Annotated in this window: 37 protein-coding genes, 3 pseudogenes and 1 riboswitch; of the genes and pseudogenes, 26 read left to right on the forward strand and 14 right to left on the reverse strand. The window is 71.9% G+C overall.

What is annotated here, in order from left to right:
• The first annotated feature begins 75 nt into the window (after positions 1 to 75).
• From rlmN to ACFC09_RS38790, 5 genes are all read left to right on the forward strand, one after another.
• Complete coding sequence (rlmN, locus tag ACFC09_RS38770; protein ID WP_376536520.1) at positions 76 to 1,182, forward strand: 23S rRNA (adenine(2503)-C(2))-methyltransferase RlmN; 1,107 nt, start codon at positions 76 to 78, stop codon at positions 1,180 to 1,182.
• A 110-nt stretch (positions 1,183 to 1,292) separates the two neighbouring features.
• Positions 1,293 to 1,400, forward strand: a riboswitch (TPP riboswitch).
• Positions 1,401 to 1,481: 81 nt separating this feature from the next.
• Entirely contained in the window at positions 1,482 to 2,552 is a 1,071-nt protein-coding gene (locus ACFC09_RS38775; protein ID WP_376536522.1) for a thiamine ABC transporter substrate binding subunit, read from the forward strand.
• Positions 2,553 to 2,644: 92 nt separating this feature from the next.
• Positions 2,645 to 4,279, forward strand: a complete 1,635-nt coding sequence (locus ACFC09_RS38780) for an ABC transporter permease (protein ID WP_376536591.1) — start codon at positions 2,645 to 2,647, stop codon at positions 4,277 to 4,279.
• Positions 4,279 to 5,298, forward strand: a complete 1,020-nt coding sequence (locus tag ACFC09_RS38785; RefSeq protein WP_376536524.1) for an ABC transporter ATP-binding protein — start codon at positions 4,279 to 4,281, stop codon at positions 5,296 to 5,298. The genes ACFC09_RS38780 and ACFC09_RS38785 overlap by 1 nt, the downstream gene beginning before the upstream one ends.
• Positions 5,299 to 5,321: 23 nt before the next feature.
• Positions 5,322 to 6,119 (forward strand): maleylpyruvate isomerase family mycothiol-dependent enzyme, encoded by a 798-nt coding sequence (locus ACFC09_RS38790; protein ID WP_376536527.1) that lies wholly within the window; start codon positions 5,322 to 5,324, stop codon positions 6,117 to 6,119.
• A gap of 60 nt (positions 6,120 to 6,179) precedes the next feature.
• Here the strand turns inward: ACFC09_RS38790 and ACFC09_RS38795 are convergent, their stop codons facing one another.
• From ACFC09_RS38795 to ACFC09_RS38820, 6 genes are all read right to left on the reverse strand, one after another.
• The gene (locus ACFC09_RS38795) at positions 6,180 to 6,869 is read right to left on the reverse strand and encodes an LAETG motif-containing sortase-dependent surface protein (RefSeq protein ID WP_376536529.1); all 690 of its coding nucleotides are present in this window, start codon (positions 6,867 to 6,869) and stop codon (positions 6,180 to 6,182) included.
• A gap of 351 nt (positions 6,870 to 7,220) precedes the next feature.
• A complete protein-coding gene (locus ACFC09_RS38800) occupies positions 7,221 to 7,628 on the reverse strand; it encodes a VOC family protein (protein ID WP_376536531.1) in 408 nt (135 codons plus the stop codon).
• A 238-nt stretch (positions 7,629 to 7,866) separates the two neighbouring features.
• Positions 7,867 to 9,285, reverse strand: coding sequence for a hypothetical protein (locus ACFC09_RS38805; RefSeq protein WP_376536533.1), 1,419 nt, complete (start codon positions 9,283 to 9,285; stop codon positions 7,867 to 7,869).
• Complete coding sequence (locus ACFC09_RS38810; protein ID WP_376536535.1) at positions 9,267 to 10,007, reverse strand: ABC transporter ATP-binding protein; 741 nt, start codon at positions 10,005 to 10,007, stop codon at positions 9,267 to 9,269. Before ACFC09_RS38810 ends, ACFC09_RS38805 begins: the two co-directional genes overlap by 19 nt.
• 238 nt (positions 10,008 to 10,245) lie before the next feature.
• Positions 10,246 to 11,628, reverse strand: a complete 1,383-nt coding sequence (locus ACFC09_RS38815) for an aspartate aminotransferase family protein (RefSeq protein WP_376536537.1) — start codon at positions 11,626 to 11,628, stop codon at positions 10,246 to 10,248.
• Entirely contained in the window at positions 11,613 to 12,131 is a 519-nt protein-coding gene (locus ACFC09_RS38820) for an Lrp/AsnC family transcriptional regulator (protein WP_376536539.1), read from the reverse strand. Before ACFC09_RS38820 ends, ACFC09_RS38815 begins: the two co-directional genes overlap by 16 nt.
• A gap of 169 nt (positions 12,132 to 12,300) precedes the next feature.
• Between ACFC09_RS38820 and ACFC09_RS38825 the strand changes: the two genes are divergently transcribed.
• A complete protein-coding gene (locus ACFC09_RS38825; RefSeq protein ID WP_376536541.1) occupies positions 12,301 to 13,749 on the forward strand; it encodes a gamma-aminobutyraldehyde dehydrogenase in 1,449 nt (482 codons plus the stop codon).
• A 629-nt stretch (positions 13,750 to 14,378) separates the two neighbouring features.
• Positions 14,379 to 15,293, forward strand: coding sequence for an endo-beta-N-acetylglucosaminidase H (locus tag ACFC09_RS38830; RefSeq protein ID WP_376536543.1), 915 nt, complete (start codon positions 14,379 to 14,381; stop codon positions 15,291 to 15,293).
• A 239-nt stretch (positions 15,294 to 15,532) separates the two neighbouring features.
• Here ACFC09_RS38830 and ACFC09_RS38835 read toward each other — a convergent pair whose 3' ends face one another.
• Positions 15,533 to 16,462, reverse strand: a complete 930-nt coding sequence (locus tag ACFC09_RS38835) for an NADP-dependent oxidoreductase (RefSeq protein WP_376536545.1) — start codon at positions 16,460 to 16,462, stop codon at positions 15,533 to 15,535.
• 83 nt (positions 16,463 to 16,545) lie between these two features.
• Here ACFC09_RS38835 and ACFC09_RS38840 point away from each other — a divergent pair, with 83 nt between their 5' ends.
• On the forward strand, positions 16,546 to 16,926 hold the full coding sequence (locus ACFC09_RS38840) for a winged helix-turn-helix transcriptional regulator (protein WP_376536547.1): 381 nt from the start codon (positions 16,546 to 16,548) through the stop codon (positions 16,924 to 16,926).
• Positions 16,927 to 17,530: 604 nt separating this feature from the next.
• On the forward strand, positions 17,531 to 19,411 hold the full coding sequence (gene nhaA / locus ACFC09_RS38845) for a Na+/H+ antiporter NhaA (RefSeq protein WP_376536549.1): 1,881 nt from the start codon (positions 17,531 to 17,533) through the stop codon (positions 19,409 to 19,411).
• A 2-nt stretch (positions 19,412 to 19,413) separates the two neighbouring features.
• On the opposite strand, the pseudogene ACFC09_RS38850 reads toward nhaA, so the two are convergent.
• Positions 19,414 to 19,608: pseudogene (locus ACFC09_RS38850) on the reverse strand (winged helix-turn-helix transcriptional regulator); the annotation flags it as partial.
• Here ACFC09_RS38850 and ACFC09_RS38855 point away from each other — a divergent pair.
• A pseudogene (locus ACFC09_RS38855) lies at positions 19,607 to 19,825 on the forward strand (hypothetical protein); the annotation flags it as partial. The pseudogenes ACFC09_RS38850 and ACFC09_RS38855 sit on opposite strands and share 2 nt — an antisense overlap.
• 101 nt (positions 19,826 to 19,926) lie before the next feature.
• Here the strand turns inward: ACFC09_RS38855 and ACFC09_RS38860 are convergent.
• Together ACFC09_RS38860 and ACFC09_RS38865 are read right to left on the reverse strand one after the other, a co-directional pair.
• Positions 19,927 to 20,634: a glycerophosphodiester phosphodiesterase gene (locus tag ACFC09_RS38860; RefSeq protein WP_376536551.1), complete on the reverse strand. Its 708-nt coding sequence runs from the start codon at positions 20,632 to 20,634 to the stop codon at positions 19,927 to 19,929.
• A gap of 36 nt (positions 20,635 to 20,670) precedes the next feature.
• Positions 20,671 to 21,850, reverse strand: a pseudogene (locus ACFC09_RS38865) (adenosine deaminase).
• Positions 21,851 to 21,877: 27 nt separating this feature from the next.
• Between ACFC09_RS38865 and ACFC09_RS38870 the strand changes: the two are divergent.
• Positions 21,878 to 23,026 carry a DUF4190 domain-containing protein gene (locus ACFC09_RS38870; protein ID WP_376536553.1) on the forward strand — a complete coding sequence of 383 codons (1,149 nt, stop codon included), beginning with the start codon at positions 21,878 to 21,880 and terminating at the stop codon, positions 23,024 to 23,026.
• 124 nt (positions 23,027 to 23,150) lie between these two features.
• On the opposite strand, the gene ACFC09_RS38875 is transcribed toward ACFC09_RS38870, so the two are convergent.
• Entirely contained in the window at positions 23,151 to 23,711 is a 561-nt protein-coding gene (locus ACFC09_RS38875) for an NADAR family protein (RefSeq protein WP_376536555.1), read from the reverse strand.
• A gap of 207 nt (positions 23,712 to 23,918) precedes the next feature.
• On the opposite strand from ACFC09_RS38875, the gene ACFC09_RS38880 reads away from it, so the two are divergent.
• The 8 genes from ACFC09_RS38880 to ACFC09_RS38915 all read left to right on the forward strand — a co-directional run bounded on the left by ACFC09_RS38880 (position 23,919) and on the right by ACFC09_RS38915 (position 33,801).
• A complete protein-coding gene (locus ACFC09_RS38880; RefSeq protein WP_376536557.1) occupies positions 23,919 to 25,463 on the forward strand; it encodes a gamma-aminobutyraldehyde dehydrogenase in 1,545 nt (514 codons plus the stop codon).
• A gap of 64 nt (positions 25,464 to 25,527) precedes the next feature.
• Positions 25,528 to 26,775, forward strand: coding sequence for a spermidine/putrescine ABC transporter substrate-binding protein (locus ACFC09_RS38885; protein ID WP_376536559.1), 1,248 nt, complete (start codon positions 25,528 to 25,530; stop codon positions 26,773 to 26,775).
• Positions 26,776 to 26,780: 5 nt separating this feature from the next.
• Positions 26,781 to 27,953 carry an ABC transporter ATP-binding protein gene (locus ACFC09_RS38890; protein WP_376536562.1) on the forward strand — a complete coding sequence of 391 codons (1,173 nt, stop codon included), beginning with the start codon at positions 26,781 to 26,783 and terminating at the stop codon, positions 27,951 to 27,953.
• 2 nt (positions 27,954 to 27,955) lie between these two features.
• Positions 27,956 to 28,891 (forward strand): ABC transporter permease, encoded by a 936-nt coding sequence (locus ACFC09_RS38895; protein ID WP_376536564.1) that lies wholly within the window; start codon positions 27,956 to 27,958, stop codon positions 28,889 to 28,891.
• Positions 28,892 to 29,692 carry an ABC transporter permease gene (locus ACFC09_RS38900; RefSeq protein WP_376536566.1) on the forward strand — a complete coding sequence of 267 codons (801 nt, stop codon included), beginning with the start codon at positions 28,892 to 28,894 and terminating at the stop codon, positions 29,690 to 29,692.
• 68 nt (positions 29,693 to 29,760) lie between these two features.
• Positions 29,761 to 31,188, forward strand: a complete 1,428-nt coding sequence (locus tag ACFC09_RS38905) for an NAD(P)/FAD-dependent oxidoreductase (protein WP_376536568.1) — start codon at positions 29,761 to 29,763, stop codon at positions 31,186 to 31,188.
• Positions 31,189 to 31,418: 230 nt separating this feature from the next.
• Positions 31,419 to 31,871, forward strand: a complete 453-nt coding sequence (locus ACFC09_RS38910) for a hypothetical protein (protein WP_376536570.1) — start codon at positions 31,419 to 31,421, stop codon at positions 31,869 to 31,871.
• Positions 31,872 to 31,977: 106 nt separating this feature from the next.
• Positions 31,978 to 33,801 carry a chitinase gene (locus ACFC09_RS38915; protein WP_376536572.1) on the forward strand — a complete coding sequence of 608 codons (1,824 nt, stop codon included), beginning with the start codon at positions 31,978 to 31,980 and terminating at the stop codon, positions 33,799 to 33,801.
• A gap of 185 nt (positions 33,802 to 33,986) precedes the next feature.
• Here ACFC09_RS38915 and ACFC09_RS38920 read toward each other — a convergent pair whose 3' ends face one another.
• A complete protein-coding gene (locus tag ACFC09_RS38920) occupies positions 33,987 to 34,835 on the reverse strand; it encodes a phosphatase PAP2 family protein (RefSeq protein WP_376536593.1) in 849 nt (282 codons plus the stop codon).
• A gap of 234 nt (positions 34,836 to 35,069) precedes the next feature.
• On the reverse strand, positions 35,070 to 36,404 hold the full coding sequence (gene gabT, locus ACFC09_RS38925; protein ID WP_376536574.1) for a 4-aminobutyrate--2-oxoglutarate transaminase: 1,335 nt from the start codon (positions 36,402 to 36,404) through the stop codon (positions 35,070 to 35,072).
• Between the two features lie 282 nt (positions 36,405 to 36,686).
• On the opposite strand from gabT, the gene ACFC09_RS38930 reads away from it, so the two are divergent.
• The 4 genes from ACFC09_RS38930 to ACFC09_RS38945 all read left to right on the forward strand — a co-directional run bounded on the left by ACFC09_RS38930 (position 36,687) and on the right by ACFC09_RS38945 (position 44,676).
• Entirely contained in the window at positions 36,687 to 38,867 is a 2,181-nt protein-coding gene (locus tag ACFC09_RS38930; RefSeq protein WP_376536576.1) for an ATP-binding protein, read from the forward strand.
• Positions 38,868 to 39,021: 154 nt separating this feature from the next.
• A complete protein-coding gene (locus tag ACFC09_RS38935) occupies positions 39,022 to 40,686 on the forward strand; it encodes a PucR family transcriptional regulator (protein WP_376536578.1) in 1,665 nt (554 codons plus the stop codon).
• Between the two features lie 190 nt (positions 40,687 to 40,876).
• Entirely contained in the window at positions 40,877 to 42,322 is a 1,446-nt protein-coding gene (locus ACFC09_RS38940; protein WP_376536580.1) for an aldehyde dehydrogenase family protein, read from the forward strand.
• A 413-nt stretch (positions 42,323 to 42,735) separates the two neighbouring features.
• Positions 42,736 to 44,676, forward strand: a complete 1,941-nt coding sequence (locus ACFC09_RS38945; RefSeq protein ID WP_376536582.1) for an acyl-CoA dehydrogenase family protein — start codon at positions 42,736 to 42,738, stop codon at positions 44,674 to 44,676.
• 131 nt (positions 44,677 to 44,807) lie between these two features.
• Here the strand turns inward: ACFC09_RS38945 and ACFC09_RS38950 are convergent, their stop codons facing one another.
• Positions 44,808 to 45,260, reverse strand: coding sequence for a lamin tail domain-containing protein (locus ACFC09_RS38950; RefSeq protein ID WP_376536584.1), 453 nt, complete (start codon positions 45,258 to 45,260; stop codon positions 44,808 to 44,810).
• A gap of 165 nt (positions 45,261 to 45,425) precedes the next feature.
• Here ACFC09_RS38950 and dxr point away from each other — a divergent pair, with 165 nt between their 5' ends.
• The 3 genes from dxr to ACFC09_RS38965 form a co-directional block, all read left to right on the forward strand.
• Complete coding sequence (gene dxr / locus ACFC09_RS38955; RefSeq protein ID WP_376536586.1) at positions 45,426 to 46,697, forward strand: 1-deoxy-D-xylulose-5-phosphate reductoisomerase; 1,272 nt, start codon at positions 45,426 to 45,428, stop codon at positions 46,695 to 46,697.
• A gap of 8 nt (positions 46,698 to 46,705) precedes the next feature.
• A complete protein-coding gene (locus ACFC09_RS38960) occupies positions 46,706 to 47,998 on the forward strand; it encodes an RIP metalloprotease (RefSeq protein ID WP_376536595.1) in 1,293 nt (430 codons plus the stop codon).
• Positions 47,999 to 48,171: 173 nt separating this feature from the next.
• Positions 48,172 to 48,362 (forward strand): flavodoxin-dependent (E)-4-hydroxy-3-methylbut-2-enyl-diphosphate synthase (locus tag ACFC09_RS38965; RefSeq protein WP_376536589.1); only part of this gene is annotated, 191 nt, incomplete at its 3' end.

Raw genomic sequence — 48,362 nt, forward strand, 5'->3', positions numbered from 1 at the left:
GAACGACAGACAACGACCACCGTGCGGGCTTTCCGCCGCAGGTCACCCGACTGGATCTGCGACACTGATACGGCCATGCCTAATCCCGGAGAACTCACCTTCACAGCCCCCCGCGGTGCCCAGCGGCCGCCGCGGCATCTCGCTGATCTCTCGCCCGCCGAACGCAAGGAGGCCGTCGCCGCGATCGGCGAGAAGCCGTTCCGGGCGAAGCAGCTCTCGCAGCACTACTTCGCGCGGTACGCGCACGACCCCGAGCAGTGGACCGACATTCCCGCGGCCTCCCGAGGCCGGCTGCGGGAGGCGTTGTTCCCCGAGCTGATGACGGTCGTACGGCACCTGTCGACCGACGAGGGAACCACTCGTAAGACGCTGTGGCGGATGTTCGACGGGACGCTCGTCGAGTCGGTGCTGATGCGGTATCCGGACCGGGTGACGATGTGCATCAGCTCGCAGGCGGGCTGCGGGATGAACTGCCCCTTCTGCGCCACCGGGCAGGCCGGTCTCGACCGGAACCTGTCGACCGCCGAGATCGTGCACCAGATCGTGGACGGGATGCGGGCCCTCAGGGACGGCGAGGTGCCCGGCGGCCCCGCGCGGCTGTCCAACATCGTGTTCATGGGCATGGGCGAGCCGCTCGCCAACTACAAGCGGGTCGTGGGCGCGATCCGGGCGCTCACCGACCCAGAGCCGGACGGGCTCGGGCTGTCCCAGCGCGGCATCACCGTCTCGACCGTCGGACTCGTCCCGGCCATCCACCGGTTCGCCGACGAGGGCTTCAAGTGCCGCCTCGCGATCTCCCTGCACGCGCCCGACGACGAACTGCGCGACACCCTCGTCCCCGTGAACACGCGGTGGAAGGTGCGCGAGGTGCTGGACGCCGGTCTGGAATACGCCGCCAGGTCCGGGCGCCGGCTGTCCATCGAGTACGCGCTGATCCGCGACATCAACGACCAGGCGTGGCGGGGCGACCGGCTCGGCCGGCTGCTCAAGGGCAAGCCCGTGCACGTCAACCTCATCCCGCTCAACCCGACGCCGGGCTCCAAGTGGACCGCCTCCAGGCCCGAGGACGAGCGGGCCTTCGTGGCGGCCATCGAGGCGCACGGGGTGCCGGTGACCGTCCGGGACACCCGCGGGCAGGAGATCGACGGCGCCTGCGGTCAGCTGGCTGCCACCGAACGATAGCCGGACGGTAGTCTGAGCCCGGTCATAACGTCATATCGCGAACCTCGCGTTCCGAACACTCCGATCACTCCGAATACTCCAAACACTCCAAGCATTCCGCACAATTTGAATATTTCCGACAGGGGAGCGCCACAGCGCTGAGAGTGCGGCACACCGGCCGCAGACCCTCCGAACCTCGCCCAGGTCATTCTGGGTAGGGAGATCGGTCCTCACTCAAGCTGTTGCGCCCTGCCCGGACCTGCCTCGTACGGTCCGGGCAGGGCCGCGTCTCTTCCTGGTCAACCCCAGGAGGAATCCAGTTGCACACCAAGACCTTCGTGGCCGTCGCGGTCGGGCTCGGCCTGGTCACGCTGTCCGCGTGCGGATCCACGAACGACGGGGGCGCCGACTCCAAGACGGTCACCCTCGTCAGCCACGATTCGTGGGCGGTCTCGAAGAACGTGCTCAAGGACTTCGAGAAGCAGTCCGGTTACACCGTCAGGGTCCTCAAGGACGGCGACGCCGGGCAGGCCGTCAACAAGGCGATCCTGACCAAGGACAACCCGCAGGGCGACGTCTTCTTCGGCGTCGACAACACCCTGCTGTCGCGCGCCCTCGACAACGGGCTGTTCCAGTCGTACCAGCCGAAGGACTACGACCGGATCGAACCCGAGTACCGGGACGGCACGTCCGGGCACCAGGTCACGCCCATCGACACCGGTGACATCTGCGTCAACTACGACAAGGCGTACTTCGAGCGGCACCGGCTGGCCCCGCCGCAGACCTTCGACGACCTGGTCGAACCCCGGTACAAGAACCTGCTCGTCACCGAGAACGCCGCCACCTCCTCGCCCGGCCTCGGTTTTCTGCTCGGCACCGCCGCGAAGTACGGCGACGCCGGCTGGAGCGCGTACTGGAAGAAGCTCAAGGCCAACGGCGTCAAGGTGGTCGACGGCTGGGAGCAGGCGTACGACGAGGAGTTCTCCGGTTCGGCCGGCGGCAGGAAGGCGGGCGGCGACCGGCCGCTCGTCGTGTCGTACGCCTCCTCGCCGCCCGCCGAGGTCGTCTACGCCGACCCGAAACCGGCCACCGCGCCCACCGGAGTGGCCGCCGGTACCTGCTTCCGGCAGATCGAGTACGCCGGACTGCTCTCGGGTGCCCGCAACAGCGCGGGCGGCAAGGCGTTCCTGGACTTCCTGACCGGCAAGGAGTTCCAGGAGGACATGCCGCTGAACATGTTCGTCTACCCGGTGCGCACGGATGCCGCGGTGCCGCAGGAGTTCGAGAAGTACGGCCCGCGGGCCAAGGACCCCGAGACCATGGCGCCCGACCGGATCGCCGCCGACCGTGACCAGTGGGTCAAGTCGTGGACCTCACTCGTACTGAACTGACCGGGGCGGACGAGGGGACCGGGCCGGCCGAGGCGGCCGGTTCCCTCCCGCGCGGGCGGCGCGGCACCGGGAGCCTGGTACGGCTCGCGCTGCTGGCCGGGCCCGTCGCGTTCTTCGCCGTGTTCTTCGCCTGGCCGGTGGCCGCGATCGTCACCCGCGGTCTGAAACCGGACGGCGCCTGGCGGCTGGGACGGATCGCGGACGTCGTGGCCCGTTCCGACATCCGGCACGTGCTGTGGTTCACCACCTGGCAGGCGCTCGCCTCCACCGCGCTCACCCTGCTGGTCGCGCTGCCCGGCGCGTACGTCTTCGCCCGCCTCGACTTCCCGGGCAAACGGGTCCTGCGGGCCGTGGTCACCGTGCCGTTCGTGCTGCCGACCGTCGTCGTCGGCACCGCCTTCCTCGCCCTCGTCGGACGTGGCGGCCTCCTCGACGACCTGTGGGGCGTGCGGCTGGACACCACCGTCTGGGCGATCCTGCTCGCGCACGTCTTCTTCAACTACGCCGTCGTCGTCCGCACGGTCGGCGGACTGTGGGCCGGGCTCGACCCGCGCCAGGAGGAGGCCGCGCGGATGCTGGGCGCGTCGCCGCCGGCCGCCTGGCGCAGGGTGACCCTGCCGGCGCTGGCCCCGGCGGTGGCCGCCGCCGCGCTGATGGTGTTCCTGTTCACCTTCACCTCCTTCGGCGTGGTGCAGATCCTCGGCGGCCCCACCTTCGCCACGCTCGAAGTGGAGATCTACCGGGAGACGTCCCAGATCTTCGACCTGTCCACGGCCGCGGTCCTCACCCTGGTCCAGTTCGCGGCGGTCGGCGTGATCCTCGCCGTGCACGCCTGGACGGTACGGCGGCGGGAGAGCACGCTGCGCCTGGTCGACGCGTCGCTGACGGCACGCCGGCCGCGCGGGGCGGGCCAGTGGGCGCTGCTCGGCGGTGTCCTGGCCACCGTCGTCCTGCTCGTGCTGCTGCCGCTCGGGGTGCTGGTGCAGCGCTCCCTCGCCGCTCCCGGCCTCGGCTACTACCGGGCGCTGACCCGTGCGGACGGCGGTACGTTCCTGGTGGCGCCGATCGCCGCGGTCGGCAACTCCCTGCGCTACGCCGTCGTCGCCACCGCCATCGCGGTGCTGATCGGCTCCCTCGCCGCCGCGGCCCTCGCCCGCGGCGCGGGCCGGATCGTACGGGGCTTCGACGCGCTGCTGATGCTGCCGCTCGGCGTGTCCGCCGTGACCGTCGGTTTCGGTTTCCTGATCGCGCTGGACAAGCCGCCGCTCGACCTGCGGCAGTCCTGGATCCTCGTGCCGCTCGCCCAGGCGCTGGTCGGCGTGCCCTTCGTCGTACGGACCATGCTGCCGGTGCTGCGGGCCGTCGACGGGCGGCTCAGGGAGGCGGCGGCCGTGCTCGGGGCGTCGCCCTGGCGGGTGTGGCGCGAGGTCGATCTGCCGCTGGTGCGGCGGGCGCTGCTGATCGCGGCCGGATTCGCGTTCGCCGTCTCGCTCGGGGAGTTCGGCGCGACCGTGTTCATCGCGCGGCCCGACAACCCCACGCTGCCGGTCGCCGTGGCCCGGCTGCTCGGCCGGCCGGGCGATCTCAACTACGGCCAGGCGATGGCCCTTTCCACGATTCTCATGGTGGTGTGCGCGGTGTCCCTGCTGGCGCTGGAACGCCTGCACCTCCCGTCTCGAACAGAGGCGACCGGGGGGATCCCGGTCGACCGGACCGGGGAGTTCTGATGCTGCTGAGCCTCACGTCCGCGACCGTGCGCCTCGGCGGGCGGGCCGTGCTCGACGCCGTCGATCTGGCGGTAGCCGAGCACGAGATCGTCTGCGTGCTCGGGCCCAGCGGCAGCGGCAAGTCGACGCTGCTGCGGGCGGTGGCCGGACTTCAGCCCCTGGACGCGGGGCGGGTGGCGCTCGACGGACGGGACCAGACGGGCGTGCCCGCGCACCGGCGCGAGGTCGGGCTGATGTTCCAGGACCACCAGCTGTTCCCGCAGCGGGACGTGGGCGGCAACGTGGCGTTCGGGCTGCGGATGCGCGGCGCGTCGAAGGAGCGGCAGCGGACCGCGGTGGCGGAGCTGCTGGACCTGGTGGGGCTGCCGGGGGCCGCCCGGCGGGCCGTGGCCCGGCTCTCCGGCGGCGAACAGCAGCGGGTCGCGCTCGCCCGAGCCCTCGCGCCCCGGCCGCGGCTGCTGATGCTGGACGAACCGCTCGGCCAGCTCGACCGCTCGCTGCGGGAACGGCTCGTGGTCGAACTGCGGGAGCTGTTCGACCGGTTGGGCACCACCGTGCTCGCCGTCACCCACGACCAGGGCGAGGCTTTCGCGCTGGCCGACCGGGTGGTCGTGATGCGGGACGGCCGGATCGCCCAGTCCGGTACGCCCCTTGAGGTGTGGCAGCGGCCCGCCGACGAGTTCGTGGCCCGCTTCCTCGGCTTCGAGAACGTCGTCGACGCGCAGATCACCGGAGCGGTGGCGGTCACCCCGTGGGGGAAGCTCCCGGTGCCCGAGCCCGCGCCCCAGGGCCGGCGCACCCTGCTGGTACGCCCCGCCGGCATCCGGCTCGGACCGGCCGGCGAGGGCCCGCGCGCCATGGTGACCGCGCGCACCTTCAAGGGCACCCATGTGGCCGTGCGCCTCCAGCCGGGGGACGGCCCGCGTCTTGAGGCGGCGTGCGCGCTGCGGGCGGCGCCGGAGACCGGGGACGAGGTGGGGGTGGAGTTCGACCCGGCGGAAATCGTCGTGCTGGGATGACCGCGAGGCCGTAGCGTCGGGGCATGACGCTCCTCACGCATGACCGCTACTGCGACGAGATCGCCCACCAGATCGGGCAGTTGAGGGCCGTGGTCACCTCCGGCGCCGATCTGTCCGCCACCGTACCCACCTGCCCGGACTGGTCGCTGGAGGACCTGCTGCGGCACCTGGGCGGCGCTCTGCGCTGGGTGGAGTTGCTGGTCAGGACCCGGGCCCAGGAGAACGTCCCCGCGGAGCGGGTCCCCCACGCCGGGCGGCCCGAGGCGCGCGGCGACGCCGCGGCGCTGGACGCCTGGCTCGCGGAGACCGGCCGGCTGCTCGTCGACACCCTGCGCGAGGCCGGGCCGGACACGAAGGTGTGGACCTGGGCCGGAATCCTCGACGCCGGCTTCTGGGCCCGCCGGATGACCCACGAGATCACCATCCACCGGGCTGATGCCGCGCTCGCCGCCGGACTGCCCTACGACGTCGCCCCGGACGTGGCCGCGGACGCGATCGACGAGTGGTTGCAGATCATCGAGTTGGTGCAGCGCTCGGGCCTGCGGAAGGAGACCGTGGAACTGCGCGGGCCGGGCCGCAGCATCCATCTGCACGCCACCGACACCCCGCCCGAGCTGAACGCCGAGTGGTTCGTCGAGCTGACCGACGAGGGCGTCGCCTGGCGCCGCGGCCATGAGAAGGCGACGGTCGCGCTGCGCGGTCCGCTCACCTCGGTCCTGCTCGCCTTCTACACCCGTATCCCGCCGACAGGACCGGAGTTGGAGGTCGTCGGCGAGCGGGAGCTGCTGGACTTCTGGCTGGAGCGGGCCACGTTCGGCTGAACGACCGCGGCCCGCCCCCGCGGTGCGGGGACGGGCCGCGGCGTGTGCCGAAGTGAGGCGTCAGCGGTTGCTGTTGGCCCCGCGGCGGCGCATGCCGAAGAACACCGCGCCACCGCCGACGACGACGAAGGCGGCGGCGATACCGGCGATCAGAGTGGTGTTGGAGTTCGCACCGGTCTCGGCGAGGTTCGAGTCACCGGCCGCCGGGGACGGCGCGTTGCTCGACGTACCCGCCGGGGCGGTGCTGCTCTCCGAGGCCGACGGAGTCGGGGTCTGGGACTCCGCCGGCGTCGACTCGGACTCCGACGGAGCCGGGCTGGTCTCCGGGGGGGTCGGGGTCGGGGTCTCCTCGGTCTTGCAGGCCGTGGACGGGGTGACGAGGTCGGGCTTGATGTCCTCGTCGACCGGCCCGCCCTTGACGTGCACCCGGTAGGTCGCGTTCGGCTTCCAGTCCGCGGTGAACGTGGCGGTGGTGCCCTCGCGGGAGCCCGTGAGCTCCTGGGACTCGCCGACCTGCTCGTCGGAACCGTTGTTCTTCAGGAACACGGAGATGGTGACCGGCGTGCCGGAGGCGTCCTTGTCGGTGACGACGATGACACCGTTGGTGCCGTCACAGTCGGCCTTGGCGGTGAACTCACTGATGTTGCACGCGAAAGCGGAGTTGCTGACGCCCAGCGCGAGCGCGACAGTCGCGGAGGCAACACCCAGAATGCGCACGGAACGACGTGCGCTGCGGCGTGTTATGGACACGTTTGTCCTTTACAGAGTGCATCTGCGGGGGGGCTTGGGGGGCAGATGAAGCGATTGTGAAGACAGCTTCACCATCCCCAGGAGAATCACAGGTCTATAAGTGTTCCATAAGCACTGTCAACGCATATGCCCCCCACCGGTGTTGGCTTTACCGTGTTGTTAACTCCCGGGACGTTTCGATGCCTCGGGAGGCGGCCCGGCCCGCTCGGCCGGGGACGGTCTCAGCCCCTGCGTCGACTCGGCCCTGCACGGCCCCGACCCTCAGCTCCACGGTCGCCTCGACTCTCAACGTCGCCTCGACTCTCAACGCCGCGCCGCTTCAACGCCGCACCGCCGCGGCGCCGTGCGGGTTCAGCCCTGCACCGCCGCCGGGTCCATCCACATGACCTCCCAGGTGTGGCCGTCGAGGTCGTCGAAGGCGCGGCCGTACATGAAGCCCTGGTCCTGGGTCTCGCCGGCCGCCGTGCCGCCCGCCGCGATCGCTTTGTCGACCAGTTCGTCGACGCTCGCGCGGCTTTCGGCGCTCAGGCAGATCAGCGTCTCGCTGGTCTTCGTCGAGTCCGCGATCTCCTTCTTCGTGAAGTCCGCGTAGCGCTGCCTGCTGAGCAGCATCGCGATGATGGTGTCGCTGATCACGACGCAGGCGCAGTCGTCCGTGGAGAACTGCGGGTTGATCGTGTAACCGAGCGCCGTGAAGAACCTCTTCGACGCCTCGACGTCGTCGGTGGCCAGGTTCACGAAGATCATCTGTTGGTACATGGGCCTCTCCCCTCGGGTTCGTACTGTTCGAAGGGCAGACCGGAGGGCGCCGGGGAACTCATCGGCGGCCACGGACTTTTTTCGTACTGCTGTGCGGATGTGCTCCGTGGGCGCTCTGGTGCGGAGGGGCCGACCGTCGGCCCGGTTCAGTCGCCGTCGGCCCGGTTCAGCCGCCCGTCCGGTTCCGCTGCCCGCCCGGTTCGCCGGCCGGGCCGGTGCTGCTGCCGGGCCGGCCGGTTCAGCTGTCCAGCGGGAGCACCACCAGGTAGGCCACCACCACCGTGAGCGGGCCGAACAGGGCGAGCAGCGCGCCCGCACGCAGTGCGGCGGCGACGCGCAGCAGGGTCGCGGGGGCGCCGAGGCGCAGCAGGCCGGCGACGGTGTCGGCGCGGGACTGCCGGGCCTCCACGGCCGCCGTCAGCAGGGTGCCCATGGTGCAGCCGATGACCAGCAGGACGCCGAAGGCGGTGAGTTGGCCGTAGGGCGCGGTGTTCTCGGAGCTGAAGGCGGTCATGGCGAGCGCGCCCGAGACGACCACGCACACCACGCCGAGCGGACGGCCGAGACGGACGGCCTCTGCCATCAGCGCCCGGCCGGCCAGCAGCCGCAGCGCGCCCGGCCGGACCGCCTGGAGCAGTCGGCCGCACAGATGGGTGAGGCCCGGCGCGGCGAGGACCAGGCCGACCGCGGCCAGCGCCCAGCCGGTCAGCACGCCGGGGAGCGCCGGGCCGGGCGCGGCGGAGAACCCGGCGTACGCCTCCACGGCCAGGCCGAAGGCGAGGACCGCGATGCCCCAGGGGAAGCCGGCCGGGGGACGGCGCGGATCGGTGAGGGCCGCGCTCCAGTCGCCGCCCGGGTCCGTCGCCCCGTCGGCCGGGGCGGAGTCCGGTCCGCCGTCCGCGGACGCCGTCGGCTCACCGTTGTGACCGAGGGTCTGCCCGGTGTCGCCCCGCTGCGGGACCGGCACCGGTTTCTGCGGCACGGGCACCGCGGCGATGATCCGGGTCCCGGTGGCCGGGCGGGCGGCGGCGTCCCGCACGTGCGCGGTGAACCCGGTGTGCGTCCCCAGGGACTCGGGCGAGCGCGCCCGGCCGTAGGAGCCGAAGCGGCCGTACGTCCAGGCCGCGCCGCGCTTTGCGGGGCGGGCGTCCCGGGGCCGCAGGACCAGTGCCACCGTGCCCGACGCGATCACCGGTACCAGCGTCAGGAGGGTGAGGGCGGCCGGCACCGGCAGCGGCTCGCCCGCGGCCAGGAACGTCGCCGCCGCTCCGTCGAAGGGCGTGCCCGTGAGGTCGCCGCGCAGATGGAGGAAGGCGAAGAGGGCCACCAGCGAGCCCAGCGTGCAGGACAGGGCCGTCGACAGGACCGAGATCGCCATCAGCCGGGCCGGGCCCAGGCCGAGGGCCGAGAGCCCCGGGCGGGGCTTGGTGCCCGGGTCGGTGCGGGCGACCGCCACCGCGAAGTGGACGGCGGCGGCCAGCGGCACCGCGCACCAGGCCAGCCGGGTCGCCGCCTCCGTCGGCTGCTCGGGGTGTCCCAGCGCGTAGCCGAGGGCGCTCAGCAGGAGGAAGCCCGTGCCCGCCGCGGCGGTCGCCACCAGTAGGCGGCGCAGTTGGACGGTGGGGCGGGCGGCGCGGGTCAGACGGAGAGCGAGCACGCGGCCCGGCCTTCCGACTCGGTGACCGGGGGCAGGTGCACGGTCGTCACGCACCGCCCGTCCAGCAGCGCCACCGTGCGGTCGGCGAGGGCCGCCGTCTCGGCGTCGTGCGTGGCCAGCAGGACCGTGATGCCGTGCGAGCGGGCGGCCGTCGTCAGCGTACGCAGCACATGGGCGCGGTCCGCGCGGTACAGGGGGGCCGTCGGCTCGTCGGCGAACAGCACCGTGGGGGCCGGGGCGAGCGCACGGGCGATCGAGACGCGCTGGCGTTCGGCCTGGCGCAGCTCGTGCGGATGGCTGCGGGACCGCTCACCGACGTCCAGCCGGTCCAGCCACTCCAGGGCGGTGGTCTTGGCCCGGCGACGGCTGGTGCCGCGCAGCATCAGGGGCAGCGCGGTGTTCTCCCAGACGGTCAGCTCGGGGACCAGGGCCGGTACCGGGTCGATCCAGCCGAACCGGTCGCGGCGCAGGCGCTCCCGGGCCATCGGGCCCAGGGTGTGCACGGGCGCGCTGTTGAACCAGATCTCGCCGTGCCGGATCGGCAGCAGCCCGGACAGGCAGCGCAGCAGGGTCGTCTTGCCGCTGCCGCGGGGTCCGCTGACGGCGAGGATCTCGCCCTCCCGCACGCCGAGCGAGACACCGCCCAGGGCGGGCGAGCCGTCGTCGTGGGTGAAGTGCAGGGACCGTGCCCAGAGCACGTCGTTGTCCGGCGGGGCCTCCATGGGCGTACACCTCGGTTCTGGTCCGTGTTTCCCGGCTTTCCCGGCGCTTTATCCCTCTTCCGGGGGGAACGAAGGCTGGGCCGATCGGTCACTTGCACGCTAGGCAGCCGCCGCCGGCCGGCCGGACAGCACACGGCCCCGGACCGCCGTTCTCACTCGAACGGACGGCTCCGGGGCCGGTGTCGATCAGCTGATCAGCGGTGTGGGGCCGGGCGCGGGCACACGGCCGGGCCAGGGATCAGAGCTTGGTCCACGCCTCGGTCAGTGTCGCGCGCAGGATCTGCTCGATCTCGTCGAAGGTCGCCTGGTCGGAGACGAGCGGCGGGGCGAGCTGGACGACCGGGTCGCCGCGGTCGTCGGCCCGGCAGTACAGGCCGTTGTCGAAGAGGGCCTTGGAGAGGAAGCCGTACAGGACACGCTCGGTCTCCTCCTCGTCGAAGGTCTCCTTGGTGGCCTTGTCCTTGACCAGTTCGATGCCGTAGAAGAAGCCGTTGCCGCGGACGTCGCCGACGATCGGCAGGTCGTACAGCTTCTCCAGGGTGGTCCGGAAGGCGCTCTCGTTGTCCAGCACGTGCTGGTTGAGGCCCTCGCGCTCGAACAGGTCGAGGTTGGCGAGGCCCACCGCGGCGGAGACCGGGTGGCCGCCGAAGGTGTAGCCGTGCAGGAACATGTTGTCGCCCTGGTAGAACGGCTCGGCCAGGCGGTCGGAGACGATGCAGGCGCCGATGGGGGAGTAGCCCGAGGTCATGCCCTTGGCGCAGGTGATCATGTCCGGTACGTAGCCGAACTTGTCGCAGGCGAACATGGTGCCGAGGCGGCCGAAGGCGCAGATGACCTCGTCGGAGACGAGCAGCACGTCGTACTGGTCGCAGATCTCGCGCACCCGCTGGAAGTAGCCGGGCGGCGGCGGGAAGCAGCCGCCGGCGTTCTGCACCGGCTCCAGGAAGACCGCGGCGACGGTCTCCGGGCCCTCGAAGAGGATCTGCTGCTCGATCTGGTCGGCGGCCCAGCGGCCGAACGCCTCCGGGTCGTCACCGTGGATCGGCGCCCGGTAGATGTTCGTGTTCGGGACCTTGTGCGCGCCCGGCACCAGCGGCTCGAACGGGGCCTTCAGACCGGGCAGGCCGGTGATGGACAGGGCGCCCTGCGGGGTGCCGTGGTAGGCGACCGCGCGCGAGATGACCTTGTGCTTGGTGGGCTTGCCGGTCAGCTTGAAGTACTGCTTGGCGAGCTTCCAGGCGGTCTCGACGGCCTCGCCGCCGCCGGTGGTGAAGAAGACCTTGTTCAGATCGCCCGGCGCGTGGCCGGCGAGGCGCTCGGCCAGCTCCACGGCCTTCGGGTGGGCGTAGGACCACACCGGGAAGAACGCCAGCTCCTGGGCCTGTTTGAAGGCGGTCTCGGCGAGTTCCGTGCGGCCGTGGCCGGCCTGGACCACGAACAGCCCGGCGAGACCGTCGAGGTAGCGCTTGCCCTTGTCGTCGTAGATGTAGGTGCCCTCGCCCCGGACGATGGTGGGGACGGGCGCGTTCTCGTAGGAGGACATGCGGGTGAAGTGCATCCACAGGTGGTCGTACGCGCTGCGGCTCAGGTCCTTTGTGCTCACGGTTATCGGGTTCCCCACATGTAGGTCTGCTTCTTGAGCTTCAGATAGACGAAACTCTCGGTGGAGCGCACGCCGGGCAGGGCCCGGATGCGTCTGTTGATGACGTCCAGCAGGTGGTCGTCGTCCTCGCAGACGATCTCGGCGAGGATGTCGAACGAGCCCGCGGCCATCACCACGTACTCGACCTCCGACATGGCGGTCAGCGCGTCGGCCGCGGACTCGACATCGCCCTCGACGTTGATGCCGACCATCGCCTGCCGGCGGAAGCCCACGGTGAGCGGGTCCGTGACGGCGACGATCTGCATGACGCCCTGGTCGAGCAGTTTCTGGACGCGCTGGCGCACGGCCGCCTCGGAGAGGCCCACGGCCTTGCCGATGGCGGCGTAGGGCCGGCGGCCGTCCTCCTGGAGCTGCTCGATGATGGCGAGGGAGACGGCATCCAGGTGCGGGGTGCCGTTCCGGGACTCGCGGGGCGAGCCCTTCTGGTCTGCGCTTCGACTGGCCACGGTCTCACTGTGCACGACGTCTCGACAGTTCCGCAAGGCACTATCGATGAAATTCGTTGTTTGCATGGTCGAGACTTGCGGATTTCGCAGCCGTAGCCCGAACGGGGGTGTTGAAAACGTCGGCTCCCGGATTAGGGTGGGTGTCTCAGTGATTGGACAGTTCTGACCCGACAGGAGGCCGGCAGTGAGCACCGAGCAGGCGCGGCTGCGCAAGCTCCGCAATTACGTCGACGGTGAGTTCCGGGACGCCGCAGACGGACGGACCACCGACGTGGTCAACCCCGTGACGGGCGAGGCGTACGCGACCGCGCCGCTGTCCGGCCGGGCGGACGTGGACGCCGCGATGGCGGCCGCCGCCGCGGCCTTCCCCGGCTGGCGCGACACCACGCCCGCCGAGCGGCAGAAGGCTCTCCTGAAGATCGCCGACGCGTTCGAGGAGCGCGCCGAGGAACTGATCGCGGCCGAGGTGGAGAACACGGGCAAGCCGGTCGGGCTGACCCGCTCCGAGGAGATCCCGCCGATGGTCGACCAGATCCGGTTCTTCGCCGGCGCGGCCCGGATGCTGGAGGGCCGTTCGGCCGGCGAGTACATGGAGGGCCTGACCTCCATCGTCCGCCGCGAGCCGGTCGGCGTCTGCGCGCAGGTCGCGCCCTGGAACTACCCGATGATGATGGCCGTGTGGAAGTTCGCCCCGGCGATCGCCGCGGGCAACACGGTCGTGCTGAAGCCGTCGGACACCACCCCGGCGTCCACCGTCCTGATCGCCGAGATCCTCGGCGGGATCCTCCCCAAGGGCGTCTTCAACGTCATCACCGGCGACCGCGAGACCGGCCGTCTGATGGTCGAGCACCCGGTCCCGGCGATGGCCTCCATCACGGGTTCCGTGCGCGCCGGCATGCAGGTCGCCGAGTCCGCGTCCAAGGACCTCAAGCGGGTCCACCTGGAGCTGGGCGGCAAGGCGCCGGTCGTCGTCTTCGAGGACACCGACATCCCGAAGGCCGTCGAGGACATCTCCGTGGCGGGCTTCTTCAACGCCGGCCAGGACTGCACCGCCGCGACCCGCGTCCTCGTCCAGGAGTCCATCCACGACGAGTTCGTCGCCGCGCTGGCCAAGGCCGCCGCCGACACCAAGACCGGGCAGCCCGACGACGAGGACGTCCTCTACGGCCCGCTGAACAACCCCAATCAACTGCGGCAGGTCTCCGGCTTCATCGAGCGCCTGCCCGCCCACGCCAAGGTCGAGACGGGCGGCCGGCAGGTCGGCGAGAAGGGCTACTTCTACGCGCCGACCGTCGTCTCGGGCCTCAAGCAGGACGACGAGATCATCCAGCACGAGGTCTTCGGGCCGGTCATCACCGTCCAGTCCTTCGCCGACGAGGACCAGGCGGTCGAGTGGGCCAACGGCGTCGAGTACGCCCTCGCCTCCTCCGTGTGGACCAAGGACCACGCCCGTGCCATGCGGATGTCCAAGAAGCTCGACTTCGGCTGCGTGTGGATCAACACCCACATCCCGCTGGTCGCCGAGATGCCGCACGGCGGCTTCAAGAAGTCCGGCTACGGCAAGGACCTGTCGGCGTACGGCTTCGACGACTACACCCGCATCAAGCACGTCATGACGTCCCTGGACGGCTGACCCGTCCGCGACAGGGCCCCGGAAGGTCCGCGACAGGGCCTCCGGAACGTCCGCGGCCGGATCCCCGGAGCGTCTCCGCCGGCCGCGGAAGGACTCCCGTACGGCCGCGGAAGGACTCCCGTACGGCCGCGGAAGGACTCCCGTACGGCCGTGGACGGTCACGGCCGTGGACGGTCCGTCGTACGGCCCCGGAGTGGTTCCGGCACACGGCCGCGGAAGGTCTGCCGCACGGCTCCTGGGAAGGTCCTGTACGGCCCCGGACGGGCGTCCCCGCCCTCCGGGGCCGTTTCGTGTCAACTGCCGGGCGATTGCCCGCAGCTGACGGATCGACAACGTGTCGGGTTCGGCGGTGCCCGCTCGACGCGGCGTCGCTCGTCCCAAGCGGGTCGGCTTCACCGAGCGGTGGAACAAGATCGTGGGGCTGTAGGAGACCGGCAGCACCCGAGGACCGCTGGAGAGGCACCGAACTCCCCTGCCCAGGCTCGGAGTTGCGGAGCGACGTGCGTGGGAGTGGTGAAGAGTTCTCGCACGGTTCTGGGGATTCGGTCACGGGAGCGGAAAGATCGGGGGCCCACTCGGCGCTTGCGACAGGGCGGGCGCCGCTCCATGCGATGGGAGACCGATCAACGATGTTCACTCTGGTGCGGAGCAGAGTACGGACGGCGGTGCTCGCGCTCTCGGCCGTCACGGCCCTCGCCTTCGGCGCGACCGCCACGTCCGGCGCGGCAGCGGCCCCCGCTGCCGCGAAACAAGGACCGACCTCGGTGGCGTACGTCGAGGTGAACAACAACAGCATGCTGAACGTCGGCAAGTACACCCTCGCGGGCGGCGGCAACGCCTTCGACGTCGCCGTGATCTTCGCGGCGAACATCAACTACGACACGGGCACGAAGGCGGCGACCCTGTACTTCAACGAGAACGTGCAACGCGTCCTCGACAACGCCGCCACCCAGATACGGCCGTTGCAGCAGAAGGGCATCAAGGTCGTCCTCTCGGTGCTCGGCAACCACCAGGGCGCGGGCTTCGCCAACTTCCCGTCCCAGCAGGCGGCTTCGGCGTTCGCGAAACAACTGTCGGACGCCGTGGCCAAGTACGGCCTCGACGGCATCGACTTCGACGACGAGTACGCCGAGTACGGCAACAACGGCACCGGCCAGCCCAACGCCAGCTCGTTCGTGTACCTGGTGTCGGCACTGCGCGCCAACATGCCGGACAAGATCATCAGCCTCTACAACATCGGCCCGGCCGCGTCGCGCCTGTCCTACGGCGGCGTCGACGTCTCGTCCAAGTTCGACTACGCCTGGAACCCGTACTACGGCACCTGGCAGGTTCCCGGCATCGCCCTGCCCAAGTCGAAGCTGTCGCCGGCGGCCGTCGAGATCGGCAGGACCTCGCAGAGCACCGTCGCCGACCTCGCCCGCCGCACGGTCAGTGAGGGGTACGGCGTCTATCTGACGTACAACCTCGACGGCGCCGATCGCAGCGCCGACGTCTCCGCGTTCACCAGGGAGCTGTACGGCAGTGCCGCCGTCTACACGCCGTAGGCCGACCGCGTTCCCCGGCGTCCGGTGCCCCCTCGGGGCTTGCCGCGTCCCGTAGGTCCGCGCCCGGGGCAGGCCGCGCTTTCGACAACGATGTCGAAGGCGCGGTCGCACGCGACGACCACGTCGATGTCACCCGCCCTCCCGGCAGCTCCGACACGCCGAACGCGTACGGCCGCAATGCCCACGTTCCCGGGCGCAACGGTGAACCGTCGTGCCCGGTCCGGGTATTGCGGGCGGGATCAGACGGTGAGGACGAGTTTGCCCTGGAGGTGGCCCTCGTCGAGCAGCCGGTGGGCGTCGGCGACACGCTCGAAAGGGAACGTCTTCTGCACGTGGACCCGGAGCCTGCCCTGTTCGACGAGTTCGACGAGACCGCGCAGGGCGACCGGATCGGGATCGACCGCGATGCCGCTGAAGCGCAGGCCGGCCGCCTCGTACGCGGCGGTGAGCCGCGCATCCTCCTCGGCGACCGCCGTCACCAGGTGGCCGCCAGGGCGGAGCACTTCGAGCGACCGCTCGACGGTGTCGCCGCCGATCGTGTCGAGTACGACGTCGATGTCGCGCACCGCCTCGGTGAAGTCGACCGCCGTGTAGTCGATCACCTCGTCGGCGCCGAGCTCCTCGACGAACGTCCGCTTGCTCCCGCCGGCGGTCGTGATCACATGCGCGCCGAGTGCCTTCGCGATCTGGATGGCGACGTGGCCGACTCCGCCACCGCCGCCGTGGACCAGGACGCGGTCGCCCTCGGTCACGCCGCCGAGGTCGACGAGGCCCTGCCACGCCGTCAGCCCGACGACCGGCAGCGCGGACGCCTCGACGTGCGAGAGTGACGCCGGCTTGCGTGCCAGGTGCAGCGCGGGCGCCGACACGGCCTCGGCGTACGCGCTCGCCGCCCGCGGGAACAGCGGCATCCCGAACACCTCGTCGCCGGGCCTGAACCGCCACGTCTGCGGCGCCTCCTCGACCACTCCGCTGATGTCCCAGCCGAGGACGAACGGCGGCCGGCCGATCAGCGGGAACTCGCCGGCGCGCAGGCGCGCCTCCAGCGGGTTCAGCCCGATCGCCCTGACGCGGACGAGGACCTCGGTCGGGAGGGGCTGGGGCTCGGGCGCGTCCACGATGGTGAGCACCTCGGGACCGCCGAGCGACTGCTGGGTGATGACGCGCATGACTCTCCTGGTGGCTCTGGAGGGGAGGAGGGGGAGAACCCAGGCTATGTTTCCGACAGGAACCAGCAGGTACCTTTGGCGCCATGAGCGCTTTCGGTCCCGGTGGTGTCTTTCTCGCCGACTGTCCGGCGCGTCTGGCGGTCGAGCTGATCGCGGACAAGTGGACGGTGGTCGTGCTCTACGGCCTCAGCAAGGGCCCGGTGCGCCACGGCGAGCTGGCCGAGCTGATCGGCGGCATCTCCCGCAAGATGCTCACTCAGACGCTCCGACGGCTTGAGGCGCACGGGCTCATCCGCCGCCAGGCCTATGCCGAGGTGCCGCCCCGCGTCGAGTACGAGCTGACCCCCCTCGGGGCGACGCTGATCGATCCGATCCACATGCTGACCGAGTGGGCGAGGGCGAACGGCGACGCGGTGCTCGATGCGCTCGACGCCCATCCCGAGCCGGTCGCCCGCCGCGACTGAGGCCCCCGCTGGGTGTTCCGTCCGGGCAGGCCGTGGCCGACCGCCAGGACGGACAAGTGCTCCGTCGGCCCTGTGGGCGGCGTGTCAGGCCGGTACGGGTCCGCCGGCGGTCAAGATGATCAAGACGATCAAGGCGTGTTCAGCATCCGCCCGGGGGACGGCCAGAACCCGGCGCACGGGACGTAGGACCGGCCGACCCCGCTGCCCCGGTCGGTGTGCCCGGGGATGAACCCTGGACCTGCTGTTGTTCCACCAGCAGGTGTTCCCGGCGGTCCGGCTGTCGCGGCTCGTGCCGTGCGGGCCGCCCCGGCGGCGTGCACCGTCGTGCGGCGCGCACCGGAGCGTGGTGTGACCGGGATGTGGTGTGACCGGGGCGGCGGGGTCGCTCCGTGGCGTCGGCTCCGCGGGCACCGCGCGTCGCGTGCCGGTGTACTGGATGTCGACGCGCCACGTGCCGACCGCCGACACGAGCACCGACGCACGAGCACCGACGCACGAGCACCGACCGACTGACGATCTACCTGCTCACCAACGACCTACTGACCGATGACTGACCGACTGACCGACTGACCTATGAACCACGACGACCGACGAGCGGCTGAGGATGTCTTTGGAAGCCATTGACTACACGGGCCAGAGCGCATGCGGCAAGGACACGCGTTCCCCGTTGCGCGACTTCCTGCGGACCGAGACCGGAAGCGCCGCCGTCCTGATGGCGGCGGCGCTCGCGGCGCTGGTCTGGGCGAACGCCGCACCGGGCGGCTACGAGACGTTCTGGCACACGCACCTGTCCGTCCGGCTCGGCGCCCATGGCATCTCCCTCGGCCTGCGGGAATGGGTGAACAGCGGACTGATGGCGCTGTTCTTCTTCGTCGTCGGACTGGAGGCGCGCCGCGAATTCGACATGGGGGAACTGCGCGACCGCAAGCGGCTCGCGCTGCCGCTCGTGGCGGGCGTCAGCGGCATGATCGTGCCCGTCGTGATCTACCTCGCGGTCACCGCGGGCCATGGCTCGGCACAGGGCTGGGGCGCGGCGATGTCCACCGACACCGCCATCGCCCTGGGCATGCTGGCCGTGGTCGGCCGGCGCATGCCCGCCGGGCTGCGGGTCTTCATCCTCACGATCACGGTCGTGGACGACTTCGTGGCGCTCGCCGTCATCGCCGTCGCCTACAGCACCCGCCTCGGCGTGACGGCGCTGCTGGTGGCCGTCGGTGTCTTCGTCGTCGTCCTGCTCGTCCGGCGGGCCGGGGTGCGTCACGGAGCCGTGTACGCCTTCCTCGCGGTCGTGGCGTGGGCCGCGCTGCTCGAATCCGGGGTGGATCCCGTGGTCATCGGTCTCGCGATGGGCCTGGTGACGTACGCGTACCCGGCTTCGCGCAGCGACCTGGAACGGGCGAGCGGCCTGTTCCGGAAGTTCCGCGAGCAGCCCACGCCCGAGCTGGAGCGGTCCCTGCGGGCCGGCCTCGCCTCGGCCGTCTCCCCGAACGAACGCCTGCAACGCATGTACCACCCGTGGACCAGCTATGTCGTGGTCCCGCTGTTCGCACTGGCAAACGCCGGCATCCCCCTCGGCGGCGAACAACTGGTCCGGGCCTTCACCTCGCCGGTCACCCTGGGCATCCTGCTGGCCTACGTCCTGGGCAAGCCGCTCGGCATCCTCGGGGCGTCGGCGCTGGCCACCGCGCTCAGCCGCGGCCGGCTGCGGCTCCCGGTCGGCTGGGGGTCGGTCACCGCGGCGGGCACGCTCGCCGGAGTCGGCTTCACGGTCTCCCTGCTGATCGCCACGCTCGCGTTCCGCGGCACCGACCTGGAAAACGCGAAGATCGGCATCCTCAGCGCGTTGATCTGCTCCTTCCTGACCAGTCGGCTCGTCACCGCGGTCATCGGGGCGCTGCCCCGCCCGGCGCGGCTGCGGGCGACGCTCGGGAAGGCGGAGACGCTGGTCGACCTGGCGGTGCCCGTCGACCCGGACCGGGACCACGTCCGGGGACCGCGGCACGCACCGGTGACCGTCGTCGAGTACGGCGACTACGAATGCCCCTATTGCGGGCTGGCCGAACCGATCGTCCGCGAACTGCTCCAGGACTTCGGCGACGTGCGCTACGTATGGCGGCACCTGCCCCTGACCGATGTCCATGTGCACGCGCAACTCGCCGCCGAGGCCGCGGAGGCCGCCGCCCTCCAGGGGCGTTTCTGGGAGATGCACGATCTGCTGCTCAGCCATCAGGGCGCCCTGGACCTGGACGACCTGCGGGACTACGCCGTGCGGATCGGACTGGAGCCGACGCGGTTCGAGAAGGACCTGGACACCCATGCCGGTGCGCCCTGGGTCGCCGAGGACGTGGACTCGGCGGACCTCAGCACGGTGGCGGGCACACCCACGTTCTTCGTCAACGGCCGCAGGCACCACGGCGCGTACGACATCGGCAACCTGTCGGCGGCGGTACGGGCCGCCCGAGCGCGCGCCGCCGTCGCGGCCTGACGCAACGCCTCGTCGCCGTGCGCCAAGGCCCAGGCACCGAGGGCGTCGATCGGGGCGAGCAACGTCCGCCCCAGCCCGGTGAGTCCGTACTCGACCCGGGGCGGCGAGCCGCCGTACGCGCGACGCGCGACCAGCCCGTTGCAGTCCAGCCGGCGCAGGGTCCCGGTCAGCACCTTCTGGCTGATCCCGCCGATCCGCACGCTACGCGACCTCGGCTGCACCCCCTTGGACGCCGGCGGGCTGGACCGCGCGGGGCTGCTGGCGGCGACGGCCGCGCTGCTCATCGGACTCTGGCTGGGCGAGGGCGCGGACGCCCAGGCCATCGCCCCGCCCCTGGAGTTCGCCGGCCGCCGCGACCGCCCACGGCAGAGCGGGCCGGACGCGGTCCCGCCGCGGTCGGGCGGTACACCGTAGGTCCAGTGCGCGTCCGGTGCCGGTCCGGTGGTGCCGCGCCGCGCCGGCGCTGCGGCATCCGTGGGTTCGGTGGGTTCGGTGGGTTCCGCGGGTTCGGTGGCTCAGGGCCGCCCGTCCGGCCATGACGCGCTCTGGCGGAGGGCGCAGAGCGTGTCGATGCGGTTCGTGGTGATCGAGTCGACGCCCAGGTCGAGCAGGCGGCGCATGGCGCGGCGGGTGTCGGGCGTCCACACGGACAGCAACCGGCCGCCGTGGTGGACGCGGGCCGCGAGGTCCCGGCCGACCAGGCTGAAGCGGTAGTTGAGCCAGCGCGGGCCCACCGCCGCCAGCAGCGCGGGCCGCGGGGGCGCCAGGGTCGTCCAGGTGAGGGCGATCTCGGCGGCCGGGTCGGCGGCGCGGACGGCGAGCATCGCCTCGGCGCCCGCGCAGTAGTAGACGCGGTCCCGCGCCCCGGACGCGTGGACGACCTCCACGATCCGCCGCGCGGCCCGGCGCTCGGTCAGGCCCGGCAGGTCGACCATCACCCGGCCGCCGTCCGTGGCGGCCAGCGCCTCCTCCAGTGTCGGTACACCACCCGCGGTGAGCCCGCGCACCTCGGCGGCGGACAGCGACCCGAGCGGCCGGTCCTGCTCCCACAGCCGCTCCAGCGTCGCGTCGTGGAGCAGCACGGGCACGCCGTCGCGGGTGAGCCGTACGTCGATCTCGACCGCGTCCGCGCCCCGTAGGAGCGCGGAACGCAGCGAGTCGATCGTGTTCTCACGGAAGCGGTAGGGGTCGCCGCGGTGCGCCACGGCGGTCACGGTCTGCATGGACCCCATTCTGCGGGTGACCGGTGCCCGACGGGCTCAGGCGGCGAGCCACCGAGCCGTGTACGTGTCGATCTCGGCGGCGATCGCGGCCTTGCCCGCCGGGTCCAGGAAGGACGCCTCGACCGCGTTCTTGGCGAGGCCGGCCAGGCCCCGCTCGTCGAGGCCGAGCAGCCGGGCGGCCACCGCGTACTCGTTGTTGAGGTCGGTGCCGAACATCGGCGGGTCGTCCGAGTTGACCGTGACCAGGACGCCGGCGTCGACGAACTCCTTGATGGGGTGCTCGTCGAGGGTGCGGACCGCGCGGGTGGCGATGTTCGAGGTCGGGCAGACCTCCAGCGCAATGCGGTGGTCGGCGAGGTGGGCGAGCAGCTTGGGGTCGCGGGCCGAACTGGTGCCGTGCCCGATGCGCTCGGCGCGCAGTTCGGTCAGCGCGTCCCAGACCGTATCGGGACCGGTCGTCTCACCGGCGTGCGGGACGGAGCGCAGCCCGGCGGCGAGGGCCCGGTCGAAGTACGGCTTGAACTGCGGCCGGGGCACGCCGATCTCGGGGCCGCCGAGCCCGAAGGAGACCAGGCCCGCCGGGCGCAGCCCGTCGTCGGTGGCGAGCCGGGCCGTCTCCTCCGCGGCGTCGAGCCCCGCCTCGCCGGGGATGTCGAAGCACCAGCGCAGTACGGTCCCGAACTCCGCCTCGGCCGACTTGCGGGCGTCCTCTATCGCGTCCATGAAGGCGCGCGCGTCGATGCCGCGGCGGGTCGAGGAGTACGGCGTGACGGTCAGCTCGGCGTACCGCACCTGCTGCCGGGCCAGGTCGCGGGCCACCTCGTAGGTGAGCAGCCGGACGTCCTCCGGGGTGCGGACGAGGTCGACGACGGACAGGTACACCTCGATGAAGTGGGCGAAGTCCGTGAAGGTGAAGTAGTCCGCCAGCGCGTCCCGGTCGGTGGGGACCTTGGAGTCGGGGTGGCGGGCGGCGAGTTCGGAGACGATACGCGGGGAGGCGGAGCCGACGTGGTGGACGTGCAGTTCGGCCTTGGGCAGTCCGGCGATGAAGGTCCGCAGGTCGCGGGCGGCGGGTGTGGAGTTGTCGGTCAAGAGGTCCCTCCCCGGGAACGGCGCCGGCGGACCGGGGTCCGGGCGCGGTGATCGGCTGATCGGTGGTTCGGGGCTCATGGTAGGCCCGGGCCCGGGGCGGCCCTGGCTGCCCGTAGCATGACAGCACGCCGAGGAGAGGGGACCGTGCGCAATGTCCGACGAGGCACCGCAGAACGCCGCGGAGAGCGGAGCGACGCCCGGCGACGCTGCCTCACCCTCCCCTTCGCCCTGGCCGTTCCCCTCGTCCTCGTCCTCGCCCTGGCCGTCGCAGGCGCCTGACGACCGTCCCGCGGCGCCCGCCGCCGGCGACGGCACGGCGGCGAACAGCGGTACGGCCACCGGCGGTCAGGCCGGACCCGGCGGCGGGACGGCAGGCGGCGGGGCCGCGGTGGTGTCCTGGCCCGCGCCCGCCGGGACGGACACCGGGGCGTGGGACACGAGCGGGGGCTGGGCCTCGGTCTCGTCGTCGGCCGGACCGGACGGGTCGACTCCCGACCCGTGGACACCGCTCGCCGACCACACGACCGACGACGCGTCCCCCACGGACCGGGTGACCAAGAACACGCCCCCCAAGGACCGAATGACCAAGAGCACGTCCCCCACCGACCGGGTGCCCGAGGGCGCGGCGCCGGGTGGTGCCCCGGCCTCGGCTCCGACCCCCGGGCAGGACCACCGCGCGGTCACGCCCTCCCCGGAGGCGGGTTCGCCGCCGGTCTGGAGCCACCCGGACGGCACACCGCCCGTGGCCGAACCGCCGAATCCGTACGCGGCGCCCGGACCCTCGGCACCACCGGCGGCCGGCACCGGCAACCCGTTCGCTCCGCCGAACCCGGGGTCGCCCACGGGCACCCCCTTCGCACCGCCGGTCGCCCAGCCCCAGGGCTCGCCCGTCCCGCCGCCTCCCCCAGCCCCCGGCGGGCCGGGCCAGGTCCCGTACGGCTACCCGGGCCCCGCCGGTTACGGCTACCCGGCGCCGCCCGCACCGGGACCGGGCTATCCGGTGCCGCCCGCGGCCGGTCCCGGCTCCTACGGCTGGCCCGGCATGCAGCCGCCGCCGAGCAACGGCCTGGGCACCGCGGGCCTGGTGCTGGGCATCCTCTCGGCGATCGGCTTCTGCCTGTGGCCGGTGGCGTTCCTGCTGGGCGTGCTGGCGGTGATCTTCGGCGGGATCGGCCGCGGCAGGGCCGAGCGCGGCGAGGCCACGAACCCGGGCCAGGCACTGGCCGCCATCATCTGCGGCTCGGCCGGCATCGTGCTGGCCCTGACCATGCTGGCGCTTCTGATCTCCGCGACCATCTGACGACCGGCGTCCGGCACCTGGGACCCGGAGGGCGATCCGGTGCGACGGCTGCCCCTGGCACCCGCGCGACCACCGCCACCTCCCCTCCTCACCCGGTGGATGCGAGTCACCCGGTGGATGTGAGTCACCCGGTGGATGCGAGTCGCTCACGGGCCTCCATCAGGGCGAAGCCCAGGAGGTTCAGGCCGCGCCAGTGTTCGGGGCTCCCCGCCGCCTCGTCGTGCGCCGTCAGGCCGATGCCCCACACCCGGTCCACCGGACTCGCCTCCACGAGCACCCGGTCCCGGGTGTTCAGCAGGAACTCCCGCAGCTCCGCGAGCGCGCCGAACTTGTGCACGCTGCCCTCGACCACGATCCGGAAGCGCTCCCGCTCCCACACCGCCTCGTCGAAGCCCCGCACCAGCCGCCCGGCCTTCTTGGCCTGGGCGGGATGAGCGGCGGCCAGCACCAGGCGCTCCGCCTCCCCGTCCTCGAAGAGTCTCGCCTTCGCGGCCATCATCCAGTGCTCCGCCGTCGCGTACTCCACTCCGGCCACCGTGAACGGTGACGGCCACCACTGGCTGAGACACCCTGTTCCGACGCGCCCGTCCGCCCGCGGCCGGTGCCCCCAGAAGTGCAGATACCTGACGCGCGCGCCCGCCCGGACCTCCCTGGTCAGGGCCTGAACCGAGTCGATCCTCCCCATGCGCGCCAGTTTGGCAGGCGCCACCGACACTCCGCCCTCGGATTCCCGGGCGCCTCGCCGACCGGTCGACAGATTCCGTCGCGTAACCAAAAGGCAACAACGGAATCACTTGTTGGAGTCCCTCGGCTCTGTCAGGATCGGCACTCAAATCGAGCTGGAGCCACGCCACCCGCCCCCCGGGACGGGACGACGGCGGAGGGGAGCGACATGCACCACCCGGGCACCGCCGCCCCGGAACGATTCCCGGCACGGGAGCGCTTCGCGGCCGGAGCGCAGTACGTCGCCGGGCGTCCGGCGAAGGGCACGTCGGGCCGCACCCACTCCGTGGTCGATCCGGCCACCGGCGAGGACGTGTACACCTACGAACTGGCCGGCCCGAAGGACGTGGACGCCGCGGTCGCCGCCGCCCGCGCGGCCTTCCCGGCCTGGTCCGCCGCCACTCCCGGCGAGCGCTCCGACGCGCTGCACCGGCTCGCCGCCGTCCTCGCGGACCGCGCGGAGGAGTTCGCCCGCGCCGAGTCCCTCCAGTGCGGCAAGCCGCTCAAGCTGACCCGGGAGTTCGACGTCCCCGGGACCGTCGACAACGCGGCGTTCTTCGCCGGCGCCGCCCGACATCTCCCGGGCCAGTCCGCCGGTGAGTACTCCGGCGACCACACGTCGTACGTCCGCCGCGAGCCGATCGGTGTGGTCGGCTCGATCGCGCCCTGGAACTACCCGCTCCAGATGGCCGCCTGGAAGATCCTCCCGGCCGTCGCCGCGGGCAACACCGTCGTGCTCAAGCCCGCCGAGCTGACCCCGCTGACCTCGCTGATGTTCGCGGAGGCCGCGACCGCCGCGGGCATCCCGGACGGCGTCGTCAACATCGTCACCGGCACCGGCGCTCAGGCGGGGGAGCACCTGGTCGGCCATCCCGACGTGGCCATGGTCTCCTTCACCGGGTCCACGGCCGTCGGCAAGCGCGTCGCCGGGATCGCCACCGCCACCGTCAAGCGCCTCCACCTGGAGCTGGGCGGCAAGGCCCCCTTCGTGGTCTTCGACGACGCCGACCTCGACGCCGCCGCCAACGGAGCGGTCGCCGGCGCCCTCATCAACACCGGGCAGGACTGCACGGCCGCCACGCGCGCGTACGTGCAGCGCCCGCTCTACGAGGCGTTCGTCGAGCGGACCGCCGCCCTGATGGAGAGCGTCCGGCTCGGCGACCCGTTCGCCCCCGGCACCGACCTCGGCCCGCTGGTCACGCACGCCCAGCGCGACCGCGTGGCCGGCTTCGTCGACCGGGCCCGCGGCTACGCGCGCGTGGTGACCGGCGGTGCGGCACCCCTGGGAGATCTGGCGAACGGCGCGTACTATCGGCCCACCCTGGTCGCGGACGCGCCGCAGGACAGCGAGGTCGTCCAGTCCGAGATCTTCGGTCCGGTGCTGGTCGTCCTGCCGTTCGACAGCGATGATGCGGGGATCCGGCTGGCCAACGACACCCCGTACGGTCTCGCCGCCTCGGCGTGGAGCCGGGACGTCTACCGGGCGAACCGCGCCACCCGCGAGATCAAGGCGGGCTGTGTCTGGGTCAACGACCACATTCCGATCATCAGCGAGATGCCGCACGGCGGCTATCGGCAGTCCGGCTTCGGCAAGGACATGTCCAGCTATTCGTTCGAGGAATACACGCAGGTGAAGCACGTCATGTTCGACAACACCGCGGTGGCCCGCAAGGACTGGCACCGCACGATCTTCGGGGACAGGCAGGACCGATAGCGAGACCGGCCGGCCGCTGACCACGGCCGTGCCCCACCATCCCTTTCGAAAGGGCAGCACGCGCATGGAGCAGTACGAGCCCGACCGCCACACCCCGGTCCGAGCGGCCGCCGTGCGGCGCAGTCTCCGGGACGGCAGGGCCGCCCCCACCCGCCGTTCACTGCTGCGTGCCTCCGCGGGCGGTCTGCTCGCGGCAGGCGGACTCGGGGCGCTGACCGGCTGCGGGATCCCCGCGGCCGGCCGGACGCAGGGCGGCACGTCCGCCGAGGACCACTCGGCCACGGAGAAGACCGTCGACTTCTCCAACTGGCCCGAGTACATCGACGTCGACGCGAGCGGGAAGACCCGTCCGACGCTCGACACGTTCGCCCGGCGGACCGGTATCACGGTGAAGTACACCGAGGACATCAACGACAACAACGAGTTCTTCGGCAAGATCCAGCCGCAGCTCGCCGCGGGCCAGGCCACCGGCCGCGACATCATCGTGCTCACCGACTGGCTGGCCGCCCGGATGATCCGCCTCGGCTACGTCCAGAAGCTGGACGCGGCCAACCTGCCGCACGCCTTCACCAACCTCTCGCCCCAGTTCCGCAATCCCGACTGGGATCCGGGCCGCGCCTACTCCTACCCCTGGCAGGGCATCTCGACCGTCATCGCGTTCAACAAGAAGGCGCTCGACGGCATCGAGGTGCGGTCGGTCTCCGATCTGCTCGACAATCCCAAGCTCAAGGGCCGGGTCGGCTTCCTGTCGGAGATGCGTGACAGCGTGGGCATGACCATGCTCGACATGGGCAAGGACCCCGGGAAATTCACCGACGACGACTTCGACGCGGTGCTGGCCCGGCTCCAGCAGGCCGTCGACCGGGGCCAGATCCGCCGCTTCACCGGCAACGACTACACCTCGGACCTCTCCAAGGGCGACCTGGCCGCCTGCGTGGCCTGGGGCGGCGACATCGTCCAGCTCAAGGCGGACAACCCGGACGTCGACTACGTCATCCCGGCCGGCGGCTACATGACGTCGACCGACAACATGCTGATCCCCAACAAGGCCCGCCACAAGACGAACGCCGAGCGGCTGATCGACTTCTACTACCAGCCGGAGGAGGCCGCCGCGCTCGCCGCCTACGTCAACTACGTCTCTCCCGTCGACGGCGTGAAGCCCTACCTGGAGAAGATCGACAAGTCCGCGGCGGAGAACCCGCTGATCCTGCCCGACCGTGCCATGCAGGCCAAGTCCCACGCCTTCCGCGCGCTGACGCAGAAGGAAGAGACGGCCTACGAAGAGAAGTTCGCGAAGCTCACAGGGGCGTGACGAGGATGACCAGCACAGACAGCGGCGGCGACGTCCGCCTCAGTGGCATCGGCAAGACCTACGGCTCCTTCACCGCCGTGCACCCGCTGGACCTGACGGTGCCGCAGGGTTCCTTCTTCGCCCTGCTCGGCGCCTCCGGCTGCGGCAAGACCACCACCCTGCGCATGATCGCGGGCCTGGAGGAGCCGACCTCGGGCACCGTGCACCTCGGCGACGAGGAGGTGACCCATCTGCCGCCGTACAAGCGGCCGGTGAACACGGTCTTCCAGTCGTACGCCCTCTTCCCGCACCTCGACATCTTCGAGAACGTCGCCTTCGGTCTGCGCCGGCGCGGCATCCGGTCGGTGAAGAAGCAGGTCGAGGAGATGCTGGACCTGGTGCAGCTGGGCGAGCAGGCGCGCAAGAAGCCGCACCAGCTCTCCGGCGGCCAGCAGCAGCGCGTCGCCGTGGCCCGCGCCCTGATCAACCACCCCAGGGTGCTGCTCCTGGACGAGCCACTGGGTGCCCTCGACCTCAAGCTGCGCCGCCAGATGCAACTGGAGCTGAAGCGGATCCAGACCGAGGTCGGCATCACCTTCATCCATGTCACCCACGACCAGGAGGAGGCCATGACCATGGCCGACACGGTCGCGGTGATGAACGCCGGCCGGGTCGAACAGCTGGGTTCGCCCACCGACCTCTACGAGAACCCGCGGAGCACGTTCGTCGCCAACTTCCTCGGCACCTCCAACTTCATCGAGGCCGAGGTGGGCTCCGCCGACGGCGACGACCTCGTCCTGCGGGCGGGCGGCGGAAAGCTGGTGCTGCCCAGGGCGCGGTGTTCCGCGCGGGCGCGGACCGGCGACAAGGTGCTGGCGGGCGTCCGCCCCGAGAAGATCTCCCTCACCCACGCCGACGACGCGGGCGCGATACCCGAGGGCCGCAACCGCATCACCGGCACCATCGCCGACGCCAGTTTCATCGGCGTCTGCACGCAGTACGTCGTCGACAGCGCCGTCTGCCCCGAGTTCGCGGTGTACGTGCAGAACGTCGACCGGGACGGCCGGCTCGTGCCCGGCGCCGAGGTGGTCCTGCACTGGAGCCCCGCCCACACCTTCGGCCTCGACGCCTCGCAGTCCCTGCTCGCCGGGACAGAGGGCACCGCCGGTGTGGAGAGCGCCGAGGAAGAGGCCGCGTAGCGATGTCGACACTCACCGAGGCGCCGCCGCCGACCGCCGGGACGCCGCAGACGCCGGAGAAGAAGGCCCCGCGGCGGCGCGGCCGCTGGACCCCGTACTGGCTGCTGCTGCCCGGCATCCTCTGGCTCGTGATCTTCTTCGCGCTGCCGATGATCTACCAGGCGTCCACGTCCGTGCAGACGGGCTCCCTGGAAGAGGGCTACAAGGTCACCTGGCACTTCGCGACCTACTGGGACGCGTTCGGCGAGTACTGGCCGCAGTTCCTGCGCTCGGTCTGCTACGCGGCGGCGGCGACCGTCCTGTGCCTGCTCCTCGGCTATCCGCTGGCCTATCTGATCGCCTTCCGCGCGGGCCGCTGGCGGAACCTGATCATGGTCCTGGTGATCGCGCCGTTCTTCACCAGCTTCCTGATCCGCACCCTCGCCTGGAAGACGATCCTCGCGGACGACGGACCGGTCGTCGGCGTGCTCCACTCACTGCACCTGCTGGACGTCACCGACTGGCTCGGCTGGACCGCCGGGGACCGGGTGCTGGCCACACCGCTGGCGGTGGTGTGCGGTCTGACGTACAACTTCCTGCCGTTCATGATCCTGCCGCTGTACACCTCGCTGGAACGCATCGACGGGCGGCTGCACGAGGCCGCCGGCGACCTGTACGCCAGGCCGTTCACCACCTTCCGCAAGGTGACCTTCCCGCTGTCCATGCCGGGCGTGGTCTCCGGCACGCTGCTGACCTTCATCCCGGCGGCCGGCGACTACGTCAACGCCGAACTCCTCGGCTCCACCGACACCCGGATGATCGGCAACGTCATCCAGACGCAGTTCCTGCGGATCCTGGACTATCCGACGGCCGCCGCGCTCTCCTTCATCCTCATGGCCGCGATCCTCTTCATGGTCACCTTCTACATCCGCAGGGCGGGGACGGAGGACCTGGTCTGAATGCCCGTCGTCAGCTGGCTCAAGCGCCGTCTCGTCGTCATCGCGGGACTCCTGACCCTCGGCTATCTGCTGCTGCCGAACGTCGTCGTCACGGTCTTCTCGTTCAACAAGCCCAAGGGACGCTTCAACTACGCGTGGCAGCAGTTCTCCCTGGACGCCTGGAAGGACCCGTGCGGGGTCGCCGACATGTGCGGGTCGCTGTCCATCAGCCTCCAGATCGCCGTGTGGGCGACGGTCGGCGCCACCGTCCTCGGGACCATGATCGCCTTCGCACTGGTCCGCTACCGCTTCCGGGCGCGCGGCGCCGTCAACTCGCTGATCTTCCTGCCCATGGCCATGCCCGAGGTCGTCATGGCGGCCTCACTGCTCACCCTGTTCCTCAACCTGGGCGCGCAGCTCGGATTCTGGACGATCCTGATCGCCCACATCATGTTCTGCCTCAGCTTCGTCGTCACCGCGGTCAAGGCCCGCGTGATGTCGATGGATCCGCGCCTGGAGGAGGCCGCCCGCGACCTGTACGCCGGGCCCGTGCAGACCTTCCTGCGGGTCACGCTGCCCATCGCGGCCCCCGGGATCGCCGCGGGCGCGTTGCTCTCCTTCGCACTCTCCTTCGACGATTTCATCATCACCAATTTCAACGCGGGCTCGACCGTCACCTTCCCGATGTTCGTGTGGGGCTCGGCCCAGCGCGGCACGCCCGTGCAGATCAATGTCATCGGTACGGCCATGTTCCTCGTCGCCGTACTGCTCGTCCTGGCCTCCATGGCCGTCGGGAACCGCCGCAACAGGCAGAAGGCGTGAGCCCGCGCGCGCAACCCCCGGTGGCCCCCGTCGCAGGGATTCGCAGGGATTCGTAGGGAGTTGAAATCATGGCCCCAGGTGCCATGAGCCGTAACAGCGAATGGACCGCGTCGCTCTCCGCGGCCCAGCCGGTCCCGTACTGGCTGGACGACCCCGCAAGGCCCCGCGCCGAGCCCGCCCTCACCGGCACCGAGACCTGCGACCTGCTGGTCGTCGGCGGTGGCTACAGCGGTCTGTGGACCGCGCTCCTCGCCAAGGAGCGCGATCCCGGGCGGGACGTGGTGCTGGTGGAGGGCCGGGAGGCGGGCTGGGCCGCCTCGGGCCGCAACGGCGGCTTCTGCGCCGCCTCCCTCACCCACGGTCTGAGCAACGGCCTGGCCCGCTGGCCGGACGAGATCCACCGCCTGGAGGAACTGGGCGCCCGCAACCTCGACGAGATCGAGCGGGCGGTCGACCGGTACTCCCTCGACTGCGACTTCGAGCGCACCGGCGAGATCGACGTCGCCACCGAGCCCTACCAGGCCGGAGAACTGCGCGCCTGGCACCGGGAGTTGCGCGAGCGGGGGCTCGCCGACGGCATCGACTTCCTGGACGCGGACGCCGTGCGCGAACAGGTCGACTCGCCGACCTTCCGAGCCGGTCTGTGGGACCGCAGGGGCGTGGCCGTGCTGCACCCCGCCAAGCTCGCCTGGGGCCTCAAGCGCGCCTGTCTCGGGCTCGGGGTGCGGGTGTACGAGCACACGCCCGCGCTGACCCTGCGGCCGTACGGCGCCGGGATGGCGGTCCGCACCCCGTACGGCGCGCTGCGCGCCCGCCGCGTCGCGCTCGGCACCAACGTCTTCCCGAACCTGGTCAGGCGGGTACGCGCCTACACCGTCCCGGTCTACGACTACGCGCTGATGACCGAGCCGCTTACCCCCGGGCAACTGGCGTCCGTCGGCTGGCGGGGCCGGCAGGGCCTCGGCGACAGCGCCAACCAGTTCCACTACTTCCGGCTCTCCGCCGACAACCGGATCCTGTGGGGCGGCTACGACGCGGTCTACCCGTACGGCGGCCGGGTGCGCGCCGAGTACGACCACCGCCCGCAGACGTACGCCAAGCTCGCCGGGCACTTCTTCACCTGCTTCCCGCAGCTCGCGGGCGTCCGCTTCACGCACGCCTGGGGCGGCGCGATCGACACCTGCTCGCGGTTCTCGGCGTTCTTCGGCACCGCCCACCAGGGGAAGGTGGCGTACGCGGCGGGCTTCACCGGCCTCGGCGTCGGCGCCACCCGGTTCGGCGCCGAGGTGATGCTGGACCTGCTGGCCGGGGAGCGGACGGAGCGCACCGCGCTGCGGATGGTCCGCACCAAGCCGGTGCCGTTCCCGCCCGAGCCGTTCGCCTGGACCGGCATCGCCCTCACCAAGTGGTCGCTGGCCCGCGCGGACAGCCATGACGGGCGCCGCAATCTGTGGTTGCGGGCGATGGACCGGCTGGGGCTCGGCTTCGACAGCTAGTGCGTTCCGCTGGGGTGGGCTGGGGCGGGGTGGGGCGGGGTGGGGTGTCTTTTGGCCGCGGGTGTGTGGGGGCCGGTCGCGCAGTTCCCCGTGTCCCTGTGGAGCGAACGGGTTTGGTGTGATCCAGGTCACTTCGGCTTGGGCCGTGAACTCGCGTAATGCGGGCCGCAGGGCCCCCTCTCCCTCGTGTGGCGCCATCGGCGACCGCGACAGAGAGGGAGGTTTCCGTGATGACTGGGGCGAAGACGGCAGTCGAATGGCTGGCATCCGTCGCACCGGACCCCGAGTCCTGCCGCTGGGAATGGGAGCGCAACCCGCACGGGGTCGCACTGCTGCCCGCCGGCAAGGCGTGGGACGTGCTCATCCTGCCGGGCGCGCTCGGCCACCCCACGCTCGACGTGCTCATCCGCGTCCTCGACCGGCCAGGCCCGGTGCTGGGCGACTCCGGGGCCGACCGGGTGGGCTTCTTCGTGCCGGCGGGCACCAGCGCCCGCTGGCTCGGCACCGGCATCCGCGCGGTCGGGCCCGGCACGTGGATCGTCGTGCCGTATCCCGGCCGGGTGACCCGCGGCGTGCGCTGGCTGGTGGCCCCGGACGGCTCCGGCACGCTCACCGACCCGGCGCTGCTGGAGCTGGCGATGCACGAGGCGGCGGCCGGGGAGGTCGTGGACGGCGGCGCCTAGCCGGGCGGTACGGCCCGGGTGAGTGCCAGAGGTCTTGACAACCAGATTGGTCTGGACCAAGTTGAGCGCGCTCCACCCTCCAATTCCCCCATGCCCGGAGGCCCTTGTGGACCGCCCCAACGGCACCAGATCCACCACCCGTACCAGAACCGTCCTCGCCGCGCTCACGGCCGCACTGCTGGCCGTGCCCGGCATCACCGTGCTCTCGTCGGCCGCCCGTGCGGCCGACGCGGACCTCACCCGCAACGGCGGCTTCGAATCCGGCCTCGACGGCTGGACCTGCCCGGCGGGTACGACCGTCGGCTCACCCGTGCACGCCGGCACCGCGGCGCTACAGGCCACCCCGGCGGGCAGCGACAACGCCCAGTGCGCGCAGACCGTGTCCGTGCAGCCCGACGCGCAGTACACCCTGTCCGGCTACGTCCGCGGCTCCTACGTCTACCTCGGCGCCAGCGGCACCGGCACCACCGACGTCTCCACCTGGACCCAGTCCGCCCCCGACTGGCAGAAGCTCAGCACCACCTTCCGCACCGGCCCCGGCACCACCAAGGTCACCATCTACACCCACGGCTGGTACGGCACCGGCGCCTACTACGCCGACGACGTCTCCCTGACCGGCCCCGGCGGCGCCACCCAGCAGCCGCCCGCCGCGCCGACCGGCCTGCGCACCGGCACCGTCACCTCCGCCAGCGTCGCCCTGTCCTGGTCCGCCGTCACGGGCGCGACGAGCTACGCGGTCTACCGGGACGGCGCCAAGGTCCAGACGGTGAGCGGCACCTCGGCGACCGTCACCGGACTCACCGCCGCCACCGCCTACGGTTTCCAGGTGACCGCGGTCAACGACGCGGGCGAGTCCGCGAAGTCCGCGACCGTGACCGCGACCACAGCGACGGGAGGCGGCGGCGGCTCCACCGACCTGCCCGCCCACGCCCTCGTCGGCTATCTGCACAGCACCTTCGCCAACGGCTCCGGCTACACCCGGCTGGCCGACGTCCCCGACAGCTGGGACGTCATCGACCTGGCCTTCGGCGAGCCGACCTCGGCCACCTCGGGTGACATCCGCTTCAACCGCTGCCCGGCCACCGAGTGCCCGAACGTGGAGAGCGACGCCGACTTCAAGGCCGCCGTCAAGGCCAAGCAGGCCGCGGGCAAGAAGGTGCTGATCTCCATCGGCGGCGCGAACGGCCAGGTCCAGCTGACCACGACCGCGGCCCGCGACACCTTCGTCTCCTCCGTCTCGAAGATCATCGACGACTACGGCCTCGACGGCCTCGACATCGACTTCGAGGGCCACTCGCTGTCCCTGAACACCGGCGACACGGACTTCAAGAACCCGACCACCCCGGTGATCGTCAACCTCATCTCCGCCCTGAAGACCCTCAAGGCCAAGTACGGCGACAAGTTCGTGCTGACCATGGCCCCGGAGACGTTCTTCGTGCAGATGGGCTACCAGTACTACGGCACCGGCCAGTGGGGCGGCCAGGACCCGCGCTGCGGGGCGTACCTGCCGGTCATCTACGCCCTGCGCGACGCCCTGACCCTGCTGCACGTCCAGGACTACAACTCCGGTCCCATCATGGGTCTGGACAACCAGTACCACTCCATGGGCGGCGCCGACTTCCACATCGCCATGACCGACATGCTGCTGACCGGCTTCCCGGTCGCGGGCAACGCCAACAGCGTCTTCCCGCCGCTGCGCCCCGACCAGGTCGCGATCGGCATGCCGGCGTCCGTGAACGCGGGCAACGGCTACGTGGCACCGTCCGAGGTCACCAAGACCCTCGACTGCCTGACCAAGAAGACGAACTGCGGCTCGTACCCCACCCACGGCACCTGGCCCGCCCTGCGCGGACTGATGACGTGGTCCATCAACTGGGACCGGTTCTCCGACTGGGAGTTCCAGAAGAACTTCGACGCCTACTTCGGCTGACCCCGGCCGGGCGGGTCGGGTCCCCAGCGCCTGCGACTCGCCCGGCTCCACCGGTCGTCGAACGTGCGCTGCCCCGCCCGCCCGGACCGTACGTGCCCGGCCGGCGGGCCTGCCCCTGGCCGCTCGCCCGTCAACCACCCCTCGCTGGATCGCCCCGCGGCGGCGGGTGTTGCCTCAGTGGCCTCTCACCCGACCCCCTGTGCGGGAGTTCCGGAGGAACGTCGGCTCCGGCTTCGGCTGACCGGCCCGCCGCCCCGGCGGGTCAGCGGCCACAGCAGACACAGCAGCACCGCGCCCAGGCACCAACTGGCCAGCACGTCCAGCGGCCAGTGGTAGCCGTGCCGCACCAGACCGAAGCCGACGGCCAGGTTGACGGCGACGCAGCCGCCGACCAGGGCGCGGCGGGCGCGGGCGCCGCCGAGCCGGGGCAGCAGGAGCAGCGTCGCGCCGCCGTAGGCGACGGCCGCCGTGGCGGCGTGGCCCGAGGGGTAGTAGCCGAGCCCCGGCGGCACGGCCGGGGTGCCCGGCCGGGCGATCCAGTCCTTCAGGGGGACGACCACGGCCGGCACCAGGACCATCAGCACGGCCGCCACGGCGGGCGGCGCCCACCAGCGTTCCGCGCCCGCCCGGCGGGCCCGCCAGGATCCGAGGACCAGCGCGGCCACGAGCACCGGGACCGCGACCTGGACGTTGCCCAGATCGGCGAGGAGTCCGGAGAGCCGGTCCGGGTGGCGCAGGACGCGGCTCAGCCGTTCGTCCGCACGCACCAAGGGCCCGTCGGCCGCGACCTGCCAGGTGATCAGGGCAAGCAGCAGGGCCGACAGGCCCGGCAGAAGGAGGAAGGAGGTCGGCCGCCCCGGAACAGGGGGGGTAGTTCCGAGGCGGCCGTCCGGATCGGAACGTCGCGCGCCCCGGGGGGTTTGGGGCGAGCGACCGTCCGATCGGTGAGGAGAACCGGAGCCGGAGGCCCCGGGTGTGTGCGCGAGGGCACGACCAGGTCGAAGCTGGGGAGGCCCCGGCCTGGTGTCGCCCACAGTCCCCTGTGGGCGGGGTGTATCTCTCATCTGGTCAGAACCTACGGCAGGGAGTGGCCCTGGGACAGGCGGAACCACCTCCCGCCATCCACCTCGCACACCTTCTTCACACGGCCTGACGGCCGCCGCCCCCGCCCCCGCGCCACGGCGGCGGACAGGGGCGGGACGGGTGGGGCCGATGCGCCGGGCATCCGGTGCGTGAGCTGGGCCTTCGTCGGTCGGTCGAGGGTGGTCTCAGATGCGCGCGAACGCCTGCTCGATGATGTCGAGGCCCTCGTTGAGCAGGTCCTCGCCGATCACCAGCGGCGGCAGGAAGCGCAGCACGTTGCCGTAGGTGCCACAGGTCAGGACCAGCAGGCCCTCCTGGTGGCAGGCGCCGGCGAGCGCGGCGGCCGCCTGAGGGGCCGGCTCCTTGGTGGTGCGGTCCTTGACCAGCTCGATGGCGATCATGGCGCCGCGGCCCCGGACGTCACCGATGAGGTCGAACTTCTCGGCCATGGCGGCCAGCCGGGGCTTCATGACCGCCTCGATGTTCTTCGCCCTGGCGTTGAGGTCCAGCTCCTTCATGGTCTCGATGGCGCCGAGCGCAGCGGCGCAGGCGACCGGGTTGCCGCCGTAGGTGCCGCCCAGGCCACCCGCGTGCGCGGCGTCCATGATCTCGGCCCGGCCGGTGACGGCGGCCAGCGGCAGCCCGCCCGCGATGCCCTTGGCCGTGGTGATCAGGTCGGGCACGATGCCCTCGTCCTCGCAGGCGAACCACTGGCCGGTGCGGCAGAAACCGGACTGGATCTCGTCGGCGACGAAGACGATGCCGTTGTCGGCGGCGAACCGGCTGAGCGCGGGCAGGAAACCCTTCGCCGGCTCGATGAAGCCGCCCTCGCCGAGCACCGGCTCGATGATGATCGCGGCCACGCTGTCCGCGCCGACCTGCTTGGTGATCTGGTCGATGGCCTGCGCGGCGGCCTCAGGACCCGCGTTGTGCGGACCGGTCGGCCAGCGGTAGGCGTAGGCGACCGGGACCCGGTAGACCTCGGGGGCGAAGGGCCCGAAGCCGTGCTTGTACGGCATGTTCTTGGCGGTCAGCGCCATCGTCAGGTTGGTCCGGCCGTGGTAGCCGTGGTCGAAGACGACGACCGCCTGCCGCCCGGTGTACGCGCGGGCGATCTTGACCGCGTTCTCGACGGCCTCGGCACCGCTGTTGAACAGCGCGGACTTCTTGGCGTGATCGCCCGGGGTCAGCTCGGCCAGCGCCTCGGCGACGGCCACGTAGCCCTCGTACGGGGCGACCATGAAACAGGTGTGGGTGAAGTCGGCCAGCTGGGCGGAGGCCCGGCGGACGACGGCCTCGGCGGAGGCGCCGACGGAGGTCACGGCGATACCGGAACCGAAGTCGATGAGGCTGTTGCCGTCGACGTCCTCGACCACGCCGCCGCCCGCGCGGTTGACGAACACCGGCAGGACGGAGCCCACACCCCGGGCCACCGCTGCGGTACGGCGGGCCTGCAACTCCTGCGACTTCGGACCGGGGATGGCGGTGACGACGCGACGCTCCTGCGGAAGTGCGGACATGAGGGCTCCCTGATGATCGTGCGTACCGGGCGGGTTTCCCCCGGCGGTGCCGGGCGGTGCGATTGCGGACGCTTGCCTTCTTTCTTCGCAGGCTAGGGCCGCCGGGGGACGGTGGGCATGCTCCATGTGGGTGGTGTCGCCGGGCGCGGTTGTCCGCGGTGGACATAGCGAGCGGACCGGGCGGAGCGCGGTCTCGGCCGCGTATGCGGTGAACTCCCCTTGCGAGGGCGTTAGATTGACTCGCTGACGGTGATCGGAACGGCTGGTCAGGGGGCAAGGGCGATGGACAGCGACGGGACGCAGGACGCGCGGGGCACGCACGCGAACCCCGTGCCGCGTCCGGCGATGCCGCAGGACGGCGCCGCGGTGCCGCCGCGACCCGCGATGCCACCGGGGGTACCGCCGCTGCCGGACGGCTCGGCGTTCCTGGCCTGGCTGCGCACCTCGCGCCCGCAGGCGCCACCCGGCATCTGGCGCTTCGGCCACCGGCCGCGCCCGGCCGAGGAGCCCGAGCGGACACCGGCGCGTCAGCTGCTCAGCGGAGCGGTGATCGCGTTCCTGGTGGGCTGGCTGGTCTGGTCGCTGCTGTGGAACGGCTACCTCGGCAGCTGGTGGGTGCTGCCGCTCGAACTGTTCACCCCGGACTCCTGGCGCCACAGCGACGACCGCGTGGGCAACGCCGTCCTCTGGTACGGCTACTACACGTTGATCGCCCTCGCCATCATGCTCGTCGTCGGCAGGCTCGGCCGCTGGGCCGAGGTCTGGCGGCGCTTCGGCCCGCCCGCCTGGACCTCCGCCGCCCCGGCCGCCGAGCGCCCGCCCGCCCCCGAGGAGGACCCCGCGCAGTGGCCCGCGCTGCGCGCCGCCGGAGCGGTGGACGCCGCCGAACGGCTCGGTGCGGAGGCCCGGACCGGGCTGATGCGGGACGTCGACCAGGCCCGGATCGCACGCGCCTGGCAGGGCGTGCGCAGCGGCCGGCACAGCATGGCCGCCTTCTCGGACGCCGTGGTGCGGCACGGCGCCGCCGCCTGCCCGCACCCGTCCGGCGCGCGCGACCTGCCCGGTCGGCAGGCCCGGCACGACCTGGTCACCGGACAGGTGCGGCTCGGCACCACCGCGGACGATCCGCGCAACCCCTACCAGTACCGCGGCAGCGGCCTCGCCCTCGGCCCCGAACTGCTGGGTACCTCGCTGCTCGCCGTGGGCCCGGCCGGCTCCGGCAAGACCGGCGGCATCGTCCGGCCGCTCGCCGAGTCGCTGTGCCTTCAGGCGCTCGCCGGCCGCGCCTGCGTCGTGGTGGTCGGCGCGGCGGGCGCCGGACTCGGCCCGGCCGACGCCTACGACGTCGTCGTACGGATCGCCCACCCCGATTCCGTCCACGACCTCGACCTGTACGGCGGCACCACCGACCCGGACGAGGCGGCGGCCATACTCGCCGAGGCCCTCGTCGGTGACCTGGCCGACCCGCATCCCGGCAGTGACAGCCGGCGCTCCACCACCGTCCTCGCCCAGCTGCTCGGCCCGTTCCGGGCGGCGCACGGCCGTTTCCCCTCCGTGCCGGAACTGCGCCGGCTGCTGGACGGGACCCCCGGCCCGCTGGCCGCGCTGCGCAAGGCCGTGCAGGAGACCGGGCAGGAGTCGCTGCTGCGCGAACTCGACGCGCGGGAGCGGCAGTCGGGGCAGCCCGGGGACGTGGGCGCGGTGCTCGCCGACCGGATCGCGCTGCTCGACCGGCCCGCCTTCGCCGGGTTCTTCGACACCTCGGGGCGGTCCCGGCCGTTCTCGCTCAAGGCCCTCGACCACCCCGTGCGGGTCCGGGTCGACCTGCCCGAGCGCGGGCACGCGGACGCCTCGCGGATCCTGGCCCGGCTGGTGCTCGCCCAGTTCACGGCGAGCGTGGCGGTACGGGAGGACCGGTCGCTGTTCGCCTGCCTGCTCCTGGACGACGCGACCGGCGTGGTGACCCCGGAATCGGTGCGGGGCATCCAGCGGCTGCGGTCGGGCAACGCCGGTGCCGTGCTCACCCTGCGCACCCTGGACGACGTGCCCCGGCCGCTGCGCGGTCCGCTGCTCGGGGCCGCGGGCTGCCGGATGGCGCTGGCCGGGCTCACGCCGTGGGACGGGCAGGACTTCGCCGAGGTGTGGGGCAAGGAGTGGACCGAGGCCCGGGACGTGACCGACCGGCAGATCATCGCCGAGACCCCGGCGGGCAAGGCCGTGCACATGGTGCGCCGGGTGATCACCGGCAAGGCGCCGACCGCGCGGGCCGTCACCGTACGGCAGGTCGAGCGGGAGCGCTGGTCCGCCTCCGAACTGGCGCACGCGATGCCGCCGGGGCACGCGGTGCTCTCCCTGACGTCGGTGCGGGGCGAACACGCTCCGCCGTTGCTGGTGGATCTCCGGGACCCCCGGGACCCCCGGGACCCCCGGGATCTCCGGGATCTCCGGGATCTCCGCGGCTGAGGACCGGATGCCTCGGCGGTCCGGCGGTGTGAGAACCGGCTCACCGTACAGTCGGTAGGAATCGGCATAGGCTGTTCATACGCGGCGGCCAAAAGATCACCATGATCACCCGCTCCCCGCGTGGTCACCCGATCTCCCCGAACCGAAGGCATGCATGCCCCCGACGCTCGCCTCGCTCGTCCGTCACCCCGCGCTCAAACTCACCGTGCGCGCGGGCGGGGACCACCTCGACGTACCCGTCCGCTGGGCGCACGTCAGCGAGCTGGCCGACCCCGTGCCGTACATGGAGGGCGGGGAACTGCTGCTGATCACCGCGCTGAAGCTGGACGCGGAGAACCCCGAGGCGATGCGCCGCTACGTGCGGCGGCTGGTCGGCGCCGGGGTCGTCGGACTCGGCTTCGGCGTCGGCGTCACCTACGCGGAGATCCCCGAGGCGCTGCTCGACGCGGCGCGGGAGGAGGAGCTGCCGCTGATCGAGGTGCCGCGCCGCACCCCGTTCCTCGCGATCTCCAAGGCGGTGTCCGCCGCCATCGCCGCCGACCAGTACCGGGCGGTGACCGCCGGGTTCGCCGCCCAGCGGGAACTGACCCGGCAGGCACTGAACGCGGGCACCGAGGGACTGCTGGCCGCGCTCGCCGCGCAACTCGACGGCTGGGCCGCGCTGTACGACGCCACGGGCGCCGTGGCCGCCACCGCGCCGGAGTGGGCGGGCCGCAGGGCCGCCCGGTTCACCCCGGACGTGGAGCGGCTGTGGGAGCGGCCCGCGCCCGCCTCGTCGGTGGCCGACGGACCGGAGGGCGAGGACCGGGTCGAACTGCACGCGCTCGGCACGGGACGGCGTCCGCGGGCCGCCCTCGCCGTCGGTACCGCCGCTCCGCTGGGCACCGCCGAGCGGTACGCGGTGCACTCCGCCGTCGCCCTGCTCACCCTGACCACGGAGCGCTCCCGGTCGCTGCACGCGGCTCAGCAGCGGCTCGGCGCCGCGGTGCTGCGCATGCTGCTCGCCGGGCAGCCGGACCACGCACGGGCGGTCGCCGGGAACCTCTACGACGGGCTGCTCGACGCGCCGTTCCGGGTGATCGTCGCCGAACGGGTCTCCGGGTCGGCCGCCCGCGCGCACGCCGACGGGCACGCGCGCGTGCCGTCGGCCAAGCCGGGCTCGGTCACCGCGCTCGCCGCCGTGGAGGCGGCCGGCGACCGGCTGGGCGGGCTCGCCGAGTCCGTGGAGTCCGCCGCGGCGCGCGCCGGCGAGGCCGTGCTGGTGGTGCCGGAGGGCGAGCGGCTGGTGGTGCTGGCCGCCGACGAGGGCGCCGCGGTGGCCGCCGGACTGCGCTACGCGACGGCGCTGGAGGCGGCGCGGGCCGTCCCCGAGCCGACGGCCGGGGAGGAGGACGAACTGGTCGTGGGCCTGTCGGCACCGGCCGGGCCGATCGCGGCCGCCGCCGCCTACAAACAGGCCGAGCAGGCGCTGTCGGTGGCGCGGCGGCGCGGCCGGGTGCTCGTGGAGCACGACCAGTTGGCCTCGGGGTCGGTGCTGCCGCTGCTCGCGGACGACGCGGTCAAGGCGTTCGCGGACGGGCTGCTGCGCCCGCTGCACGAGCACGACGCGACCGGCCGCGGCGATCTGGTGGCCTCGCTGCGGGCGTGGCTCTCCCGGCACGGGCAGTGGGACGCGGCGGCGGCCGACCTGGGCGTGCACCGGCACACGCTGCGGTACCGCATGCGCCGGGTCGAGGAGATCCTCGGCCGCTCCCTGGACGACCCGGATGTCCGGATGGACCTGTGGCTGGCCCTGAAGGCGGCACCGGGCGCGGAGTAGCCCTTGGCCGGCTCCGGCTCCGGCTTGGGCTTTGCCTTCGGTGGTCTCCTGCCACCGGACCGGTACGACAATCCGTAGAAAGCGGCGTCCGCAGTGCTACGACTCGGACAAGCGACCCCGGGCCGCGCCGGGCCTACGGTGGACCACGAAGCCAAGAACATCCCCGACGCGGAAGGGCTGGGCCCCTGAGATGACTTCCACCCACGCCTTCTGGCTCGCCGGCCGCCAGGCCGCCGGCGAGGACACCTTCGACGTCACCTCCCCGTGGGACGGCCGTCTCGTCGGCAAGGTCAGTGTGCCGACGGACGCCCAGGTCGAGGAGGCCGTGGCCGCCGCACACGCCGTGCGGGACGAGTTCGCCGCCACCCCGGCGCACGTCCGGGCAGGCGCCCTCGACCAGGCCGGCAAGCGCCTGGCCGAACGCGCCGAGGAGATCGCCCAGCTGATATCCGCGGAGAACGGCAAGCCGGTCAAGTGGGCACGCGGCGAGGTCGGCCGTGCCGTGTCCGTGTTCCGGTTCGCCGCCGAGGAGGCCCGCCGGTTCAACGGCGGCGAGGCCCAGCGGCTCGACACCGACGCCGGTGGCCAGGGCCGGCTGGCCCTCACCCGCCGCTTCCCGAAGGGCGCCGTGCTCGGCATCGCGCCGTTCAACTTCCCGCTGAACCTGTGCGCCCACAAGATCGCCCCGGCGATCGCCGCCGGCGTCCCGATCATCCTCAAGCCCGCCCCGGCGACCCCGCTGTCCGGCCTGGTCATCGGCGAGCTGCTGGCCGAGTCCGGGCTGCCTACGGGCTCCTGGAGCATCCTGCCGGTCGCCAACGACCGGATGCCCGCGCTGGTCCAGGACGAGCGGCTGCCGGTCATCTCCTTCACCGGCTCCGACAAGGTCGGCTACTCGATCATGGACTCGGTGCCGCGCAAGCACTGCACGCTGGAGCTGGGCGGCAACGGCGCGGCGGTGGTCCTCGCCGACTTCGCGAGCGACGCCGACCTCGACCGGGCCGCCGGCCGCATCGCGGCCTTCGCCAACTACCAGGGCGGCCAGTCCTGCATCTCCGTGCAGCGGGTGATCGCCGACGCGGCCGTGTACGACCGGCTGCTGCCGCGCATCGTCGCCGCCGTCGAGACCCAGGTCACCGGCGACCCCGCGGACGAGCGGACCGACGTCGGCCCGCTCGTCAGCGAGGCGGCCGCGGAGCGCGTCGAGTCCTGGGTCGAGGAGGCGGTCGCGGCGGGCGCCCGGCTGCTGACCGGCGGCAAGCGCGACGGCGCCGCCTACGCGCCGACCGTCCTGACCGACGTCCCGGCCGATGTGACGATCTCCCGCGAGGAGGTCTTCGGGCCGGTCCTGACCGTGCAGCGGACGGAGGGGGAGGCCGCGGCCTTCGCGGCGGTCAACGACTCCAAGTACGGCCTCCAGGCGGGCGTGTTCACCCACGACCTGGAGGCCGCCTTCCGCGCCCACCGCGCGCTGGAGGTCGGCGGGGTCGTCATCGGCGACGTCCCGTCCTACCGTGCCGACCAGATGCCCTACGGCGGCGCCAAGCGGTCCGGTGTCGGCCGCGAGGGAGTGAAGTTCGCGATGGACGACTACACCTACGAGCGGGTGCTGGTGCTGACCGGGCTCGCGCTCTGAGACCGGACGCCACCTCCGGACCAGCTGACAGCACCCACTAGCTCATGGGAACCATTTTCAGATACAGTCGTCCGTGACGCTCGATCGTCGTCCCTGAAGGGGTCCGGCACCGCTGCCTTCCGGTGCCGGGCCCCTTCTTCGCGTACCGGGCGATCGGCTCGCCGGAGCCCATCCGCGGACCCGCCGGACACCGGCCCGCCGCGGGACCCCGTGTCCCCCGGACGGCCCAATGGCCCCACGGTGCGCAACCGCGTCCGTCCCCGGGCCCGGGGCCGGGGGCAAGGCGCCCCGGCGGGCCCAAGAGGGCCGCGCGAGGACTGGTGGGTGCCGCCCGTTTCGGGTACCAACGATCCAGTAGCACTGGTCGGTAACGAACGGTCCGCACCATCCCTCTTCGCGGCGAGGTGAGCCTCATGTCCGCCCCCACCACCAAGCGCACGGTCACCGAGCACGAGGCCCGCCAGGTCGCGGAGGCCGCCCGGGAACAGGACTGGCGCAAGCCCAGCTTCGCCAAGGAACTGTTCCTCGGCCGCTTCCGCCTCGACCTCATCCACCCCCACCCCCTCCCGGCCGACGACGACGTCCAGCGCGGCGAGGAGTTCCTGGCCAAGCTCCGCGACTTCTGCGAGACGAAGATCGACCCGGCCCGGGTCGAGCGCGAGGCGCAGATCCCCGACGAGGTCGTCGACGGCCTCAAGGAACTCGGCGCGCTCGGCATGAAGATCGACACCAAGTACGGCGGCCTCGGCCTCACCCAGGTCTACTACAACAAGGCCCTCGCCCTGGTCGGCTCGGCCAGCCCGGCGATCGGCGCGCTGCTCTCCGCCCACCAGTCGATCGGCGTGCCGCAGCCGCTGAAACTCTTCGGCACCCAGGAGCAGAAGGACACCTTCCTGCCCCGCTGCGCCCGCACCGACATCTCGGCGTTCCTGCTGACCGAGCCGGACGTCGGTTCCGACCCGGCGCGGCTGGCCACCACCGCCGTCCCGGACGGGGAGGACCCGGAGAGCTACGTCCTCGACGGGGTGAAGCTGTGGACCACCAACGGTGTGGTCGCCGATCTCCTCGTCGTCATGGCGCGGGTGCCGAAGTCCGAGGGCCACAAGGGCGGCATCACGGCCTTCGTGGTCGAGGCGTCCGCCGAGGGCGTCACCGTCGAGAACCGCAACGCCTTCATGGGTCTGCGCGGCATCGAGAACGGGGTCACCCGCTTCCACCGGGTGCGGGTCCCGGCGGCCAACCGGATCGGCCCGGAGGGCGCCGGCCTGAAGATCGCGCTGACCACCCTGAACACCGGACGGCTGTCGCTGCCCGCGATGTGCGCGGGCGCCGGCAAGTGGTGCCTGAAGATCGCCCGCGAATGGTCCGCGGTCCGGGAGCAGTGGGGCAAGCCGGTCGCGCTGCACGAGGCGGTCGGCTCGAAGATCAGCTTCATCGCCGCGACGACCTTCGCCCTGGAGGCCGTCCTCGACCTGTCCTCGCAGATGGCGGACGAGAACCGCAACGACATCCGCATCGAGGCCGCCCTCGCCAAGCTGTACGGCTCGGAGATGGCCTGGCTGATGGCCGACGAACTGGTCCAGATCCGAGGCGGCCGGGGCTTCGAGACGGCCGCTTCGCTCCAGGCGCGCGGCGAGCGGGCGGTGCCCGCCGAGCAACTGCTGCGCGACCTGCGCATCAACCGGATCTTCGAGGGCTCCACCGAGATCATGCACCTGCTGATCGCACGGGAGGCCGTCGACGCCCACCTGGCGGTCGCCGGTGACCTCATCGACCCCGGCAAGCCCCTGTCGGACAAGGCGAAGGCGGGTGCGAACGCGGGCGTGTTCTACGCCAAGTGGCTGCCGAGGCTGGTCGCCGGACCCGGTCAGCTCCCGTCCTCGTACGGTGAGTTCAAACACGAGGTGGATCTCTCCGGGCATCTGCGCTACGTCGAGCGGCACGCCCGCAAGCTGGCCCGCTGCACCTTCTACGCCATGTCGCGCTGGCAGGGCCGGATGGAGACCAAGCAGGGCTTCCTCGGCCGGATCGTGGACATCGGCGCGGAACTGTTCGCGATGAGCGCCGCCTGCGTCCGGGCCGAACTGCTGCGCAGCCAGGGCGACCACGGGCGCGAGGCGTACCAGCTCGCCGACGCCTTCTGCCACCAGGCGCGTATCCGGGTCGACGAGTTGTTCGGCCGCCTGTGGGTCAACACCGACGACGTCGACCGCAAGGTCGTCAAGGGCGTCCTCGGCGGCGTCTACGAGTGGCTGGAGCAGGGGATCGTCGACCCGTCCGGCGACGGTCCGTGGATCGCCGACGCGACCCCCGGCCCCAGCACCCGGCCGAACGTGCATCGCCCCATCAGGTGAAGGGCGGCGCCACCGGTCGGGACCCGGCCGGGCGCCGGTGCCCGGTGCGGCCGTCACCTCGCGTCAGGTGACGGCCGCACCCCGGCACCCGGAGGCGGCAAAACTTGTCACCGGCCCCCGGCACCCGGAGGTCAGCACCACTTGTCGCTGGGATCCCGCGTCGTCCAGGAGCAGGAGTCGACCTTCGCGCCGCTCGCCCGGGTCAGGGTGGCGGTGTCGCTGGTGTTGTTCCACACGTACGCGCGGCGGTTCTGGTAGCGGTCCGACGCGGTGTTCCTGCCCTTGCCCGTGTGCACCTTCACGGTCCTGCCCGCGCCTATCCGGATGTCCGGGAAGACGTACCTGTGGTTGGCGGCGTCCTTCAGGACCCAGCCCTTGACGGACACCGCCGACCGGCTGGTGTTCTTCAGCTGCACCCACTCGGCGTTCAGGCTCGCGTTGGACCCGTTGTCCGAGCCGGGGCTGTCGAACCAGACGTGGTGGATCGTCACACCGCCGGCCGCCGCGGCCGGGGTGCTGAGCAGGGTGCCGGTGAGCAGCGCGGCGCCCACGAGGGCAGCGGGCAGGGTGGCACGCAGGTGCATGGGAATTCCCCCCGGGAAGTAGTCAGGAACAGCAGTGCTATCACGAGATCTTCACGGCTGTTCCACAAACGGGGAATTCGGTCACTTCCGCGCCAAGCCCAGACATGCCACGCGGCCGGGGGACGCGCTGTCCTTCCGGGCACCTCTTGCGGCAACAATGGGGGGATGACCGACAGTCCCGCCAGCCCGGCGCCCCTCGCCGACCCGCACCTCGTCTACGACCCCCTCGCGGGAGACGGTCCGAAGGACGTGGTGATCCTCGGCTCCACTGGTTCCATCGGCACCCAGGCCATCGATCTCGTGCTGCGCAACCCCGACCGCTTCCGGGTCACCGGCCTGTCCGCCAACGGCGGCCGGGTGTCCCTCCTGGCCGAGCAGGCCCACCGGCTCCGGGTGCGGACCGTCGCGGTGGCCCGCGAGGACGTCGTACCGGCCCTGCGCGAGGCGCTCAGCGTGCGGTACGGCACGGGAGAGCCGATCCCCGAGATCCTCTCCGGACCCGAGGCGGCCACCCGGGTCGCCGCCTCCGACTGCCACACGGTCCTCAACGGCATCACCGGCTCCATCGGACTCGCGCCGACCCTCGCCGCCCTGGAGGCCGGCCGCACCCTCGCGCTCGCCAACAAGGAATCCCTCATCGTCGGCGGCCCGCTCGTCAAGGCGCTCGCCAAGCCCGGTCAGATCATCCCGGTCGACTCCGAGCACGCGGCACTGTTCCAGGCGCTCGCCGCCGGCACCCGCGCGGACGTGCGCAAGCTGGTGGTCACCGCGTCCGGCGGCCCCTTCCGCGGCCGTACCAGGGCCGAGCTGGCGCACGTGAGCGTCGACGACGCCCTCGCCCACCCCACCTGGGCCATGGGTCCGGTGATCACGATCAACTCCGCGACCCTCGTCAACAAGGGCCTGGAGGTCATCGAGGCACACCTGCTGTACGACATCCCCTTCGAGCGCATCGAGGTCGTCGTGCACCCCCAGTCGTTCGTCCACTCGATGGTCGAGTTCACCGACGGGTCCACGCTCGCCCAGGCGACGCCCCCCGACATGTGCGGACCCATCGCCATCGGACTCGGCTGGCCGGAACGCGTCCCGGACGCCGCCCCCGCCTTCGACTGGAGCAACGCGTCGACCTGGGAGTTCTTCCCGCTGGACAACGAGGCGTTCCCGTCGGTCGACCTCGCCCGGCACGTGGGGCGGCTCGCGGGCACCGCCCCGGCGGTGTTCAATGCGGCCAACGAGGAGTGCGTCGAGGCGTTCCGCAACGGCGCGCTGCCCTTCAACGGGATCATGGAGACCGTCACGCGGGTCGTCGAGGAGCACGGCACACCGCGTTCGGGAACTTCGCTCACCGTGTCGGACGTCCTCGAAGCGGAGACCTGGGCGCGGACCCGGGCCCGGGAACTGACAGCACAGACGGCGACCGCGGAGGCGCGTGCATGACATCCCTGATGATGGTCCTCGGCATAGTCGTCTTCGTGGTCGGTCTGCTGTTCTCGATCGCCTGGCACGAGCTGGGGCATCTGTCCACCGCCAAGCTGTTCGGGATCCGCGTGCCGCAGTACATGGTCGGCTTCGGCCCGACCATCTGGTCCCGCAAGAAGGGCGACACGGAGTACGGGATCAAGGCCATCCCGGCCGGCGGCTACATCCGCATGATCGGCATGTTCCCGCCCGGCGAGGACGGCCGGATCGCCGCGCGCTCCACCTCACCGTGGCGCGGCATGATCGAGGACGCCCGTTCGGCCGCCTTCGAGGAACTGGAACCCGGCGACGAGAACCGCCTCTTCTACACGCGCAAGCCGTGGAAGCGGGTCATCGTGATGTTCGCGGGCCCCTTCATGAACCTCGTCCTGGCGGTCGTCCTGTTCCTCATCGTCCTGATGGGCTTCGGCGTCTCCCAGCAGACGACGAGCGTCAGCTCCGTCTCGCAGTGCGTCATCGCGCAGAGCCAGAACCGGGACAACTGCAAGGCGGGCGACGCGCCCTCCCCGGCCGCCGCCGCGGGCCTGAAGGCCGGCGACAAGATCGTCTCCTTCGACGGGGTCAGGACCGAGAGCTGGAACCAGCTCTCCGACCTCATCCGCGCCACCCCCGGCAAGCAGGTGCCGATCGTCGTCGACCGCAAGGGCGAGCAGCTGACCCTGCACGCGAAGATCGCCACCAACCAGGTCGCCGAGAAGGACTCCAGCGGCCAGATCGTCCCGGGCCAGTACGTCACGGCCGGCTTCCTCGGCTTCAGTGCCGCGACCGGCGTCGTCCGCCAGGACCTCGGGGAGTCCGTGACCTGGATGGGCGACCGGATCGGCGAGGCCGTCGACTCCATCGCCGGCCTGCCCGGCAAGATCCCGGCCCTGTGGAACGCGGCCTTCGACGGCGCCCCGCGCCAGCCCGACTCGCCCATGGGCGTGGTCGGCGCGGCCCGCGTCGGCGGTGAGATCTTCACGCTCGACATCCCGCCCACCCAACAGCTCGCGATGGCCCTGATGCTGGTCGCGGGCTTCAACCTCTCGCTGTTCCTGTTCAACATGCTCCCGCTGCTCCCGCTCGACGGCGGGCACATCGCGGGCGCCCTGTGGGAGGCCCTGCGCCGCAACCTCGCCAAGGTCCTGCGCCGCCCGGACCCGGGCCCGTTCGACGTGGCGAAGCTGATGCCGGTGGCCTATGTCGTGGCCGGCGTGTTCATCTGCTTCACGATCCTCGTCCTCATCGCCGACGTCGTTAACCCCGTGAAAATCTCCTAGCCACACGGTGTTGGAGGCGGGCGGGAGCACACGTTTCCCGCCCGCCGCCCAATGGTGGGGTTTACGCATGGTGATGTGCTGGCCTCGGCCGTCGTGGCGTAATCTCGGAGCCTGGAGCCTGGAGCCCGCTGTCCGGGCCGGATCTTGATCCACGACTTGGGGTTGCACAGCAGATGACTGCGATTTCTCTCGGCATGCCGTCCGTTCCGACCAAGCTCGCCGAGCGCCGCGTGTCGCGGCAGATCCATGTCGGTTCGGTGGCGGTGGGCGGGGACGCGCCTGTCTCGGTCCAGTCGATGACGACGACGCGTACGTCGGATGTCGGTGCGACGTTGCAGCAGATCGCGGAGTTGACGGCGTCGGG

Origin of the sequence: Streptomyces sp. NPDC056161, from assembly GCF_042268025.1 — a bacterium.
Lineage (GTDB): Bacteria > Actinomycetota > Actinomycetes > Streptomycetales > Streptomycetaceae > Streptomyces.

Excerpts from the sequence above, each read along its gene's own strand:
- rlmN (WP_376536520.1), top strand. The coding sequence starts at position 76 with ATGCCTAATCCCGGAGAACTCACCTTCACAGCCCCCCGCGGTGCCCAG.
- ACFC09_RS38785 (WP_376536524.1), top strand. The coding sequence starts at position 4,279 with ATGCTGCTGAGCCTCACGTCCGCGACCGTGCGCCTCGGCGGGCGGGCC.
- ACFC09_RS38790 (WP_376536527.1), top strand. The coding sequence starts at position 5,322 with ATGACGCTCCTCACGCATGACCGCTACTGCGACGAGATCGCCCACCAG.
- ACFC09_RS38800 (WP_376536531.1), bottom strand. The coding sequence starts at position 7,628 with ATGTACCAACAGATGATCTTCGTGAACCTGGCCACCGACGACGTCGAG.
- ACFC09_RS38810 (WP_376536535.1), bottom strand. The coding sequence starts at position 10,007 with ATGGAGGCCCCGCCGGACAACGACGTGCTCTGGGCACGGTCCCTGCAC.
- ACFC09_RS38830 (WP_376536543.1), top strand. The coding sequence starts at position 14,379 with ATGTTCACTCTGGTGCGGAGCAGAGTACGGACGGCGGTGCTCGCGCTC.
- ACFC09_RS38835 (WP_376536545.1), bottom strand. The coding sequence starts at position 16,462 with ATGCGCGTCATCACCCAGCAGTCGCTCGGCGGTCCCGAGGTGCTCACC.
- ACFC09_RS38840 (WP_376536547.1), top strand. The coding sequence starts at position 16,546 with ATGAGCGCTTTCGGTCCCGGTGGTGTCTTTCTCGCCGACTGTCCGGCG.
- nhaA (WP_376536549.1), top strand. The coding sequence starts at position 17,531 with ATGTCTTTGGAAGCCATTGACTACACGGGCCAGAGCGCATGCGGCAAG.
- ACFC09_RS38860 (WP_376536551.1), bottom strand. The coding sequence starts at position 20,634 with ATGCAGACCGTGACCGCCGTGGCGCACCGCGGCGACCCCTACCGCTTC.
- ACFC09_RS38870 (WP_376536553.1), top strand. The coding sequence starts at position 21,878 with ATGTCCGACGAGGCACCGCAGAACGCCGCGGAGAGCGGAGCGACGCCC.
- ACFC09_RS38875 (WP_376536555.1), bottom strand. The coding sequence starts at position 23,711 with ATGGGGAGGATCGACTCGGTTCAGGCCCTGACCAGGGAGGTCCGGGCG.
- ACFC09_RS38880 (WP_376536557.1), top strand. The coding sequence starts at position 23,919 with ATGCACCACCCGGGCACCGCCGCCCCGGAACGATTCCCGGCACGGGAG.
- ACFC09_RS38885 (WP_376536559.1), top strand. The coding sequence starts at position 25,528 with ATGGAGCAGTACGAGCCCGACCGCCACACCCCGGTCCGAGCGGCCGCC.
- ACFC09_RS38890 (WP_376536562.1), top strand. The coding sequence starts at position 26,781 with ATGACCAGCACAGACAGCGGCGGCGACGTCCGCCTCAGTGGCATCGGC.
- ACFC09_RS38895 (WP_376536564.1), top strand. The coding sequence starts at position 27,956 with ATGTCGACACTCACCGAGGCGCCGCCGCCGACCGCCGGGACGCCGCAG.
- ACFC09_RS38900 (WP_376536566.1), top strand. The coding sequence starts at position 28,892 with ATGCCCGTCGTCAGCTGGCTCAAGCGCCGTCTCGTCGTCATCGCGGGA.
- ACFC09_RS38905 (WP_376536568.1), top strand. The coding sequence starts at position 29,761 with ATGGCCCCAGGTGCCATGAGCCGTAACAGCGAATGGACCGCGTCGCTC.
- ACFC09_RS38910 (WP_376536570.1), top strand. The coding sequence starts at position 31,419 with ATGACTGGGGCGAAGACGGCAGTCGAATGGCTGGCATCCGTCGCACCG.
- gabT (WP_376536574.1), bottom strand. The coding sequence starts at position 36,404 with ATGTCCGCACTTCCGCAGGAGCGTCGCGTCGTCACCGCCATCCCCGGT.
- ACFC09_RS38930 (WP_376536576.1), top strand. The coding sequence starts at position 36,687 with ATGGACAGCGACGGGACGCAGGACGCGCGGGGCACGCACGCGAACCCC.
- ACFC09_RS38935 (WP_376536578.1), top strand. The coding sequence starts at position 39,022 with ATGCCCCCGACGCTCGCCTCGCTCGTCCGTCACCCCGCGCTCAAACTC.
- ACFC09_RS38940 (WP_376536580.1), top strand. The coding sequence starts at position 40,877 with ATGACTTCCACCCACGCCTTCTGGCTCGCCGGCCGCCAGGCCGCCGGC.
- ACFC09_RS38945 (WP_376536582.1), top strand. The coding sequence starts at position 42,736 with ATGTCCGCCCCCACCACCAAGCGCACGGTCACCGAGCACGAGGCCCGC.
- ACFC09_RS38950 (WP_376536584.1), bottom strand. The coding sequence starts at position 45,260 with ATGCACCTGCGTGCCACCCTGCCCGCTGCCCTCGTGGGCGCCGCGCTG.
- dxr (WP_376536586.1), top strand. The coding sequence starts at position 45,426 with ATGACCGACAGTCCCGCCAGCCCGGCGCCCCTCGCCGACCCGCACCTC.
- ACFC09_RS38960 (WP_376536595.1), top strand. The coding sequence starts at position 46,706 with ATGATGGTCCTCGGCATAGTCGTCTTCGTGGTCGGTCTGCTGTTCTCG.